The sequence below is a fragment of the Streptomyces sp. NPDC088194 genome (genome assembly GCF_040702025.1).
Taxonomy (GTDB): Bacteria; Actinomycetota; Actinomycetes; order Streptomycetales; family Streptomycetaceae; genus Actinacidiphila.
The window spans coordinates 1-42,480 of record NZ_JBFBIV010000074.1 but is presented as its reverse complement, the minus strand read 5'-3'; the positions used below and the strand labels follow the sequence as shown (position 1 = coordinate 42,480).

At 73.5% G+C, this 42,480-nt stretch carries 41 protein-coding genes; 21 read left to right on the top strand and 20 right to left on the bottom strand.

Translation table 11 applies throughout. The annotated features are described in order from the left end of the window. Positions 1-443, bottom strand: a 443-nt coding sequence (locus tag AB0399_RS30735; RefSeq protein WP_366413570.1) for an acyl-CoA dehydrogenase family protein, incomplete at its 3' end; no start/stop codon positions are given. 80 nt (positions 444-523) lie between these two features. Between AB0399_RS30735 and AB0399_RS30730 the strand changes: the two genes are divergently transcribed. The 4 genes from AB0399_RS30730 to AB0399_RS30715 all read left to right on the top strand — a co-directional run bounded on the left by AB0399_RS30730 (position 524) and on the right by AB0399_RS30715 (position 3,132). After that, positions 524-1,264 carry a TetR family transcriptional regulator gene (locus AB0399_RS30730; protein WP_366413569.1) on the top strand — a complete coding sequence of 247 codons (741 nt, stop codon included), beginning with the start codon at positions 524-526 and terminating at the stop codon, positions 1,262-1,264. 79 nt (positions 1,265-1,343) lie between these two features. Further along, positions 1,344-1,964, top strand: a complete 621-nt coding sequence (locus AB0399_RS30725) for an alpha/beta fold hydrolase (RefSeq protein ID WP_366413568.1) — start codon at positions 1,344-1,346, stop codon at positions 1,962-1,964. Between the two features lie 40 nt (positions 1,965-2,004). Beyond that, the gene (locus tag AB0399_RS30720; RefSeq protein WP_366413567.1) at positions 2,005-2,499 is read left to right on the top strand and encodes an NUDIX domain-containing protein; all 495 of its coding nucleotides are present in this window, start codon (positions 2,005-2,007) and stop codon (positions 2,497-2,499) included. A 69-nt stretch (positions 2,500-2,568) separates the two neighbouring features. Further along, the gene (locus AB0399_RS30715) at positions 2,569-3,132 is read left to right on the top strand and encodes a hypothetical protein (RefSeq protein WP_366413566.1); all 564 of its coding nucleotides are present in this window, start codon (positions 2,569-2,571) and stop codon (positions 3,130-3,132) included. Here the strand turns inward: AB0399_RS30715 and AB0399_RS30710 are convergent. Together AB0399_RS30710 and AB0399_RS30705 are read right to left on the bottom strand one after the other, a co-directional pair. Next, on the bottom strand, positions 3,129-3,812 hold the full coding sequence (locus AB0399_RS30710; protein ID WP_328473625.1) for a response regulator: 684 nt from the start codon (positions 3,810-3,812) through the stop codon (positions 3,129-3,131). The two genes, AB0399_RS30715 and AB0399_RS30710, sit on opposite strands and share 4 nt — an antisense overlap. Beyond that, positions 3,809-5,551, bottom strand: coding sequence for an ATP-binding protein (locus tag AB0399_RS30705; protein WP_366413565.1), 1,743 nt, complete (start codon positions 5,549-5,551; stop codon positions 3,809-3,811). The genes AB0399_RS30710 and AB0399_RS30705 overlap by 4 nt, the downstream gene beginning before the upstream one ends. Before the next feature lie 222 nt (positions 5,552-5,773). On the opposite strand from AB0399_RS30705, the gene AB0399_RS30700 reads away from it, so the two are divergent. Beyond that, positions 5,774-7,165: a cation:dicarboxylase symporter family transporter gene (locus AB0399_RS30700; RefSeq protein WP_366413564.1), complete on the top strand. Its 1,392-nt coding sequence runs from the start codon at positions 5,774-5,776 to the stop codon at positions 7,163-7,165. Between the two features lie 71 nt (positions 7,166-7,236). Here the strand turns inward: AB0399_RS30700 and AB0399_RS30695 are convergent, their stop codons facing one another. The 6 genes from AB0399_RS30695 to AB0399_RS30670 form a co-directional block, all read right to left on the bottom strand. Next, a complete protein-coding gene (locus tag AB0399_RS30695; protein ID WP_366413563.1) occupies positions 7,237-8,211 on the bottom strand; it encodes a hypothetical protein in 975 nt (324 codons plus the stop codon). Between the two features lie 2 nt (positions 8,212-8,213). Beyond that, the gene (locus AB0399_RS30690) at positions 8,214-9,140 is read right to left on the bottom strand and encodes an SRPBCC family protein (RefSeq protein WP_366413562.1); all 927 of its coding nucleotides are present in this window, start codon (positions 9,138-9,140) and stop codon (positions 8,214-8,216) included. A gap of 6 nt (positions 9,141-9,146) precedes the next feature. Then, on the bottom strand, positions 9,147-9,872 hold the full coding sequence (locus AB0399_RS30685; protein WP_366413561.1) for a hypothetical protein: 726 nt from the start codon (positions 9,870-9,872) through the stop codon (positions 9,147-9,149). Between the two features lie 601 nt (positions 9,873-10,473). Continuing rightward, on the bottom strand, positions 10,474-11,490 hold the full coding sequence (locus AB0399_RS30680) for an iron-containing redox enzyme family protein (protein WP_366413560.1): 1,017 nt from the start codon (positions 11,488-11,490) through the stop codon (positions 10,474-10,476). After that, entirely contained in the window at positions 11,474-11,728 is a 255-nt protein-coding gene (locus tag AB0399_RS30675; protein WP_366413575.1) for a CDGSH iron-sulfur domain-containing protein, read from the bottom strand. Before AB0399_RS30675 ends, AB0399_RS30680 begins: the two co-directional genes overlap by 17 nt. A 133-nt stretch (positions 11,729-11,861) precedes the next feature. Next, positions 11,862-12,545, bottom strand: a complete 684-nt coding sequence (locus AB0399_RS30670) for a HemK2/MTQ2 family protein methyltransferase (RefSeq protein WP_366413559.1) — start codon at positions 12,543-12,545, stop codon at positions 11,862-11,864. Between the two features lie 455 nt (positions 12,546-13,000). On the opposite strand from AB0399_RS30670, the gene AB0399_RS30665 reads away from it, so the two are divergent. From AB0399_RS30665 to AB0399_RS30655, 3 genes are all read left to right on the top strand, one after another. Beyond that, on the top strand, positions 13,001-14,575 hold the full coding sequence (locus AB0399_RS30665) for an FMN-binding glutamate synthase family protein (protein ID WP_366413558.1): 1,575 nt from the start codon (positions 13,001-13,003) through the stop codon (positions 14,573-14,575). A gap of 30 nt (positions 14,576-14,605) precedes the next feature. Next, positions 14,606-16,363: a thiamine pyrophosphate-dependent enzyme gene (locus tag AB0399_RS30660; RefSeq protein WP_366413557.1), complete on the top strand. Its 1,758-nt coding sequence runs from the start codon at positions 14,606-14,608 to the stop codon at positions 16,361-16,363. A gap of 154 nt (positions 16,364-16,517) precedes the next feature. Further along, entirely contained in the window at positions 16,518-17,057 is a 540-nt protein-coding gene (locus AB0399_RS30655) for a type 1 glutamine amidotransferase domain-containing protein (protein WP_329361186.1), read from the top strand. Between the two features lie 118 nt (positions 17,058-17,175). Here the strand turns inward: AB0399_RS30655 and AB0399_RS30650 are convergent, their stop codons facing one another. From AB0399_RS30650 to AB0399_RS30620, 7 genes are read right to left on the bottom strand one after another with little or no spacing between them, the layout of a single operon-like run. After that, complete coding sequence (locus tag AB0399_RS30650) at positions 17,176-18,993, bottom strand: proton-conducting transporter membrane subunit (protein WP_329361188.1); 1,818 nt, start codon at positions 18,991-18,993, stop codon at positions 17,176-17,178. 4 nt (positions 18,994-18,997) lie between these two features. Then, complete coding sequence (locus tag AB0399_RS30645; RefSeq protein ID WP_329361189.1) at positions 18,998-19,345, bottom strand: sodium:proton antiporter; 348 nt, start codon at positions 19,343-19,345, stop codon at positions 18,998-19,000. Next, positions 19,345-20,073: an MnhB domain-containing protein gene (locus AB0399_RS30640; protein WP_366413574.1), complete on the bottom strand. Its 729-nt coding sequence runs from the start codon at positions 20,071-20,073 to the stop codon at positions 19,345-19,347. Before AB0399_RS30640 ends, AB0399_RS30645 begins: the two co-directional genes overlap by 1 nt. Positions 20,074-20,090: 17 nt before the next feature. Further along, the gene (locus AB0399_RS30635; RefSeq protein WP_329361191.1) at positions 20,091-20,405 is read right to left on the bottom strand and encodes a DUF4040 domain-containing protein; all 315 of its coding nucleotides are present in this window, start codon (positions 20,403-20,405) and stop codon (positions 20,091-20,093) included. Then, on the bottom strand, positions 20,402-20,698 hold the full coding sequence (locus tag AB0399_RS30630; protein WP_329361193.1) for a monovalent cation/H(+) antiporter subunit G: 297 nt from the start codon (positions 20,696-20,698) through the stop codon (positions 20,402-20,404). The genes AB0399_RS30635 and AB0399_RS30630 overlap by 4 nt, the downstream gene beginning before the upstream one ends. A 55-nt stretch (positions 20,699-20,753) precedes the next feature. Beyond that, positions 20,754-21,047, bottom strand: coding sequence for a monovalent cation/H+ antiporter complex subunit F (locus tag AB0399_RS30625; RefSeq protein ID WP_366413556.1), 294 nt, complete (start codon positions 21,045-21,047; stop codon positions 20,754-20,756). Further along, the gene (locus AB0399_RS30620; protein WP_366413555.1) at positions 21,044-21,562 is read right to left on the bottom strand and encodes a hypothetical protein; all 519 of its coding nucleotides are present in this window, start codon (positions 21,560-21,562) and stop codon (positions 21,044-21,046) included. Before AB0399_RS30620 ends, AB0399_RS30625 begins: the two co-directional genes overlap by 4 nt. A 388-nt stretch (positions 21,563-21,950) precedes the next feature. On the opposite strand from AB0399_RS30620, the gene AB0399_RS30615 reads away from it, so the two are divergent. From AB0399_RS30615 to AB0399_RS30605, 3 genes are read left to right on the top strand one after another with little or no spacing between them, the layout of a single operon-like run. After that, positions 21,951-22,646 carry a TetR family transcriptional regulator gene (locus tag AB0399_RS30615; protein WP_366413554.1) on the top strand — a complete coding sequence of 232 codons (696 nt, stop codon included), beginning with the start codon at positions 21,951-21,953 and terminating at the stop codon, positions 22,644-22,646. Positions 22,647-22,653: 7 nt separating this feature from the next. Further along, positions 22,654-23,457: an SDR family NAD(P)-dependent oxidoreductase gene (locus tag AB0399_RS30610; RefSeq protein ID WP_366413573.1), complete on the top strand. Its 804-nt coding sequence runs from the start codon at positions 22,654-22,656 to the stop codon at positions 23,455-23,457. Between the two features lie 20 nt (positions 23,458-23,477). Continuing rightward, positions 23,478-24,518, top strand: a complete 1,041-nt coding sequence (locus tag AB0399_RS30605) for an NAD(P)-dependent alcohol dehydrogenase (protein ID WP_366413553.1) — start codon at positions 23,478-23,480, stop codon at positions 24,516-24,518. Between the two features lie 370 nt (positions 24,519-24,888). On the opposite strand, the gene AB0399_RS30600 is transcribed toward AB0399_RS30605, so the two are convergent. Continuing rightward, the gene (locus AB0399_RS30600) at positions 24,889-25,821 is read right to left on the bottom strand and encodes a hypothetical protein (RefSeq protein ID WP_366413552.1); all 933 of its coding nucleotides are present in this window, start codon (positions 25,819-25,821) and stop codon (positions 24,889-24,891) included. A 541-nt stretch (positions 25,822-26,362) separates the two neighbouring features. Between AB0399_RS30600 and AB0399_RS30595 the strand changes: the two genes are divergently transcribed. The 8 genes from AB0399_RS30595 (at position 26,363) to AB0399_RS30560 (ending at position 33,869) form a co-directional block, all read left to right on the top strand. After that, positions 26,363-27,655: an alpha/beta fold hydrolase gene (locus AB0399_RS30595; protein WP_366413551.1), complete on the top strand. Its 1,293-nt coding sequence runs from the start codon at positions 26,363-26,365 to the stop codon at positions 27,653-27,655. Next, entirely contained in the window at positions 27,652-28,557 is a 906-nt protein-coding gene (locus AB0399_RS30590) for a dihydrodipicolinate synthase family protein (RefSeq protein ID WP_329361208.1), read from the top strand. Before AB0399_RS30595 ends, AB0399_RS30590 begins: the two co-directional genes overlap by 4 nt. Then, complete coding sequence (locus AB0399_RS30585) at positions 28,554-29,555, top strand: proline racemase family protein (RefSeq protein ID WP_366413550.1); 1,002 nt, start codon at positions 28,554-28,556, stop codon at positions 29,553-29,555. The genes AB0399_RS30590 and AB0399_RS30585 overlap by 4 nt, the downstream gene beginning before the upstream one ends. After that, positions 29,552-30,232, top strand: a complete 681-nt coding sequence (locus tag AB0399_RS30580) for a GntR family transcriptional regulator (protein WP_366413549.1) — start codon at positions 29,552-29,554, stop codon at positions 30,230-30,232. The genes AB0399_RS30585 and AB0399_RS30580 overlap by 4 nt, the downstream gene beginning before the upstream one ends. A 29-nt stretch (positions 30,233-30,261) precedes the next feature. Next, positions 30,262-31,488: an FAD-binding oxidoreductase gene (locus tag AB0399_RS30575; protein WP_366413572.1), complete on the top strand. Its 1,227-nt coding sequence runs from the start codon at positions 30,262-30,264 to the stop codon at positions 31,486-31,488. Between the two features lie 8 nt (positions 31,489-31,496). Next, positions 31,497-31,832 carry a (2Fe-2S)-binding protein gene (locus AB0399_RS30570; protein WP_366413571.1) on the top strand — a complete coding sequence of 112 codons (336 nt, stop codon included), beginning with the start codon at positions 31,497-31,499 and terminating at the stop codon, positions 31,830-31,832. Then, a complete protein-coding gene (locus AB0399_RS30565; protein ID WP_366413548.1) occupies positions 31,816-33,393 on the top strand; it encodes an NAD(P)/FAD-dependent oxidoreductase in 1,578 nt (525 codons plus the stop codon). The genes AB0399_RS30570 and AB0399_RS30565 overlap by 17 nt, the downstream gene beginning before the upstream one ends. Before the next feature lie 68 nt (positions 33,394-33,461). After that, complete coding sequence (locus tag AB0399_RS30560; RefSeq protein ID WP_366413547.1) at positions 33,462-33,869, top strand: DUF3224 domain-containing protein; 408 nt, start codon at positions 33,462-33,464, stop codon at positions 33,867-33,869. Positions 33,870-34,142: 273 nt separating this feature from the next. Here the strand turns inward: AB0399_RS30560 and AB0399_RS30555 are convergent, their stop codons facing one another. Beyond that, complete coding sequence (locus tag AB0399_RS30555) at positions 34,143-35,042, bottom strand: LysR family transcriptional regulator (protein WP_366413546.1); 900 nt, start codon at positions 35,040-35,042, stop codon at positions 34,143-34,145. A gap of 95 nt (positions 35,043-35,137) precedes the next feature. Between AB0399_RS30555 and AB0399_RS30550 the strand changes: the two genes are divergently transcribed. Together AB0399_RS30550 and pip are read left to right on the top strand one after the other, a co-directional pair. Then, the gene (locus AB0399_RS30550; RefSeq protein ID WP_366413545.1) at positions 35,138-35,875 is read left to right on the top strand and encodes an SDR family oxidoreductase; all 738 of its coding nucleotides are present in this window, start codon (positions 35,138-35,140) and stop codon (positions 35,873-35,875) included. A gap of 104 nt (positions 35,876-35,979) precedes the next feature. Further along, positions 35,980-36,939, top strand: a complete 960-nt coding sequence (gene pip / locus AB0399_RS30545) for a prolyl aminopeptidase (RefSeq protein WP_366413544.1) — start codon at positions 35,980-35,982, stop codon at positions 36,937-36,939. 111 nt (positions 36,940-37,050) lie between these two features. Here pip and AB0399_RS30540 read toward each other — a convergent pair whose 3' ends face one another. Next, positions 37,051-39,366, bottom strand: coding sequence for a family 20 glycosylhydrolase (locus AB0399_RS30540; protein WP_366413543.1), 2,316 nt, complete (start codon positions 39,364-39,366; stop codon positions 37,051-37,053). A 466-nt stretch (positions 39,367-39,832) separates the two neighbouring features. Then, on the bottom strand, positions 39,833-42,349 hold the full coding sequence (locus AB0399_RS30535) for a polysaccharide lyase 8 family protein (RefSeq protein WP_366413542.1): 2,517 nt from the start codon (positions 42,347-42,349) through the stop codon (positions 39,833-39,835). Positions 42,350-42,480 lie beyond the last annotated feature (131 nt).

Here is a 42,480-nt window from a genome sequence, read left to right as displayed (position 1 = left end):
CCGTCGCCGTCGCGTACCGCGCGGGTCTTCATCCCCGCCGCGTCCGAACCCGCCTCCGGCTCCGACAGCGCGTAGGAGAACATGCCCTCCTTACGGGCCAGCGCTCCCAGGTACCTCGCCTTCAACTCCTCGGACCCCGACAGCTGCACCGGCATCGACCCCAGCTTGTTGACCGCCGGGATCAGCGAGGACGACGCGCACACCCGCGCCACCTCCTCGATCACGATCACCGTCGACAACGCGTCCGCCCCCGAACCGTCGTACGCCTCAGGGACATGGATCGCGTGCAGGTCGTTCGCCTCCAGCGCGTCCCGCGCCTCCTGCGGGAAACGGCCCTGCTCATCGACCTCCGCGGCGAACGGCGCGATCTTCGCCTCGGCCAGCGACCGGACGGCATCGCGGAGCATCTCATGCTCCTCGGACAGGCGATACAGGTCTGACATAGCACTCCCCAGAATGGCACTCAGTGCCGATATTTTACACACTGAGTGCCACAGGGGAAGGGAGCCTGTACGTTCGTGCCATGAGCGATCGCCACGATGAGCCGTTTCCCGACGTCCCCGGCGGAGCCGGTGGCGCGGAGGGCCAGGAGAAGACCCCGATCAGGGATCTGCTCGTGGCCGCCGCGTTCGAGCTCTTCGCCGAACACGGCTACGACGGCACGACCGTCGACGACATCGTGCGGCGGGCCGGCGTGGGCCGGCGGTCCTTCTTCCGGTACTTCCCCACCAAGGAGGAAGTCGTCTTCCCCGACCACGAGGGCGCGTTGGCCGACATGGTCGGCTACCTCGACGAGGGCGCCCACGACCCCGACCCGGTCGGCCGCGCCTGCGGTGCGGCCCGCCTGGTCATGCGCATGTACGCGCAGAACCCCGACTTCTCGGTCAAGCGGTACGCCCTCACCCGCAAGGTGCCCGCGCTCAAGACCCACGAGACGGCCGTGGTCTGGCGGTACGAACGCGCGCTGGCCGCCTACCTCGAACGCCGGTTCTCCGCCCTGCCCGACGGGGGCGCGCGGGCGTACACCGTCGCCGCGAGCGTGGTCGCCGCGCACAACTACGGCCTGCGCAGCTGGCTGCGCTCCGGCGCCCGCGGCGACGTGGCCGCGGCCGTCGACCAGGCCCTCGACCTGGTCCACCGCACCTGGGGCGACACCGGGGAGACCCTCGTCCTGGTCACCAGGAGCAGCACCCCCCTGTGGCAGATCGTGCAACGACTCGAGGGCGCCCGACGGGAGAGCGATCAGGAACCGCGTTCCCTCTGAACGGGGCACTCCGTTCCCTCCTGTGAGGCGGCGAGGTCGTCCGCTCCGAGGCGCTCACGTGCACCCGTGTGCTGCCGGCTTGGCCGGCGGCGCGCAGGCGATCACGGCCACGGGAGAAGTGGACGCGCTGCCGGATCGGGAGCTCATCGTGAACGGTGTGGTGCTGGTGCACGGGCTGTACCACGACCCGCGGCACTTCGACCTGGTGGTCGCGGAGCTGGCTGCCGCCGGAGTCCAGGTGGCCGTCCCGGAACTGCATCGCGGCTCGCTCGCAGCCGACACCGCGGCGGTGCAGACCGTCGTGGACGTCATGGCCGAGCCTCCCCTGAGCGCGCTCCTCGCGTCCGCCATCGTGCGCGACGACGACGGCCGGACCCGTGTGGACGCCACGGCGGCCGTGGAAGCGTTCTACGCGGACGCCCCGATCGAGCGGGCGGCCTGGGCCGCGTCACTGCTGCGGCCCCAGAAACCGGGATGCGGTCGGGGCGTGCCCCCGCGCCAATCCTGGCGGAGCACGCCTTCCACCTACGTGACCTGCGCTCGGGATCGCGCCGTTGACCCCGACCTTCAGCGGAGGATGAGCAGGCGCTGTTCCCGCGCGCTGACCTGGCACACGAGCCACTCGCCGTTCGTCAGCCGGCCCGGGAAGGTCGCGGCTCTCCTGCGGAGCCTGCTGCTCCCCGCCGACGGGCACCCCTGACAGCCGATCCGTTGGTGCGGTGGGCGGTTAGTGTGCCGGGATGCCGTCCGTGAAGCTGCGTCCTGCCGTCCGTGCGCTCATCCTCGACGAGCAGGACCGCATCCTGCTGTGCCGTCACGTCCTTTCGCGGCCCGCGGGGAGGGTGGTGTGGGCGGCCGCCGGCGGCGGGATCGAGCAGGGCGAGACGCCCCTTGCCGCGCTCCGCCGTGAGGTGCGGGAGGAGGTGGGGCTGGTTCTCGGGGCCGATCCGCCGCACGTCTGGCACCAGGAAGCCGTGGGCCCCGGGTACGCCGCGGGCTACGAGGGGGTCAGCAACGACTACTTCCTCGTGCGCACCACCACGTTCACTCCCCGCGGGTCCCTGTCCGACGAGCAGCTCGCCGCGGAGGCCATCCGCGGACTGAAGTGGTGGCACCTGCGCGAGATCGCTTCGTACGCGGGCAGCGATCTCTTCTCCCCCCGCGACCTCGCGACTCCTTTGACCGCGCTGGTCGCCACCGGCCCTCCGGCACGGCCGCTGCGGCTCGGCGTCTGAGCAGGCAGCCCCGTATCGGGGGACGGGCGGAACCCGCTTTCGCGGGCGGGCGGTTCGAGGGGTGGACAGATGCTGGTGACGTTGACCGGAGGAGCCGGGGCGGGAAAGACCACGCCGGCCGCCGCGCTGGCGGCTGCCGCGCCCCGGTTCCCCGTACGGGTGCTGCACGGTGACGACTACTACTTCCGCAGTCCCGAGCGCGGGGTGTGGGCGCCGGACGAGGCCGGGGCTCCGCGGCTGGACGTGGGCGACCCGCGGTCGCTGGACCTCGTACGCCTCGCCGCCGACGCCGACACCGCGCTGGCCGCCTCGGCCGTCGTCATCGTCGAGGGCCTCTTCGCCCGGCACCTCGAGTCTCGGGCGGCGGACGTGCGCTTCGACGTCTTCGTCGACCTGCCCGCCGACCTCCGCCTGGTCCGGAAGATCGAGCGCAAGTGCCTGCGGGACGGCTTCCCGCTCGACGTGCTCCTCCGCAACTACCGGCTCCACCGGCGCGGCGCCCACGCACGGCACGTCGAGCCGGTCCGCGACGACTGCGACCTGGTCGTCGACGGCGCCCTCCCCGTCGACGGCCTCGCCCGACAGGTCTGGGCGGCGATCGCCGCCGACGGGCTCCCTCCGGGCTCGGCCTAATCGGCGGTCAGCCAGCGGTAGTGCAGCTCCGGGCGGCCGACCTGCCCGTACTGCGGGCTGCGCTCGACGCGGCCCTGCTCGACCAGGTGTTCCAGGTAACGGCGGGCCGTGATGCGGGAGATGCCGGCCGACGCGGCGGTCGCGGCCGCCGTCAGCCCGGCCGGGGCGACCCTGAGCGTGCGGACGACCGTCTCCAGCGTGGGGGCGCTGAGCCCCTTGGGCAGGGCCGCGGGCCTCGACGGGCGCAGCGTGGCCAGGGCCCGGTCGACCTCGTCCTGGCTGCCCGCCTCTCCTGCCGCGGCCCGGAACCGGGCGTAGCCGAGCAGCCGGTCGCGGAGCGTGGCGAACGCGAAGGGCTTGAGGATGTACTGCACGACGCCGAGCGAGACGCCCTCGCGGACCACCGCCAGGTCGCGGGCGGAGGTCACCGCGATGACGTCCATCCGGTGACCGGCGGCGCGCAGCGAGCGGGCGAGCTCCAGGCCGTGGCCGTCGGGCAGGTAGAGATCGAGCAGGATCAGGTCGACCGGGGCGCGCAGCAGCAGGCGGCGGGCCTGCGCCGCGTTGTGGGCCTTGCCGACGGCGGTGAATCCGGGCACGCGGTCGACGTAGAGCGCGTGCGCGTCGGCGGCGACCGGGTCGTCCTCGACCACGAGCACGCGGATGGCCTGCTCGCTCATGCCTCTCCTCCTCCTGCCGGCCGGCCGGCGCCTTCTCGGGTGGGTACGGACACCGGTCCGGGGAGGGGGACGGGGGCGGGGACAGATACGGCTACGGGTACGGGGATCGGCTCGGACACCGCTCCGGGTCCGGGCTCCGAGCGCGGGGGCAGCCGCGCGGTGAAGACGGCGCCGCCCTCGGGCCCGGCGGTCAGCGTGAGCGTGCCGCCGTTGCGCGTCACGGCCTGCCGGGCCAGGGCCAGGCCGAGCCCGCGGCCGCCGGCCGGCGCGGGCTTCGTCGACCAGCCCCGTTCGAAGACCGCGTCGGTGTCGCCGGAGGGTACGCCGGGACCGGTGTCGGCCACCCGCAGCAGCAGCCCGCCGGGGGCCTCGCGGGCGGCGGTGACCGTGACCTCGATCCGTGCGGCCGGCAGGCCCTGTGTCGCGTCGACGGCGTTGTCGATCAGGTTGCCCAGGATGGTGACCAGGTCGCGCGGTGCCAGGCCGGCGGGCAGCAGCCCGTCCTCCAGCCGGCTGTCGTCCGTGATCACCAGCTCGACCCCCTGCTCGTTGGCCTGCGCCGCCTTGCCCAGCAGGAGCGCGGCAAGCACGGGTTCGTCGACCGCCGCGACCACCTGGTCGGTGAGGGCCTGCGCCGCCCGCAGTTCGGACGTCGCGAAGTCCACCGCCTCGCTGCCGCGGCCCAGTTCGACCAGCGAGACGACCGTGTGCAGCCGGTTGGCCGCCTCGTGCGCCTGGGCGCGCAGGGCCCGGCTGAAGCCCCGTTCGGAGTCCAGTTCGCCCATCACCACCTGGAGTTCGGTGTGGTCGCGCAAGGTCACCATGGTGCCGCGCTGCTCGCCGCCGGAGACCGGCGCGGTGTTGACGACGACGACCCGCTCGGCGGTCAGGTGGAGTTCGTCGACGCGCGCCTCGGGGGCCAGCAGCGCCGCGGTCAGGGCGTCGGGCAGGCCGAGTTCGGCGACCTGCCGGCCCACGGCCTCCTCGTCCAGGCCCAGCAGTTCGCGCCCGCCGTCGTTGATGAGCGCGATGCGCTGCTCGCCGTCGAGCAGCAGCAGTCCCTCCCGTACGGCGTGCAGCGCGGCCTGGTGGTAGTCGTGCATGCGGTGCAGGTCGCGGGCGTTCATGCCGTGGGTGTGGCGGCGCAGCCGGGCGTTGACCAGGTAGCTGCCGATCCCGCCGAGGGCCAGCGCGCCGGCCGCGACGCCGATCAGCGCGGCCAGTTGCTTGCGGGAGCGCGCGCTGATCGCCTCGACGGTGATGCCGGCGCTGACCAGCCCGGTGATCCGAGTGCCGGATCGGATGGGGGTGATCACGCGTACCGACGGCCCGAGGGTGCCGGTGTAGGTCTCGGCGAAGGTGTGGCCGCGCAGCGCCGGTGCGATGTGGCCCAGGTAGCGATGGCCGATCTCGGCGGGGTCGGGGTGGGTCCAGCGGATGCCGTGGGTGTCCATGATCGTCACGAAGTCCACCCCGGTGTCGCGCTGCACGGACCGTGCGTACGGCTGGAGTTCCGCCGTGGGGTCGCCGCCGCGCGCGGCCTGCTCCACCGCGGGGGTGTCGGCGACCGCCCGGGCCACCGCGGTGGCCTGGCGGCGGGCGGACTGCTCGGCCTGGCGCCCGTCGCTGACGTAGCCGAAGATCGCGCAGGCGGTCACCGCCAGGGCGACCAGGACGGCCTGCATCGCGAACAACTGCCCGGCCAGGCTGCGGGGGTAGGGCATGCGTGGCGCCGCCATGGCATCGGCCCGCCTCTCGACTCTGCGTGAACTCAACGAACACAACCGTGACGCACGTCACGTGGCCCGCGATAGTCGCGGGGACCGCCAGGACGTGAGCCGCACGCACTGCCGTGTCCCGGACGCCCGCCCGCCCGCGAGCCCGCGAGCCCGCGAAACCGCGGCCCCACGACCCTGGGGCGCACGTCCCGGACGCCACCGACGTCGTCAAGGAGACCAGCCATGCCCGTATCGCCGGCGGGGGCACCGCCCGCCCCCCAACGGGACCGCACACAGTACCTGTACCTCGCCGTGATCGTCGCGGTGCTGCTCGGCATCGCCACGGGCTTCCTGTGGCCGCACTTCGCCAGGGAACTCAAGCCGCTGGGAACCGGGTTCGTCTCCCTGATCGAGATGATGATCTCGCCGGTGATCTTCTGCACGATCGCGCTCGGCGTCGGCTCGGTCCGGCAGGCGGCGAAGGTCGGCCGGGTAGGCGGCCTCGCGCTCGGCTACTTCGTGGTCATGTCGGCGGTCGCGCTGGCCATCGGCCTGGTCGTCGGCAACATCCTGCACCCGGGCGCCGGACTCCACCTGACCGAGGCGACCCGGCACATCGGCCATACCGCGGCGGCCGACGCCCATGTCGGCCCGGTCGACTTCCTGCTGGGCATCATCCCCACCAGCCTGCTGTCGGCCCTCACCCAGGGCCAGGTGCTCCAGACGCTGCTGGTCGCCCTGCTGGTCGGCTTCGGCCTCCAGGCGATGGGGCGCTCCGGAGAGCCGGTGCTGCGGGGCATCGGGCACCTCCAGAAGCTGGTGTTCCGGGTGCTGTCCATGATCCTGTGGGCGGCGCCGATCGGGGCGTTCGGGGCGATGGCCGCGGTCATCGGCGAGACGGGCACGGACGCGCTCAAGGCCCTGGCCACCATCATGATCGGCTTCTACACGACCTGCGTGCTGTTCGTCGTCGTGGTGCTCGGCACGGTGCTGCGGCTGGCCACCGGCGTCAACCTGTTCCGGCTGCTGAAGTACCTGGGCCGGGAGTTCCTGCTGATCCTGTCCACCTCGTCGTCGGAGTCCGCGCTGCCCCGGCTCATCGCGAAGATGGAGCACCTGGGCGTCAGCCGCCCTGTCGTCGGTGTGACGGTGCCGGCCGGGTACTCCTTCAACCTCGACGGCACCATGATCTACCTGACCATGGCCTCGCTGTTCATCGCGGACGCGCTCGACCGGCCGATGGGCCTGGGCCAGCAGATCGGCCTGCTGCTGTTCATGATGCTGGCCTCCAAGGGCGCCGCGGGCGTGTCGGGTTCCGGGATCGCCGTCCTGGCCAGCGGCCTCCAGTCGCACCAGCCCGCGCTGGTCGACGGCGTCGGCCTGATCGTCGGCATCGACCGCTTCATGAGCGAGGCGCGCGCCTTGACCAACTTCGCCGGCAACGCGGTGGCCACCCTGCTCGTCGGGACCTGGGTGCACGAGGTCGACAAGGAGCGGGTCGCGCGGGTGCTGGCGGGCGAGTTGCCGTTCGACGAACGCACCCTGGTGGACGCGGAGCCGGCGTCCACCCCCGAGGCCGCCGGCGCCCCCGAGGTCCCAGCCCCCGGCGGCGCCCCGGACCCCGCCTACGGGTGAGGCGATCGCGCGGCCCGCGTAGCGGGCGCCCGGCGGTCTACGGGTAGTACGGGGTGTAGGTGACCGCGGGGTCAGCGCGGCCGGTGGCGGCGGGAGGCGGCCGCGCGGCGCGAGGGAGCGGGACGGCGGTGGCCGTGGCGACGGGGGCGGTGCCGGGAAGGACCGGCGTACTCGGGTGCGCGCTCTTGCGGCCGCTCGGCGTCCGGCGCCGTGCTCTCCTTCTCCGCGCTCTCCGTGTCCTCCGCGGCGCCCTCCGCCGTCTCGCCGGCCTTGTCCGCGGCGTGCTCCGTGGCCCCGTCCGCGAGGTCCTTCGCCGTATCCACCGTGTCCGCCGCGCCTTCCGCGGTCGTGCTCGCCGTCGCGCTGATGTCCTCGACGGCTTCGCCCGCGGCGTCGGACGCCGTGTCCGCGACCTCCCCCGCGGTGTCGCCCACCGCCGACCCGGCCGCCTCCGTGGCCTTGCCGGCACCCGAGCCGACGTCCTCGACGGCCTTGCCGGCGCCCGAGCCGACGTCCTGGACAGCCTCACCCGCGCCCGAGCCGACCTCCTGGACGGCCTCGCCCGCCCCGGCGCCGACATCCTGGACGGCTTCGCCCGCCCCGGAACCCAGTTCGCCGACGGCGCGGCCGGCGCCCTCACCGACGGACCGAGCCGCCTCGCCCACCGGCCGGGTGATCTGTTCGAGGATCTGCGGATTGCGGTCGATGGTGCGCAGCACGTTGGCGAGGATCGCCGCCACGTTGTCGAGGCGGACCTTGAGCAGCGCCTGCGCCTGGACACCGGTGATGTCGAGTGCGACCCGGCCGAGCACGACGTCCACTCCGACCTCGAGTTTGAGAAGGTCGAGCACTTCCGCATGGAGCGCCACGCGTGCCCGCAGATCCTGGACGTCGAGATCGATCTCGTCGACGTGGAGGTCCTTGACGTCGAGCAGGACGTCCGGATCGTCACTCGTGCTGCGGGCGGCCTCCTGCGGCGCCCCCGCCTCGTCCGGCACCACCTCCACCTCGTGCGAGGTCTCGTCCGTCTTCCGGTCACCGTCCATGGTCAGCCGGCCTCTTCCTCGGCCTCGTCGTCCTCGTCGACGCCTTCTTCTTCCTCGTCGTCCTCGGCGTCCTCTTCGCTGTCGTCCTCGTCGTCCGCTTCCGCCTCCTCCTGTTCCATGGCCTCCTCGTGGGTCTGTACGACCTCGCCCTCGCGGATCTCGCCGCGCCAGCCCTCGGCCTCCTCCTCGGCGAAGGTCACGTACCGCTGGAAGTTCTTGAAGTCCAGCCGCGCCCGGCGGCCCTGAGCACGCCAGAGGTTGCCGGTCTTCTCCACGATGCCGGTCGGGTAGTAGACGAGAACGAGGATGATCCGGGTGAGCGTCGGGGTGATCTCGTGGAAGCTGACGGCACCCTGCGTGGTGCCCAGAGACCCCTCGGACTTCCAGACGATACGGTCGTCGGGAAGCTGCTCCTGGACGGTTGCCTTCCAACTCCGGGTGGACGGGCCGATCTTGACCGTCCACTCGCTGGTCGCCTCTTCGCCGCGCTCAGCCTGCTGGACCCCCTTGGTGAACCCGCTGAAGTTCTCGTACTCGGTCCAGTGGTCGTACGCGGTGCGCAGCGGGACCCCGACGTCGATCATCTCGACGATGTTCGTGGCCTTGGTGTCGCCCGACGAGTCGTCGCCCGAACCGCCGCCGGAGACGGCGTCCTTGATCTTCCCGGTGACGCCGCTCTTGATGTCCTCGCCCTTCTCGGCGGCGATCGCGGCGGCCGGCGACTCACCGTGCAGGACGCGCTTGCCGACCTTCGGGACGGTGCCGCTGTCCTCGTCGACATCCATCAGCTTGTCGGTCGCGTCGGTCAGCCTGCTTCCGGCCTTGCGGGCGGCGTGCTTGGCGCGGGCGCTGAGATAGTGGCTGACTTCGTGCCTGAGCAGGGTGATCGGGCTCGGGTCGGTTTCGTTGGTCTTCTGGTCGGTCGCCATGAACGGTCACCTCTCCCGCCGGGCCTGCGGGGTTGCCTTCTTGCCGGGTCGGCTCTTCTTCGCCGTCGTCTTCCGAGCGGGTGACGGCTTCTTGCCGCCGGGTTTTCCGCTCGGTGCCTTCGCCGCGGCCGGCTTCTTCGGAGCCGCCCGCTTCTTGGGTGCCGCCCGCTTCTCCGGCACGGCCTTCTTGGCGGCCTTCTTGGCGGTCGGCTTGGCGGCCTTCTTGGCGGCCTTCTTGGCGGCCTTCTTGGCGGCCGGCTTCGGCGCGGGCGGTTCGGCTTCACCCCCCGCCTCGTCCTCGACGGCGGTGTCGTCGTCGGCATCGCCGCCGTTGCCGTCGCTGCTGTCAGCCGCCTCCGGTGCCGCCGATTCCCCGTCGTCCGCGGGTTCGTCGTTCAGGCCGAGCGTGCGCTCGTGCAGCGCCCCGGTGAGCGCCGTGATGCCGTGGTTCGCCACGCCGCGGGCGGCCCGGCTGAGGCGGCCGTGCGCGTGCGCACCGCTGCCGTGGCCGCCCTCCGGGGCCGTACCGCCCTCGTCGTCGCCACCACCCTTGAGGGACGCCGGTACGCCGGGCACCTTGCGGACGCCGTCCGCCACGAGCGAGCCCGGCCGCAGGCCCCTGCCGGCCAGCAACGCGGCGGCGGTCAGCGCCATCTGGCCCTTCTTGCCGCGGCCGAGCAGGTACCCTCCGGCCACGGCCGCGGCCATGCCGAGGTTCTTCGGTTCGCCCATCACTCTTCGCCTTCTCACCGTCGAGTGCGCGGTTCCGGACGAGGTCCGGCATCGCGTCCGAGGCAGGCTCCTCCGCACGCCGGGGTGGCCGCGCGAAGTGGTCACGTCCACGAGTCGCCGCCCGGCCGCCCCCCGCCCGGGATGGCACCAGAGGTGCGGCCCGGGGTGGTCCGCCTTCACGGCACCTCGCCCTTCCAGCCAGTCTCGTCCTCTTCCACGGCTTCGCATCTGGAGAGGACGACATGCCGCCGACGCTTCCGCCGCCGACGACCTGAATCAGCGCGGCACACCGCCTGTTGGGCCGCGAAAGACACATGTTGTCGGCCGACCACGAACAGCGCCCGCGCGGTCACTCCTCGGCTCGACCGCCCCGCGCGCAGCTCAGCTTGACCGCGGTGAGCCTCCGGGATGTGTCCGTCTGCGGGCAGCCGAGTTCATCCCCCGATCCACCGCTGCGTACGTTCCTCGCCGGACCGCGATCCGGGAGGCCAAGTGGACCCGCCCGTCGCCGGCCGGGCCGGCGGTCCGAAGACACCCGGCCGGCGGCGGGCGACGGCAGGCACGGCGGCGACGCCACGTCGGCGAGGGCCGCCGCCTGCCGTCACAGCGGGTGGCGCAGGGCCGATCCTCCCGACCGCCACGCACCCAGGAGGTGCGCGGCCAGGCGGACCTCCAGGAGGACGGTGGTGTCCACCCCGAAGGCGACGTCGCCGGCCAGGTGCGGCTCGTCGGCGAGCAACCCGCCGACCACCTCGTGCCGTACCACCTGCTCGTGGACCGCGTCGGCCTCGACGTGCTCGGTGTAGAACCGCACCGCCGCAGGGCCGGCCCCGGTACGGCGCATGGCGGCGGCCAGTCGCCGCGAGCCGGGCGACGAGGTCACCTCGACGCAGCCGAAGTGCCCCACCAGAGCCCCCCGCGACCTGCGGTGCATGCCGAACAGGGTCATCAGGTTGACGACGGCGAGCATCTCCGCGGGCGCGTGGTCCACGTAGCGGCCGTAGGCGGTGTCCAGGTCCAGGTCGTCCATCAGGTCGGCGAAGAGCCGGGCGTGCACCTCCTCGGCCCTTCCCGCGCCGAACTCGTCGTACTCGATGGCGACCATGGCGGCCTTCGCCCGCCCGCGCAGTCGCGGGATGACCCAGGCGTGCGGGTCGGCCTCCTTCAGGTGGTACAGCGAGCGCAGGGCCGCGTACTCGCGCACCTGCCCCAGGGCGCCTTCGTGTTCGAGGTGGTACGCGACGCTCCCGCTCCGGTCGGCGGGCTCGACGAGGAGGTCGGCGAACGCGTCCTCCGGAGCGCGGCCGGGTACGTCGTCGCGCAGTGCACGCAGGAAGCGGTCCTCCAGCGCCTCCCGGAGCGGCGCGAGGACGGGCGCCCATTCCATGGACTCGTCGACCCCGGCGAAGCCACGGTAGTGCAGTTCGTACAGCAGGTAGAGGGCCAGTTGCAGGTCGTCCCCGTAGGGCGCGTCGGTCGTGGCCGCGTGGCGCAGGTGGTGCGGGCCGGGCCGGTGGTTCGCGGTCAGGGCCACCACCACGGCGCTCGACAGCGGTCCGCGTGAGCTGGGCACCGCGGGTGCGGTCCGGTCGCGCTCGGTGCTATTCCGGGTCGCCACGTGGCTCGTCCCTTCCGGATTGTTCGGTCACGCACGGACGGCGGTGACGGCGGTGGCTGGTGTCGCACCAGGGGGCGGTTCGGGTACGCCGGCACGTGCAGATCGCGACCGCGAACCGGTCGCTGGCAGCCACGGTGCCGTCTTCACGGACCACCTCGACCGGGCCCTCGACCAGGATCGGCCCCTCGGGATCGACGGTGATCCGGCGGGGGCGGCGATCCCGTACGGCGTCGCGCAACTCGGGCTCGCGCGGCTCGACTTCACGAGGGTCGGGGTGCGCGACGACCTCGCGTGAGTCCGCCCCGCGTGCCTCGGCCCCGCGTGACCCGGCCCCGCGTGCCTCGGCGTCGTGCGTCTCGGCGTCGTGCGTCTCAGGTTCGCGCGGCACGGATCACCACCAGTTCCTCGTGCTCTTCGCCCGGCCCGATCAGGCCCTGCGCCCGCAGCCAGGGCAGGCGGCGTCCGAGTATCGGCCCGAAGGGCACGTACTCGCGCGCCACGACCTCGGCGGCCAGACCGGCACTCTCCAGTTGTCCCAGGGTGAGGTCCACCCCGCACAGGCCGGAGTGCACCATCAGCAGGACGCCGGCCGGGCGCAGCAGCGCCGGAGCGTGCGAGCAGACCCGGTCCACGACGTGTCTCCCGTCGTTTCCCGCGTCCCAGGCCCTGGCGGCGCCGGCCGGCGGCCTCGACTGCGGCGAGGGCACATAGGGCGGGTTGGTCACGACCATGTCGTAGGTGCGCCCCCGGGCCGGGCCGGCCAGGTCGCCGCGGCGGACCCGAACGCGCTGCCGCTGCAACACCGCGTTGGCACGGGCGCTCAGCACCGCCCGCCAGGAGACGTCGGTGGCAGCCACCCGGGCGCCCATGCGAGCGGCCAGCACCGCCAGCGCCCCGCTGCCGGTTCCGATCTCGAGTACGTCCGCCCCTGCGAGCGCTTCCTCCGCCCGCAGGGCACGGCCGAGCAGCCGCGTGTCGGCCTGCGGCAGGTACACCCCCGGTAGCGCCCACACCTTGCCGGAGCCCCGGCGGAGCGGCTCAGCGACGGTCGTCACGGAAACACCTCTCGGTCTTGCGGTCCCGGCCTCCCCGGGGCCGCCGGCGTCGCAGGTCGAGCCTGTCTGTATCGAGGGGCTCACCGGCATCGGGGAACTCACCGGCCCGGACGGAGCAGGGCCTTCGTGCGGCCGTCGCCGCGCTCGGGCGACCGCGGGCCGGATGCCGCCCGGGAGGGATCTATGGTGCATAGCGTGGCCAAAGCCTTCAAACGTGGCATCTCCATGTCCAGTCGGTTACCCCCGCACCGGGAATGACACGTGCCGGGCCGCATCGAAGCACGTCCCTCACGAAAATCGGTCGGCCCGGACACGGTCCGTGAAGGGCACCGGGAGGCGGTCACGGCGGGGCCGGGCCGCCCGAGCCCGGGTATGGCCGAACGTCGTCGGGCATGACCGGAACTTGACGCGGCGGGCAGCATGCGGAGGACCTGCGCGGTAATGCGGCAGGGGTGATGAGATCCCTTGCGGTGGCCCTGACCCTGCTCGCCGCCGTTGCCGCGGCCGTCGCCGCGGTGGCGGCCAGTCCGTGGTGGTGGGTCGCCACGGTGCCTCTTGCCGCGCTGGGGCTGCTCGGCTTGTACGACCTGTCGCAGCGCCGCCACTCGGTCCTGCGCAACTACCCGGTCCTCGGCCACGCCCGTTTCCTGCTGGAGAAGATCCGTCCGGAGCTCCAGCAGTACTTCATCGAGCGGAACTTCGACGGGCGCCCCTTCGACCGTGACACCCGCAGCATCGTCTACGAGCGGGCCAAGGGCACCGACGCGGAGCAGCCGTACGGCACCGAGCGGGACGTCTACGCGACCGGCCACGAGTTCCTCGTCCCGTCCATGGCCCCGCGCCCGGTGCCCGACGAGCCGCCGCGGGTACGCATCGGCGGCCCGGACTGCACCAAGCCGTACGACATGGCGCTGTTGAACGTCTCCGCCATGAGCTTCGGATCTCTGTCGGCCCAGGCGGTCATGGCCCTCAACAAGGGAGCGGCGGCAGGCGGGTTCGCGCACGACACGGGCGAGGGCGGCCTGTCGGAGTACCACCTGCGGCACGGTGGTGACCTGGTCTGGGAGATCGGCACCGGCTACTTCGGCTGCCGCGACAAGGACGGCGGCTTCGATCCCGGGGAGTTCGCCGACAAGGCCGGTCACGACAACGTCAAGTGCGTGTCGCTGAAGCTCTCCCAGGGGGCCAAGCCCGGCATCGGGGGCGTGCTGCCCGGTGCCAAGGTCAACGCGGAGATCGCCCGGGTGCGGGACGTCCCGCAGGGGCGGACCGTCGTGTCGCCGCCCTACCACCGGGCGTTCGGCACCCCCCGCGAACTGGTCCGGTTCGTCGCCCGGATGCGCGAGCTGTCCGGTGGCAAACCGGCCGGATTCAAGCTCTGCGTCGGCTCGCGCGGCCAGTTCCTCGCCGTCTGCAAAGCGATGGTCGAGGAGGGCACCACACCGGACTTCATCATCGTCGACGGCGCTGAAGGAGGCACCGGCGCGGCGCCGCTGGAGTTCGCCGACCACATCGGCACCCCTCTCACCGAGGGTCTGATCACCGTGCACAACGCGCTGGTCGGCGCCGGGCTGCGGGACCGGGTCCGGATCGGCGCCAGCGGCAAGATCGCCACCGGCTCCGACCTCGTCAAGCGGATGCTCCAGGGCGCCGACTACGGCAACGCCGCCCGCGCCATGATGTTCGCGGTCGGGTGCATCCAGGCCCAGCGCTGCCACACCAACACCTGCCCGGTCGGCGTCACCACCCAGGACCCGCGGCGCGCCCACGCCCTGGACGTGGGCGACAAGTCGGCGCGCGTGCAGCGCCTGCAGTCCGCGACGGTGGCCAGCGCGCTGCAGATCATGGCGTCCATGGGTGTCGGCGACGCGTCCCAGCTGCGTCCGCACATGCTGCGGCGGCGGATCGATCCGTACACCGTCCGCTCCTACGAGGAGTTGTACGACTGGCTGTCGCCCGGGCAGCTCCTGGCGGAGCCGCCCGCGTCATGGGCCGCCGACTGGGCCGCCGCCGATCCCGACCACTTCTGAGCCGTCCCAACCACCCCTGTTGGAGGAACCGTGGCCCGCACCGTTGCCCGCGTCATCGTGGACGCTCTCGCCGAACTCGAAGTGCGCCAGGTCTTCGGCGTCGTAGGCGACGCCCTGAACCCGTTGACCGACGCCATCCGCACCACTGACGGCGTGGAGTGGGTGGGCTGCCGGCACGAGGAGGCCGCGGCCTTCGCCGCGAGCGCCCAGTCCCAGCTCACCGGGCGGCTCGCGGTGTGCATGGGCACGGTCGGCCCGGGCTCGGTGCACCTGCTCAACGGCCTCTACGACGCGGCCAAGAGCCACACCCCGGTGCTGGTCATCGCCGGGCAGGTGCCGCTGGCGGAGCTGGGCAGCGACTACTTCCAGGAGGTCGACAACGACGCGCTCTTCAGCGACGTGGCCGTCTTCCGCGCCACGATCACCTCCCCCGGGCAACTGCCGCTTCTGCTGGAGACCGCGGTCCGCAACGCCCTCGGGCGCAAGGGCGTCGCGGTGCTGACGGTGCCCGGCGACATCGGCGAGCAGGAACTCCCCGACGACCGGCCGTCCCGCTTCTCGGTCACCACGCCGACCACCCGCCCGGACGAGGACGCCGTGCGCGCGGCCGCCGGCCTGCTGGAGGAGGCCGAGCGGGTCACCCTGCTGGTCGGGCGCGGCGCGCGTGAGGCCCGCGACCAGGTCCTCGCGCTCGCCGACCGGCTGGCCGCGCCGATGGTGCTCACCTTGAAGGCCAAGGAGGGCTTCGAGGGCGACAACCCCTTCCAGGTCGGCCAGACCGGCCTGATCGGCAACCCCGCCGCGGCCGCCGCGCTCCAGGACGCCGACACCCTCCTGCTGCTGGGCACCGACTTCCCGTACCGCGACTGGTATCCCGAGGGCCGCACCGTCGTCCAGGTCGACACCGAGCCGACCCACATCGGGCGCCGGGTGCCGGTGGAGATCGGCCTGGTCGGCGACGTCGGCGCGACGGTCCGCGACCTGCTCGTCCACCTGTCCGCTCCGGCCCCCGACGGCGGCCGTGACCGAGGGCACCTGGAGAAGTCCGTGCGGCACTTCGCGTCCTGGCGCGAGGGCCAGGACCGGCTGGCCGCGCCCGGCCACGACAAGGGGCTGATCGGACGGGTCCGTTCGGCGCTGGACAACCGCGCCCACGACATCCGCCCCGAGGCGCTGGCCGCCGCGGTCGACCGGTACGCCGCCGACGACGCCGTCTTCACCTCCGACACCGGCATGGCCACGGTCTGGCTCTCCCGGTTCGTGGAGATGCGCGGCACGCGCCGCCTGCTGGGCTCCTACAACCTCGGCTCGATGGCCAACGCCATGCCGCACGCGCTCGGCGCGCAATTCCTGGACCGCGACCGGCAGGTCGTCGCGTTCTGCGGCGACGGCGGCCTGAGCATGCTGCTCGGCGACCTGATGACGCTCAGGACCTACGACCTTCCGGTGACGCTCGTCGTCTTCGACAACCGCCGCCTGGGCATGGTGAAACTCGAACAGGAGCAGTCCGGCCTGCCCGAGTTCGGCACCGTCCTGGACAACCCCGACTTCGCCGCGGTCGCGACCGCCCTGGGACTCACCGGCATCCGCGTCACCGACCCCGCCGAACTGGACGAGGCGGTGCGCACCGCGCTGGACGTGCGCGGACCCGTGCTGCTCGATGTCGTCACCAACCCCGACGAGATCGCCGTCCCCGCCAAGCCCACCGTCGAGCAGGGCTGGGGCTTCGCGGTCGCCAAGATGAAGGAGATCGTCCGCAGCCACGGCGACGACTCCCCGGAGGGCTGAGCCACGAGCGCCCCGGCGGGCGGGAGCCGAGTACGCCTCGCGGTGGGGAGGCGACGGGACGCCGGGGCGCGGATGTCGTTTTCGGTGCACGGCGACGGGTAGCCGCAGCGTGAACGTTTCGAACGGGGCTCCGGCAACGAGAGGACGTGATGTCGTGCGAGCCGCATTCCTGACCGCGACCGAGGGCGTCGAGCAGGTGGAGCTGACCTCCCCCTGGCAGGCGCTGTCCGACGCGGGCGTGACGCCGTCACTGATCACCCCCGAGGCAGGCGAGGTCCAGGCGTTCCACCACCTGGACAAGGCCGACACCTTCCCGGCCGACCTCGCCGTGGACGAGGCTTCCGCGGCGGACTTCGACGTGCTGGTCCTGCCCGGCGGCGTCGCCAACCCGGACGCGCTGCGCCAGGACGCCAAGGCGCTCGACCTCGTACGCGGGTTCTTCGCCGCCGGCAAGCCGGTCGCGGCGATCTGCCACGCCCCGTGGACCCTGGTCGAGGCGGACACGGTCCGTGGCCGGACGCTCACCTCGTGGCCGAGCCTGCGGACGGACCTGCGCAACGCGGGCGCGACCTGGGTGGACGAGGAGGTGAAGGTGTGCACGGCGGGCCCCAACGCCCTCATCACGAGTCGTAAGCCCGACGACCTGCCCGCCTTCAACCGCACCGTCCTGCAAGCGGTGACCCGCCCGGCCTGAGCCTGCCCGGCCTGGGGCCCGCCCGGTCGGGTCGGCCCGCCGTGCGCCGCGCGGTGATCCGCGCACGTGATGACGCGGTGACGCCGGTGCTACCGCCCCCTCAGGTCTGCGCGCCGGATCAGGTCTGCGCGCCGAACGCGGCGCACAGGGCGGCGACACCGAGGGCGAGCCACGCGACGTAGTCGCCCAGGTGCCCGGAGTGCAGCCGCCGCAGCCCGGTCACCAAGGCGCGCACCCCCCGGTGCAAGGGCAGCCGGACGGGGCGCAGCACCGCGAGGACCGCGAACGCGGCTGCGGCGGCGGCCGACCCGCCGCCCAGCAGCAGCCCCTCGGCGGTCCACGCCGACGCGACGTGCGGCAGCACCGCCCGGTGCGCGACGGCGGGACCGAGGACGGCGGCACGGTAGACGGCGGGGTCGGTGAAGACGGCGGCGCCGCGGGCGAGCGAGCGCGCCACGGCAGGCAGGCAGCCGACCACGGCGCACAGGGCGAGCAGGAGGGCGGGCACCGCCACCATCATCGGCGGCAGCGCCCGCCCGGGCTCCCTGACTTCGGGTTCCTCGCCCTCTCCGCTGGTCTCGGCCTCGCCGGGCCGGCTGTGCGGAACCGGTCCGGCGCCCCAGAAGATCCGCAGCGCCGCCCGGAGCAGCGCTCCCCCGGTCAGCGCGGACGTGAGGACGTACACGGCCGGGAGCCACGCCTGGCTGTGGCCGGCCGCGGCCTCGCCGAGGGCCTTGCCCAGCCCGGTGCCGAACGGCGGCAGCCCGGCCAGCGCGAGCGCGCCCAGCACGAACAGCACGCCCAGCAGCCGCAGATCGCGCGCCCGACCGTACAGGCCGTGCTCGTCGACGGAGCCGTAGCGGTCCAGGAGCACACCGGTCAGGCCGAACAGCGCCGCCTTCGCGCAGCCGTGCGCGGCCACGTAGACGGCGGCGCCGGCCACGCCGCCGGGGGTGAGCAGCGCGATGCCCACCATGAACAGCCCGACATGGCCCACGGTCGAGTACGCGAGCATGCGCTTGAGGTGCCGCTGCTGCCAGCACATCGCGGCGCCGACGAGCGCGGTGAGCACGCCCAGCGCGGTGAAGGTGTGGCGGAACGCGTCGTGCGGGATGCCGCCAGGACCGGAGAAGACCGTCCAGTACACGCGCCCGATCCCGTAGGCGCCCAGCTCGACCATCGCGCCGGACAGCAGCATGCACACCGGGGTCGGGGCGACGGCGTGCGCGTCGGGCAGCCAGAAGTGGAACGGCACCACCGCGGCCTTGACCAGCATGGCGGTGACCACGAGCACGAAGGAGACCACGACCAGCAGGTCGGTCCGGTGCTCCCCCATCGCCCGGCCCATCGCGGCGAGGTTCAGCTGCCCGGTGCGGGCGTAGAGCAGCCCGATGCCCAGCAGCGAGCAGTACGCGGCGAGGGAGTTGACGATCCCGAAGGTGAGGGCGCCCTGGAGCGGGCGCGGGTCCTCGATGCGGTAGCCGGTCAGGGCGTATCCGGCGGCGCCCATCAACTCGAAGAACACGAAGGCGTTGAACAGGTCGCCGGTCAGGGCGAAGCCGACCATGCCGGCCTGGAAGGTCAGCACCATCGCGGGGAACAGGCCCGCGCGTTCACCTCGCGGCTCGTCGAAGTACCGCCAGGAGTAGGCCAGGACCGCCAGCACCAGACATGACGCGAGGAGAGCCAGGCCCGCGCCGACCCGGTCCGCGGCGAGCACGATGCCGATCTGCGCCGGCCAGCCGCCGACCGGTGTGACGGCGACGCCCTGGATGTGCGACCACAGCAGCGCCAGGCACACCACGTCGGCCGCGGCGGCGCCGGTGGCCAGGACGTCGCAGCCGGTGCGCGGCAGTACCCGGCCCGCGACGGCCAGCAGGGGCGCGCCGAGCAGCGGGATCGCCACTGCCAGCGGCAGCAGGGTCGCGTCCGTCACACCGTCAGCCCCTCAGCGCGGTCAGCGACTCGGGATCGACGGTTCCGTGCCGCTTGCGCAGCTGGATCGTGAGGGCGAGCAGCAGGGCGGTGACCGTCGCGCCGACGACGATGTCGGTGAGCGCGAGGGCCTGGACGATCGGGTCCACCACCGGGCGCGAGCCGGGTCGGAGGTCGGAGAACACCGGGGCGGTGCCGTGGTCGCGGTAGCCCACGGCGAGCAGCAGGACGTACGTCGAGGACTGGGCGACGGCCAGGCAGCCGATCGCGTGGATCAGGTTCCGGCTGGTCACCAGTCCGTAGAGGGCCACGAGCAGAATCCAGCCCGCGGCCAGGTAGGGCCACACGCCCATCAGGCGTCCTCCTCCTGTGTACCGGTCCCGGTGACCTCGACGGCCTGGTCGAGGAAGTGCGCGAGCAGCACGATCACCCCGGAGGCCACCTCGACGCCGACCGCCGCGTTGAACAGCGGCACCATGCCTCCCGAGGTGATCTTGTTGACGGTGCCCAGCGGCAGGACGTTCTTCAGGAACGCGCCGCCCGCGGCCAGCCCGGCCACGCCCATCGCGGTGAAGGACGCCGCCGCGAGCGAGTCGGCGATGTCCAGGACGACCAGCGGTCGCAGCCGCTGCAACACGCGGTAGTCGGCGGCGACATAGCCCAGGTGGAGCGCGGTGGCCAGCACCACCCCGCCCTGGAACCCGCCGCCGGGGCTGAGCTGGCCGTGGGCGACGATGTACACCCCGACGACCACGGTCACCGGCAGCAGCACGGCTCCCAGCAGCCGGGTGGTGGGCAGGACGGTCTCCGACGCGGCGGCGTGCTGGCGTTCGTCGCGGGCGAGACGCAGGAGCAAGGTCGCCCCGAGCACCGTGCAGAAGAGGATCGACTCCTCGCCGAGGGTGTCGAAGGCGCGCAGGTCGAAGTTGACCGACGAGACGACGTTGGCGGTGCGGTGGGCGAGCGCCGCGGCCACCGCGCGCTCGCCGTAGGGGTGCGAGGCTCCGCCGAACGACGGGAGTTCCCGGCAGGACAGGGTGAAGTAGACGCCGATCACCGCGGCGGAGACCAGGAACAGCAGCAGACGTGCCCGGGGACTCACGACCCGGTCCCGCCCCGCGGTCCCTGGTCGCAGGGCCCGGACCCGCCGCCGGCGGGCTTCGCGGCGTCGGCCACCGAGCGGCGTCTGACCTTGCGGACCGTCAGCAGGATGAGCAGCGGTGTGAGCACGGTGCCGACCGCCAGTTGCGACAGCGCCACGTCGGGTGCCTGCAGCACGGCGAACAGCACGGCCAGGCCGAGTCCGAGGACGCCCAGCAGCACCGCCTGCCGCACGGGCTCGCGGCACAGCACCGCCAGCGTGGCGGCCACCACCACGAAGCCGAGCGCGACGCCGATGAGTGCGGTGTTCACCGCTGCTCCCCCTCGCCGGACTCCCACGCGGCCTTCCCGACGGCGATGGTGCCGGCCGTGCCGCCGGCCGCGAACAGCAGCCCGATCAGCAGGGTCTTGACCGCCGCGCGTCCGGGGCCCTGCTGGACGGCGACGGCGAGCGCGATCAGCGGAACGCCCAGGCAGGACGAGACGGCCAGCGCGTGCAGGCGCATCAACGTTCCCTTCAGCCGTACCAGGGCCAGCGCCGACAGGAGCACGCAGGCCACGCCCGCCCACAGCAGCGCCAGGGCCACCACGTGACCGGCGGTCATCCGCGGTCCACCGCGGACGTGTCGTACCGAAGTCCCACCATGTCCTGCTGTCCTCTCAGTCGCTGGATCGGTGCCGCTCCTCCACGGGGGCGTCGCTCCCCTCCCCCACGACGAAACGGGCGAAGACGAGCGTCCCGGCCGGTGCCAGCACCGCCAGCACCAGCGCCAGGTCCTGGTACGACGACCGGTCGTAGCCCTGCGGCAGGACGAGGAACACCGCGCCCACCACCGTGGAGAGCGACGACAGCGCGACGAGCCGCCGCACCGGGGAGCCGGACGCGGCGACCCACAGGCACGCGGGGCCGGCGCCGGCGAGCAGCACGAGGGCCGCGGCCGTCCACGCGTTCACCGCGGACCGCCGAGGCCGCCTGGACCGCCGAACGCGCGTTCCACCGCGCCGGGTTCGCGGCGCAGGGCGTGCACCCGCACCCCGGGGGCGGGGCCGTCGCCGTTCCCGCCCTTCTCCGCGCTCTCCTCGTCGCCGTCCTCGCCGGTCCCCAGGACGCACGTGTCCGCGGAAGCGGCCAGCAGCAGCCCCGCCCAACCGGCTCCGGTGCCCGGACGCAGCACGACCCGGCGCACCGCGCCCGACCGCCTCCCGCCGGCACACGTGTCGCGGGCCAGCACGGCGGCGCCGCGGACGAGCGACCAGGGCAGTACCGCCAGCGCGCGGGGAACTCCGCGGCCGCGCGGCCGCCCGAGCCGTACCGCCCGCCTGATCCGCCGGGCCGCGAACGCCGCGCCGAGCCCGGCCACGGCGGCGACCGCCAGCTCGACAGGTCCGACCGAGCTGATCAGCACCACCGTGAGCGCGACCATGACGACCCACCACGCCGCGACCTCGGTCACCGCTGTGCGCACCATGCCCGCCGCCTCCCGCCGTTGACGCCCGCTCCCGCCGTGCCGTCCATTCTCGAAGCCCGGCCGGACCGGCCTCCGGCGCGGACCGCCGCCGCGCCGCACACCACCCGAACAGCGGCACCCGGCGGACCTCGGCAGCCGCGCGACGACCCGTCTTCCCGGCTGCGCGGCGGACACACCTGGGCCGCGCCACCGGAGCGGGGACGCGCGCTCCGGTGTGCGGGCGGGGCGACGGACGGGCAGCGGAGGCCGTTCACGGCGCCTGACGTCCAGGCGGTATCGGCTTCCCGGGCGCCCCGCGCGACCGCGACAGCTCTCAGATGTCCCGGTGGGACATATGTCTCATCGGGAAATATGTCCCACCGGGACATCCGGACGTACGGTCGAAGGCATGGACGCCGAGGAAGCAGTACCGAGTGGCACCGCCGTGGCGGACCGGCGGCTGCTGCGGGCGCGCCGCACCCGCAAGGCGCTCGCCACCGCCGCCGTCGAGCTGATCCTGGAACGGGGTCTGGCCGCCACCACGGTGGAGGCGATAGCCGAACGCGCGGACGTCACGCGGCGCACCTTCAGCCGGTACTTCACCGGCAAGGAGGACGCGGCCCTCGGCTTCGTCCGCGACGACGGCGAGCGGATCAACGCGGCTCTGCGCGCCCGGCCGGCCGGCGAACCGCCGCTGCTGGCCTACCGCCGGGCCGTCCGCGCCTGGCTGGCCGACCCGCACACGCCCGCGGCGCACCTGCGCCCGCAGATGCGCCGGATCATCGGCCTCCTCGACCAGGAGCCCACCTTGTTCGCCGCGTACGAGCGCATCCGGGTCGACGCCCAGGACGAGTCGACCCGGATCATCGCCGACCGCCTCGGCACCGACGACCTCCGGGACCTGCGCCCGGCCGTCGTCGTGGAGGCCGCGGCGGGCGTGCTGACCGCGGGGCTGCGCGCCTGGGCGCGCGGTCCTGACCACCAGGACGGGGCCGGCACCGAACTCGCCGACCTCGTGGAACGGGCGTACGACGCCCTGTCCTGGGAAGTCGCCTCCGCGGCCTCCCACCGCACCACCGAGGAACCACGCACTACCGATGAGTGAGACCACCATGAGCACCACCTCCCGCACCACCACCCCCTCCCCCGCTCCCGCCGCCGACGCGGCCGAGTTCGCGGACCGCACCGCCCTGGTCACCGGGGCCGCGTCCGGCATCGGCCTGGCCACCGCCCGGCGGCTGGCCGCCGGCGGCGCACGGGTCGTCATCGCCGACTTCGACGTCCCGGGCGCCGAGAAGGCCGCCGCCGAACTGACCGCCGAGGGGCGGCAGGCCGCGGCGACCGCGCTGGACGTCACCCGGCCGGACTCGGCCGAGGCGGCCGTCCGCTTCGCCGTCGAGACCTTCGGCGGCCTCGACCTCGCCGTGAACAACGCCGGGATCGGCGGCCCGAGCGCGCCCACCGGGGCGTACGACATCGCGGAGTACGACCGGGTCATCCGCACCAACCTCGACGGCGTCTTCTACTGCCTGCGCCACGAGCTGCCCGCCATCGAGGCCGCCGGCCGCGGCGGCGCCATCGTCAACGTGGCCTCCATCCTCGGTTCCGTCGGCTTCGCCGGCTCGCCCGCGTACGTGGCCGCCAAGCACGGCGTGGTCGGGCTGACCAAGACCGCCGCCGCCGAGTACTCCGCCCGGGGCATCCGGGTCAACGCGGTCGGCCCCGGCTTCATCGAGACCCCGCTGCTGAACCGGATGGACGAGCAGGCCCGGGCCGCGCTGGTCGCGCTGCACCCGGCGGGGCGGCTGGGCCGGCCCGAGGAGGTCGCGGAGCTGATCGCGTTCCTGCTCTCGGACCGCGCCTCGTTCGTCACCGGCAGCTACCACCTGGTCGACGGCGCCTACACCGCCGTCTGACCCTCGGAGAGGAGATCACCGTGAAGGCACTGCAATACCGCACCATCGGCGCCGCCCCCGAGGTGGTGACCGTGCCGGACCCCGAGCCCGGTCCCGGCCAGGTGCTGCTGAAGGTCACCGCCGCCGGCGTGTGCCACAGCGACATCGCCGTCATGAGCTGGCCCGCCGACAGCTTCCCGTATCCGCTGCCGCTCACCCTCGGCCACGAGGGCGTCGGCACGGTCGCCGCGCTCGGCGCCGGCACGACCGGGGTCCGCGAGGGCGACGCCGTCGCCGTCTACGGCCCGTGGGGCTGCGGCCGGTGCGCCAAGTGCGCCGAGGGCAAGGAGAACTACTGCCTGCGCGCCGACGAGCTGGGCATCCGCCCGCCGGGCCTGGGCGCGCCCGGCGCGATCGCCGAGTACCTTCTTGTCGACGACCCGCGCCACCTCGTCCCGCTGGAGGGGCTCGACCCGGTGGCCGCGGTGCCGCTGACCGACGCCGGCCTGACGCCGTATCACGCCATCAAGCGGGCGCTGCCGAAGCTGGTTCCGGGCTCCACCGCGGTCGTCATCGGCACCGGCGGCCTCGGGCACACCGCGATCCAGCTGCTGCGGGCGCTGAGCCCGGCCCGGATCGTCGCTCTGGACGTCAGCGAGGACAAGCTGCGGCTGGCCCGCCGGGTCGGCGCCCACGAGGCGGTGCTCTCCGACGACGACGCGCCCGCCACCGTCCGCGAGTTGACCGGCGGGCTGGGCGCGCAGGCGGTCTTCGACTTCGTCGGAGCCCCGCCCACCGTCCGGATCGCCGGGGCCGTGGCCGGGGTGGAGGCCGAGGTGTCCCTCGTGGGCATCGGCGGCGGCACGCTGCCGGTCGGGTTCGGCGCGATGCCGTTCGAGGTCTCGGTCAGCGCTCCGTACTGGGGCAGCCGCTCGGAGCTCCAGGAGGTGCTGGCCCTGGCCCGCGCCGGCGCGGTCTCCGTCCACACGGAGACCTTCTCCCTGGACGAGGCGCCGCGCGCGTACGAGCGGTTGCACGCCGGCACGGTCAACGGCCGCGCGGCCATCCTCCCCAACGGCTGACCGCTCCCGCCCCGGCGGCCCCCGGTGCCCCCGGGTGCCGCCGGGGCCCGGCTGGTACGACGCCACCGCATCACCGGCGACGCCCACGTCACCCGCTCGGGCGCCGAAGCGGTCGAGGTACGGGCAGAACTCCCACGCCTCGTCAGGGCGATCGCTCCAGCCCGACCAGAGGTGCCGGTCGCCGCACTGCCGCACACCTCGGCAGGCGCGCGTGCCGTCCTCCTCCCGCCGCGCGAGGACCAGCGCGGTGCGGGTCGTCGACCGGCCGCAGGTCGGGCGACGCGGTGCCGCCGGGGTGCTCTTCGGCTGCGCGTCATGGCGCTGAACCGTGCTCTTCTGCTGCGCGTCGTGGCCCCGGTGCGTCCGCTCCTCAGGCAACGGGCCACTCCCGGCCCGCGGTTGCCTCGCGTACGAGGCGAGCCCACCGCGTCTCCCCGCCGGGCAGCGGCCACGCCCAGGTCGGCTGGTGCGCGGTGTGCAGCTCGTGCAGGTGGCGGGCGAGCCGCGGGCCGGCGGTGGCGGCGCCGTCCGGGACCGCGGGGCCGTGGACGGCGCGCAGTTCGGCGAAGCGGGCCAGTTCGGACGCGTAGGAGTCCACGGCCTCGTCGGTACGCGCGGCCAGGTCGTCGCGGGGCACCGTGCGGTGCACGTGCAGCAGCGCAGGTTCGACGGACTCGGCGACGGCCGCGGCCAGCCGCGCGTGACCGTCCAGGATCAGGTGGCAGTCCAGGCCGCTGACCCACCACAGCAGGACGGGTGGCAGCGTCCCTTCACGGGCCTGCTTGCGGTACGCCTTGACCCGGCTGTCCTCGGCGCCGGGCATCGGCCGCAGCGGGAGGACCTCCCACGAGCCGGAGTGGACGAACCAGTCGATGTACCCGTCGGGATGGCCGTCGACGAGCACCGAACCCCAGTACCGGGCGTGCGAGGCGCCCGGATGGCGCCACCGCAGCAGCGGACTTTCGCTCGACAGCAGCCATCTGCCCTCGTGCAGTGGGCTGTCCGCCGCGTCGGCGAGGTACCGCGCGAAGCGGTGGGCCCACCGTTCGGGACGGCCCGCCAGGGCGCGCCCCGTATCGGCGCGCAGCGGCGGGACGAAGGAGCGGTACGCGTCGGTGCGCCAGAAGTCCACACCCTGGAACCGCTCCTGGACGACGGCGAGCAGCACGGGCCGCGACCGCTGGGCGACCAGCAGCCGCGTCCCGGCGCTGAACACGCGCAGCCCCGGCAGGTCGCGATCCCGTACATCCAGGGACAGCCCCACCCAGGTGCCGTCGTCCCGCCTGACGTCGCTGCGCTGCATGGCGCGAGCGTAGACGGCCGCTGCGGGAAGGCCGGCGGCGGCCGGGTGCACGGGGCGCCGCCGGTGGAGGGCCTCAGCCGCCGTACGGACCCGTCGGCGGCACCGACGTCCTCGTGTGGTGGACCGGCAACGACGCGTCCCGGCCCGGGGCGGCCCTCATGTGCGCCCCCGGGTCGGTGTACTTCGCCATCCTCCGCCGCTGCGAGAACACGTCCAGCGGTCGGCCGCCCTTCCGGGAAGGCCGGTCCTTCATCGCCCCACCCCGTTGCGTTCGCTGTGCACCTTCGTCCGATGCGCACCCGCGCCGTACCCGCCGCGTGGGCCCGGCAACCGCGCACCGGCAACCGCGCACCGTTGGCCCGGGGGTTCCCGCCCGCCGCGGCATCCGCCGTACGCCTCGCCGTCGCCCCGACCGTTGCCACGAGCCGGGTGGAGGCTCTATGGTCAGTGCAATACCACATACTACTTGTGCATCGTATGACGTCTGCGCAGGTCAGAGCCGTCGTCCCGGACGGGAACGCCGAAGGAGGGCTGCCACCGCATGAGCGGCGCCATCACGTACACCATTCCCGGCATGCGGGTGCGCGAGCAGTTCGTCGACGTGCCGCTGGACTGGTCCGACCCCGGGCGCGGCACGATCCAGCTGTTCGTCCGCGAGCTCGTCGATCCGGCTCGGGCCGGCGAGGACCTGCCCTGCCTCGTCTACCTCCAGGGCGGCCCGGGCGGGAAGGCACCGCGCCCGCTGGACCGGAGCGGCTGGCTCGGCGTGGCGCTGGGGACGCACCGGGTGGTGCTGGCCGACCAGCGCGGCACCGGCCGCAGCACCCGGATCGACGGCCGCCGGATGAGCGCGTTCGCGACCGCCCGCGAGGGCGCGGACTTCCTCTCCTGCTTCCGGGCCGACGCCATCGTGGCCGACCACGAGCACCTGCGCCGGACCCTCTACGGCGGCCGGCGCTGGTCCACGCTCGGCCAGTCCTACGGCGGCTTCCTCACCATGACGTACCTGTCGCGGGCCCCCGAGGGGCTGAGCAGTTGCTACGTCACCGGCGGGCTGCCGGCCCTCGACCCGTCGGCGGCCGAGGTCTACCGGCGCACCTATCCGCGGGTGGAGGCCAAGAACGCGATCTTCCACCGGCGTTACCCGCACGCGGCCGAGCGGGTCGCCCGGATCGCCGACCGGCTGGCCGAGGGCGGGGTGCGGCTGCCCGACGGCGACGTGCTGACCGTCCGGCGGATGCAGTCGCTGGGCGTCGACCTCGGGATGAAGCCCGGCCACGAACGTCTGCACTGGCTGCTCGACGAGGCATGGAGCGGCGACGAGTTGTCGGCGACCTTCCTGCACCAGGTGCTGGCCAGGACCTCCTACAGCGACAACCCGCTCTACGCGGCCCTCCAGGAGAGCGTCTACGCCCACGGGCCCGGCCCGACCGGATGGGCGGCGCAGGCCGAGCTGCCGCGGCACCCGCGGTTCGCCGAGGACGCCAGGCCGCTGCTGTTCACCGGCGAGATGATCTACCCCTGGATGTTCGAGGAGATCAGCGAACTGCGCCCGTTCCGCGGGGCGGTGGAGTTGCTGGCCGAGCGGGAGAGCTGGCCGCCGCTGTACGACCCGGAGCGGCTGGCCGCCAACGAGGTCCCGGTCGCCGCCGCCGTCTACCACGACGACATGTACGTGGACGCCGGACTGCAACTGGAGACCGCGGCCCGGGTCGGCAACCTCCAGACCTGGATCACCAACGAGTACGAACACGACGGCGTCCGCGAAGACGAGCGGGTGTTCACCCGGCTCGGCCAGATGGTGCGCGACGCAGGAGGAGGAGTCCCCGCATGACCGGTTCCACGAAGCCCTGGCACGGAGTCCACGTCGCCACGGCCCTGCCCTTCCACGCCGACCTGTCGGTGGACTACGACGCCTACGCCGAGCACGTCCGCTTCCTGGCGGCCGGCGGCTGCGACGGGGTGACGCCCAACGGTTCGCTGGGCGAGTACCAGACGCTGACCCCGGAGGAGCGGGCCCGCGTCGTCGAGACCGCGGTCGCGGCCGCGCCCGACGGGTTCGGGGTCATGCCGGGGGTGGCGGCGTACGGCGCGCTGGAGGCGCGCCGCTGGGCCGAGCAGGCCGCCGCCGCCGGGGCCACCTCCCTGCTGCTGCTGCCGCCCAACGCCTACCGGGCGGAGCGGGAGGCGGTGGTGCAGCACTACCGCGAGGTCGCCAAGGTCGGTCTGCCGGTGGTGGCGTACAACAACCCGATCGACACCAAGGTCGACCTCACCCCCGAACTGCTCGCCGAGTTGCACGCCGAGGGCACGATCGTGGGGGTCAAGGAGTTCACCGGCGACGTCCGCCGGGCGTACCAGATCAACGAGCTGGCGCCGGGCCTGGACATCCTCGTCGGCGCCGACGACGTGCTGCTCGAACTGGGCATGGCCGGCGCGGTCGGCTGGATCGCCGGCTACCCCAACCTGATCCCGCAGGACACCGTCGAGCTCTACCGGCTCGCCACCTCCGGCGACCCCGCCGACCTCGCCCGGGCGCTGCCGGTCTACCGCGACCTGCATCCGCTGCTGCGCTGGGACTCCAAGATCGAGTTCGTGCAGTCGATCAAGCTGTCGATGGACATCGCAGGTCTCAAGGGCGGCGCCTGCCGGCCGCCGCGGCTGCCGCTGGCGCCCGAGCTGATCGCCCGGATCACCGCCGACACCGAGGCGGTCCTCGCCAAGGGCTACAAGTGAGGTCCCGCCGCACCTTCCACGCCGTCGACTCGCACACCGAGGGCATGCCCACGCGGGTCGTCGTCGGCGGCGTCGGCACGATCCCCGGGGCCACCATGGCCGAACGGCGGCGCTGGTTCATGGCCAACAGCGACGACGTCCGCACGCTGCTGATGTACGAGCCGCGCGGGCACGGCGCGATGAGCGGGGCGATCCTCCAGCCGCCGACCCGCCCGGACGCGGACTACGGCGTGCTGTTCATCGAGGTCTCCGGCCTGCTGCCGATGTGCGGCCACGGCACCATCGGCGTGGCCACCGTCCTGGTCGAGACCGGGATGGTGCCGGTGGTCGAGCCGGTGACCACCATCCGGCTGGACACCCCCGCCGGCCTCGTCACCGCCTCCGTGGCGGTCGAGGACGGCGCGGCCACGGCGGTCACCATCGAGAACGTCCCGTCGTACGCCCACGCGCTGGACGCCACCGTGCGGGTGCCCGGCTACGGCGAGGTGCGCTACGACCTCGCCTTCGGCGGCAACTTCTACGCGATCGTCGAACTCGCCGACCTCGGGCTGCCGTTCGACCGGGCCAGGGCCGGCGACCTGCTCGATGCCGGGCTGGCGGTCATGGCCGCCGTGAACGACGCCGACCGGCCGGTGCACCCGGAACGCGACGACATCTCCGGCTGCCACCACGTCTACCTCAAGGCCCCCGGCTCGACCGCCGAGCTGTCGCGGCACGCCATGGCCATCCACCCGGGCTGGTTCGACCGCTCGCCGTGCGGCACCGGCACCAGCGCGCGGATGGCGCAGCTGCACGCCCGCGGCGAACTCGTCGTCGGGCAGGAGTTCGTGAACGAGTCCTTCATCGGTACCCGCTTCACCGGGCGCCTGCTCGGCGAGACCACCGTCGGGCCGCACCCCGCGGTGCTGCCCGCCATCACCGGACGCGCCTGGGTCACCGGCACCTCGCAGTTCCACCTCGACCCGAGCGACCCCTTCCCCGCGGGGTTCCTGCTGTGAACGTGCCGTCCTCCCCGAACCTGCGGAGCCTCGGCCAGCGCGAGACGCTGCGCGAACGCGTCCGCGACGCGCTGCGCGCCGCGGTCATCTCCGGCGAGCTGGAACCGGGCGCGGTCTACTCCGCGCCCACCCTCGGCGCGCGCTTCGGCGTGTCATCCACGCCCGTCCGGGAGGCGATGCTGGACCTGGCCAAGGAGGGTCTGGTCGTCGCCCAGCCGAACAAGGGCTTCCGGATCACCGAGGTGTCCGAGCAGGACCTCGACAACCTGGCGGCGGTGCGGCTGCTCATCGAGCCGCCGACGGTACGCGCCTGCGTCCCGGTGATCCCCGAGGCGGACTTCGCCGCGCTGCGGGAGCTGGCCCAGGCCATCGTGGACGCGGTCGACCGCGGCGACCTGGTCGGCTACGTCCGGGCGGACCACGTCTTCCACCTGGCCCTGCTCGGCTACAGCGGCAACCGGCACCTGGTGGACGTGGTGTCCGACCTGCGGACCCGGACCCGGTTGCTCGGCCTGGCCCCGCTGCTGCGCAGCGGCCGGCTGAGCACGTCGGCGGCGGAGCACCACGCGTTGATGGACCTCGTGGAGGCGCGCGACGCGCCGGCCGCCGAGGAGCTGATGCTCCGTCACATCGGCCATGTCCGGGGGCTGTGGGCGAGCGGAGCGGAGGAGTCGTGAGCGCCGCCCCCCGGGGCACCGTCCCCGCCATGGCCGTCCACGCGAAGGCCGTCCCCGCCACGGCCGTCCACGCGGCGGCGGGCTCCGGAAGCCCGGACCTGCTTGTCGTCGGGGCCGGGGTGGTCGGAGCGGCGGCCGCGTACTTCGCGGCGCTCGCCGGGCTGCGGGTCGTCGTCGTGGAGCGCGGCGCCCTCGCGGGCGGCACCTCCAGCGCGGGCGAAGGCAACCTGCTGGTCTCCGACAAGGAGGCCGGGCCCGAACTCGACCTGGCGCTGCACTCGCAGCGCGTCTGGCGGGAGGACCTGGCCGAGCACGCCGGCCGCTGGGAGTTCGAGGCCAAGGGAGGTCTCGTCGTGGCCGCGACCGGCCAGGGCCTTGCCTCGCTGCGGGAACTCGGCGCCCACCAGCGCGCCCGCGGGGTCGAGGTACGGGATGTCGGCCGCGCCCACCTGCACGACTACGAGCCGCACCTGTCCGACGGTCTCGCCGGCGCAGCGTTCTACCCGCAGGACGCCCAGGTGCAGCCGATGCTGGTGGTGGCGCACCTGCTGCGGCTGGCCCGCGACCTGGGCGCCCGGGTGCGCACCGGCATCGAGGTGACCGGGTTCCTGCGCGCGGGCGACCGGATCACCGGGGTGCGTACCACCGCGGGCGACCTCCCCGCGGGCGCCGTCCTCAACGCGGCGGGCACCTGGGCGGGCGAGGTCGCCGCGCTGGCCCGCGTGTCCGTGCCGGTCCGCCCCCGGCGCGGGTTCGTGCTCGTCACCGAGCCCATGCCGCCGCGGACGATCCGGCACAAGGTCTACGCGGCGGAGTACGTCGGCGACGTCGCCAATTCCGACGCCGCCCTGCAGACCTCGCCGGTGGTGGAGGGCACCGCCAGCGGCACCATCCTGATCGGCGCGTCGCGCGAGCGGGTCGGCTTCGACCGCACGGTGTCCCTGCCCGCGATCAGCACGCTCGCGGCCAAGGCCGTCGCGCTGTTCCCGATGCTGCGCGAGGTCCGGCTGATGCGGACCTACCACGGCTTCCGCCCGTACTGCCCCGACCACCTCCCGGTGATCGGCGCCGACCCGCGGGCGCCCGGGCTGTGGCACGCCTGCGGCCACGAAGGCGCCGGCATCGGCCTCGCGGCCGGCACCGGCAAGCTGATCGCGCAGGCCCTCACGGGCACCCGACCGGACCTGGGCCTGGCGCCGTTCGCCCCCGACCGCTTCCCCGAGCAACCCCGGCACACCGAGGGGGTTTCCCCGTGACCTACCGGATGACCTTCCGCGGCGCCTCCGTTCCGGCCGAGCCGGGCCAGAGCGTCGCCGCCGCACTGGTCGCCGCCGGCATCCTCGACTGGCGCACCACCCGCGGGGCGGGCCGTCCGCGCGGCCTGTTCTGCGGCATCGGCGTCTGCTTCGACTGCCTGATCACCATCGACGGTGCCCGCGCCGAACGCGCCTGCCTGATCCCGGCGGCCGACGGCATGCGGCTGGGCGACGCCCTGGAGCCCGGCGAGGACGACCCTCCCGGCCGGGACACCGACGGCGAACGCGACGACGAGAGCGACGACGCGGACGGGGAGGAGAACGGCGATGCCGCACACCCATGACGTGGCCGTGGTCGGCGCCGGCCCCGCCGGTCTCGCCGCCGCCGTCCAGGCGGCGGAGGCGGGGCTGGACGTGGCCCTGGTCGACGCGGCGGGACAGCCGGGCGGCCAGTACTGGCGGCACTTCGACGAGCGGTGGGCTCGCCCGGAGGACCGCGAAGGGCACCACGGCTGGCCGCTCTTCACCGACCTGCGCGAACGCCTGTACGCGCTGAGGGACACCGGGCGCGTGCGCTACCTGCCGGGCCGTCAGGTGTGGCTCGCCACCCGCGACGGCGACGGCGATGGCACCGGCACCGGCACCGGCTCCGGCGGGGCGTTCACCCTGCACCTGTCCCCCACCGTGCCGACCGAGGCGAGGGCCGCGGATACGGCTGCCGGGCGGGAGAGCGTCGTCGCCCGCGCGTTGATCCTGTGCCCGGGCGGCTACGACCGCCAACTGCCCGTCCCCGGCTGGGATCTGCCCGGGGTGATGGCGGCCGGTGGGGTCCAGGCGCTGCTCAAGGGGCACCGCACCCTCGCCGGCAGGCGCGCTGTCGTGGCCGGCACCGGGCCGTTCCTCCTGCCGGTGGCCACCGGCCTCGCGCACGCCGGCGCGCGGGTCGCGGCCGTCGTGGAGGCCAACGCCACGCTCGGCTGGCTGCGCGACCCGCTCGGCGCGGTGTCCGCGCCGAGCAAAGGGGTCGAGGCCGCGCAGTACGCCGCGACCCTGGCGCGGCGCCGCATCCCCTACCGGAGCAGGACCGTCGTGCAGGAGGTCCTCGGCGATGGCAGGGTCGAGGCGGTGCGGACCGTGCGGGTGGACCGCCACGGCCGGCCGGCCGGACCCGGACGGGAGACCGCCGCGGATCTGGTGGCGTTCGGCTGGGGCTTCACGCCCTCGCTCGAACTGCCGCTCATGCTCGGCGCGTCGACCCGCCAGGACGTCGACGGCTCGCTGGTCGTGGAGGTCGACGCCCTGCAACGCAGCAGCGTCGGGAACGTGTACGTGGCCGGCGAGGCCACCGGAGTGGGCGGGGCCGCGCTGTCGGTCTGCGAGGGCCGGCTGGGCGCGCTCGCGCTGGCCGCCTCGCTCGGCCGCCCGCTGGGCGGCACCGTCGGTACGGCCGCGATCCGGCGCCTCCAGGCCCGGGTCCGGCGGGGCCGGCGGTTCGCCGGTGCCATGCACCGCACCTATCCGGTGCCGGCCTCCTGGCCGCGGTGGCTGGCGGACTCGACCGTGGTGTGCCGCTGCGAGGAGGTCACCTACGGCGAGTTGCGGCAGGCCCACGACGACCTCGGCGCGACGGACGCGCGCACCCTGAAGATGCTGGCCAGGCCGGGAATGGGCTGGTGCCAGGGCCGGGTCTGCGGCTTCGCGACCGCGGGCATCGCGGCCTGCCTCGACGGGCGCCGGACCACCGCGCAGGACCTGCGCCCGCTCTCCGGGCGCACCCCCGCGGTCCCGGTACCCCTCGGCGAACTCGCCGCCGCGGCCGAGGACATGGCCGAGGACACGGCCGAGGGCCGGACCGGCAAGGACCCGTGGGCCGGCGACGGTCCTGCCGGGCGGGACGGTCCATGACGGCGGCGGCCGACGACGCCGCCTCGGGTCCGGCCCGGATTGTCGGACCGCCCCGGTACGGTCGGCGCATGAGAGCCAAGGGAACCTTCACCGTCAAAGCGTTCGTCCCGACCGGGCTGGAGCCCGACCCGGCCGTTTCCACCGGGCTTCCGGTCAGTGTGGCGACGATGGAGAAGCAGTTCGAAGGCGAGGTCGCCGGCCGCTCGGCGACTTTGTTCACTGCCGCGTTCGACCAGGCGGCGGGCGGCGGCACCTACGTGGCCATGGAGTCGTTCGAAGGCTCGCTGCACGGCAAGCAGGGCTCCTTCAACTTCGTGCACTCGGCCTCGACGTCCGGCAGCGACCGCACGGCGGAGTTCTTCACCCTCGTGCCCGCCAGCGGTACGGGCGAGTTGACCGGGATCGCCGGCGCCGGTGGGCTGGCCGTCGACGCCGACGGCACGCATCGCATCTGGTTCGACTACCAGCTCGACTGACCGGCTGCCGCCGGTGCCGGGCACGCGGCAAGCCCACCGGCAAGAGCCCGCCACGCCCGCGACAAGGTGAGCGGGCGCTACACGCCACCTTCGGACGCCGGGACAGTCACGCGAGCCCGGCAAGCCGATCCGCACCGGCAGCAACGGTTCGAGCACCGGGCCACCCAGCGGATCGCCGGGGCTCGGCTCGCCTCCGCCGCTGCGCGGCGCCGGGGCACCTGACGGGCGGGCCGGCGCTGTTCGTCGGACGGGTGTCGCCGGCCCCGGGACCGGTCACAGCTGTGTGGCCGTGCGGACCAGCCCGGCGAGGGCGAGGGAGCGGCTGTGCGCGGGCCACGCGAGGTGGGTGACGACGGGCGGCGCGTCGGAGAGCGGGACGGCGGCGTGCTCGGCCCACAGCCAGGCGCGGGCGGAGTCGGGGAAGACGGCCGTCGTCCGCCCGAGGGCGATCAGTTGGGCCAGCTGCGTCTGGTCGTGGATCTCGGGGCCGGGCCCGGGCGGGTAGCTGCCGTGCCGGGGCCAGCGGGCGAGCGGGAGGTCGGGGATGTCGCTCACGTCGGCGAGGGTCAGCGTCGTGCGTGCGGCGAGGGGGTGCCTGGCCGGCAGGATGGCGATCTGCCCCTCCGTGAGCACTTCCTCGCTGTCGAACCCGGCGAGGGAGTTGAACGGCGTGTGCATGAGCGCCACGTCGGCGCGGCCGTCGCGCAGCAGCTCCGCCTGCTCGCACATCCCGCAGGGCAGCACCTCGATCTCGGCGGCGTCGGGCTCGGCCGCGTAGGCGTCGAGGAGTCTCTGCAGCAGTTCGTGGGACCCGGCGGCCTTCAGCGCCAGCACCAGGCGGGTGCGCGGGCCGCCGGGACGGTCGGCGCCGCCGGCGCGACGGGTGCGGCGGGTGGCGGCGCTGACCGCGTCGAGGGCGGCGCGGCTCTCGGCGAGCAGCACCTCGCCGGCGCCGGTCAGGCGGACACCGCGGCGGTTGCGCTGGAGGAGGGTGACGCCGACGCGCCGCTCCAGTTGCTGGATCGCCCGGGACAGCGGCGGCTGGGCCATGCCGAGCCGCTCGGCGGCGCGGCCGAAGTGCAGTTCCTCGGCGACGACCGTGAAGTACCTCAACTCGCGGGTCTCCAAGGTGTCCCGGCTCTCCACGGTGGCCCCGGTCTCGGAAGTGTCCATGTCCCCCACCGTACCTCCGGTGATACCTACCAGGTATGACAGGGCACCGTATCGGTGTTGGCCGCGCGAGACCTCCTGGAGCGAGCATCGGCGGCATGAGCGAAACGAGGATCGCGCTGGTGACCGGCGCGAACAAGGGAATCGGGTACGAGATCGCGGCCGGGCTCGGCGCCCTCGGATACCGGGTGGGCGTGGGGGCGCGCGACGCGGCCCGGGGCGAGGCCGCCGTCGCGAAGCTGCGCGCCGCGGGGGTGGACGCGTTCGGGGTACCGCTGGACGTGACCGCTGACCGCAGCGTCGGCGACGCCGTACGGCTGGTCGAACGGCAGGCGGGGCACCTGGACGCCCTGGTCAACAACGCCGGGATCTCGGGAGAGACCGGGCCGGGGTGGGTGCAGGACCCGACCACGCTCGACCTCGACACGGTCCGCGCGGTCGTGGAGACCAACGTCATCGGCGTCATCCGCGTGACCAACGCGATGCTGCCGCTGCTGCGGCGCTCGACGTCTCCGCGCATCGTCAACGTCTCCAGCAGCGTCGGCTCCCTGAGCTTGCAGGCGGACCCGGACATCGACGTCGGCCCGATCATGGCCGCCTACGCGCCGTCGAAGTCGTACCTCAACGCCGTCACCGTGCAGTACGCCCGGCACTTCGCCGGCACCGGCATCCTGATCAACGCCACCTCCCCGGGCCTGGTCGCGACCGACTTCACCGGCTTCGCGGGGCCCCGTACCCCCGCGCAGGGCGCGGCCACGCCGATCCGGCTCGCCACCCTGCCCGACGGCGGACCGACCGGTTCCTTCTTCGAGGACGACGGCGTCATCCCCTGGTGACCGCTGCCCACCTCCGCTGACCTCCGCTGACCGCCGCTGACCGCCGGTCCGTATCGGGCAATGCCCGGGACGGGCCGGCGGTCGCGCGCCTAGGATCAGCGGCCATGGTTGATCTCTATCCTCCGACCGATCCGTACGAACACGGCTTTCTCGACACCGGGGACGGCAACCGCTTCTACTACGAGCAGCTCGGCAACCCCGACGGCAAGCCCGCCCTCGTCGTCCACGGCGGCCCGGGGTCGGGCGCGATGCGGCGGCCGACCCGGGCCTGGGACCCGGAACGCTACCGCGTCATCCGCTTCGACCAGCGCAACTGCGGGCGCAGCACCCCGCACGCCAGCGACCCCGCGGCGGACATGAGCCTGAACACCACCCAGCACCTCATCGACGACATGGAGCGGCTGCGCGAACACCTCGGCATCGAGCGGTGGTTGCTGAACGGCGCCTCCTGGGGCGCCACCCTCGTCCTGGCCTACGCCCAGCAACATCCGCACCGGGTCACCGAGATGGTCATCCCCGCGGTGACCACGACCCGCCACGCCGAGATCGACTGGCTCTACCGGGGAGCCGGCCGGTTCCGCCCCGAGGCGTGGGACCGGTTCCGCGACGGCGTCCCCGAGGACGAGCGCGACGGCGACTTGACGGCGGCCTACGCGCGGCTGATGGAGAACCCCGACCGGGCGGTACGGGAGAAGGGCGCCGCCGGCTGGCTCGCCTGGGAGGACGCGATCGTCTCCGACGAGCCCAACGGCAAGCCCGGCATGTACAGCGACCGGGAGATCGACGCGCAGATCGCGTTCGTCCGTATCTGTGCCCACTTCTTCAGCCACGGCGCGTGGCTGGAGGAGGACCAGATCCTGCGCGACGCCCACAAGTTGGCCGGCATCCCGGCGGTGCTCGTGCACGGCCGGCACGACGCGGGCAGTCCGGTGCAGACGGCGTGGGAGCTGGCGAAGGTCTGGCCGGACGCGCGGCTGCACATCATCGAGGACTCCGGGCACGCCGGCAGCGACGCGTTGGGGGCGACGGTCCGCGCGGCCATCGAGGAGTTCAAGGACCGTTGATCCCGGCCTCGGGGCACGGACGGCACCGCCCGGCGTGATCGGTCCGGCGGTGCCGTCCTCGTCGTCCGTCTCTTCCTCGTCTCGCCCCCGCCGCCCCCGCCTCGACCGGCCCTAGGCGATCTGCCAGAGCTGGAGCGGTGAACCGGTGTCCGCCTCCTGGGTCAGCAGGGCGCCGTCCGACGTGGAGGCGGTGGTCAGCAGCAGACCGCTCTTCTTGGCGACCAGGGCGTAGCCGCCGCTGCGCGGGGTCACGGTCCAGTGCTGGTTGTCGGCGTCGGTGCACGTCCACTGCAGGACGGCCGCTCCGGCCGCCGTCGATCCGCCGTCGACGTCGGCGCACAGGTGGGAGGAGCCGTTGACCAGGGAGTAGCTGCCGTCGGTGTGGTAGGTCAGCTGCCACTGCTGGTTGGCCGTGCCGCCCGGTGTCCACGTGATCAGCCGGGTGCCGGCGGCAGCCGAACTGCCCGGGTCGTCCATCGCCTTGCCCGCCGTGGTGAGGACGTGGGTGCCGCTGAACCGGCCGCCGTACACCTCGAAGGAGTAGAGCGAGTAGCCGTATGCGGACCCGCGCGCGGTGCCGTACACGCGCACGTAGCGTCCTGAGCCGGTCAGACCGGTCAGGTCCTGGACCCCGCCGGTGCCGGTGGTGGTGGAGTAGACGGTCCGCCAGGTGGTCGCGTCGTCGGAGACCTGGATCTGGAACGCCTTGCCGTAGGCGCTCTCCCAGCGCAGCACGACGCGGCTGACGGCCGTCGGGGAGCCCAGGTCGACCTGGAGCCACTGCGGGTCGCTGTAGGCGCTCGACCAGCGGGTGCCGGCGTCGCCGTCGGTCGCCGCGCTCGCCGGGAAGGCGCTGGTCTCGGTGCTGGACGCGGTGGTCGGCCTGCCCAGCGCGAGGTCGCTCTCGGTGGCCGCCGGCCAGGCCGGGTTGTGGCCGACCGCGGCGATGATCGCGGTGAACCCGGCATAGGTGCTGACGGGTTCGGGCGACCCCCAGGTCTGCTGGGCGAGGGCCCGTAGCGGGTACATGATGCCCGAGGCGATCTGGTCCTCGGTCTCGGCCGTGGGGTTGTCACACCAGACGTGGAGCAGCGAACCGCGGTTGCGGGCAGGGTCGCTGACGGTGTTCGAGCCCTGGAAGGTGTCGGGGGTCCAGTTCTCGTACATCCACTGGGTGTCGGGCTTGTCGCCGCCCAGCACGTAGTAGGTGGGCGTCCAGGAGTCGTTGGCGACGGTGTGGCCCGCGTCGACCAACTGCTGCGGGGTCAGGCCGTAGTCGTACCAGTACTCCACGATGATGTCGGCGTTCGGCGTGACCGTCCCGTCGCCCGACTTGATGCCGTCGTTCCACATGCGAGCGGTCTTGCCGCCGGCCCGGACCAGGGAGTCGGCCCAGTTCACATAGCCGTAGTAGGCGTCCCTGGCGGTGGCGGTGGCACCGTAGTGGGCGCGGGCGTAGGTCAGCAGTTGGGGGTACTGGCTGTAGTCCGTGACGTACTCGTCGGCGCCGATGTGCCAGTAGGGCCCGGGGAACAGCGGCAGGTACTCGTTGATCAGATCCCGCATGAGGGCGTAGGTGCCCGGCAGGGACAGGTCGATGAACTCGTTGCTCGCGACACCGGTGCTGCTGGTGAGCCGCAGTTCCGGATGGGCGGCCAGGATGGTGTTCATGTGGCCGGGGGCGTCGATCTCGGGCACGACCGTGACGTGGTACTCGGCGGCCACCGCGAGGATGTCCCTGATGTCCTGCTTGCTGTAGTGGTCGGGCGCGACGATCTCCGGGTGGGTGCTGCTCTCCAGCCGGAACCCGTAGGTGTCCGACAGGTGGAAGTGGAAGTAGTTGAGTTTCAGGTAGGCCATGTCCTTGATGTGCTGCTCGATCCAGCCGACGGTGAAGAACTTCCGTCCCGCGTCGATCATCAGGCCGCGTTCGGGCTTGGTCGGCGAGTCCAGCGCGGTGCCCGCCGGGATCGTCGAGGACTGGCGCAGCAGTTGCAGCACGGTGCGGGTGCCGTAGAACACGCCCGTGCCGGTGGAACCCTGCAGGCTGACCGTCGCGCCGACGGTCATCCGGTAGCCCTCGGCGGGCAGCGAGGAGTCGCCGAGGGTCAGTGCGATGTCGCCGGCGGCGGCGGTGCCGGTCGCCACGGTTACGGTGCGGCCGGCCAGCTTGCCCAGGTCGTCGGCGAACGTGGCCGCCTCGCCCGCGAGTTGGGTGGCGTAGGCGGATGCGACGACGATCCGCGAGGTGGCACCGAAGGTGTACGCACCGGTCCCGGCCGTCCACTGGCGCAGCGCCGGGATGGTGTGCGGCGCCCCGGTGGCGGCCTGCGCGTGGTCCGCGCCGGTCAGCGACGGCACCACGAGCACCGCCAGCGCGCACGCCAGGGAGGCGACCAGCGCCACCAGATGCCTGAGCGTTCTCATGTGGTCCTCACAGGAGGTAGAGGGAGCTGCAGTTGGGGGGTGCATCTGTGCGCCTGACGGTTCGCGTCACGCGACCGAGATCGAGATCGAACAGGAACGAACATCGCGGACGGAGTTCCGCGCGGGAGCGAGGACTCCGTTCCCGCCTACGGACCACGGCAGCAGATCCGATCGCCGATAGTGCAGCGCAAGGATCATCCGGTGTCAACACACGCGCGAAAACTCGGCCGAACGATCAGCTTCGCGCAAACCGGCGCCCGCCATCGTCGATTCCCGCCCGGCATCGCGCACCGTGCGCATCGTCAGGGAGGGCCTTCACCCGCACCCGCGCACCCCTTGACGGGGATGTGGACTAGACCACATCGTAGGACTGTCGTCCCGTCAAGGGGTGTCGGTTTGCGTTGGAGTCTGGTCGGCTGTGGCTGAAAGCGATCGCCGGTCGAAACGGGGGCCGGGGCCGGTGCCGCTACCGCGCGCTTCGCTGGGAGGGGTGCGAGCCGGGTGAGGAGCCGGCCGGCTTCGCCTGGGCGTCAGGGCGGCCGGGGTGCCGGTGAAGGGTGAAGGTGGCCTCCCGGGTGGCGCCAGCCGCGCCGGAGAGGTCGACGACGAGGGTCAGGCCCGGTGCCGACCGGGCGACGGTGACCGCGTCGTCGCCGCTCACCAGGGTTCCGCCCAGGGCGAGTTGGACCGTGACGGTGGAGGCCGCGCGGGAGGGGTCGGAGACTCCCACGAGCAGGCGACCGCCGGCCTGCCGGGTGAGGACGGAGCAGGGCGCGGAGACCGTGATGCCGCCGGCGGAGCCCGCGGCGAAGAAGTTCGCCGCGGTCACGCCGCTCGCGCTGTCCCGGACCGCCTGGACGGAGGCGGTGTTGGACAGCACGGTGACGGTGGGCCTCGCGGCGCGCCTCGCCGTCGCCGCCGCGCTCGCACCGGGCAGCAGGACGTAGGCGTACGAGGCCGAGGCCGGCGCGGTGCCGTGCGGCAGGCACAAGGAGACGTACTGGCGGGTCAGCGAATCGGGCGTGCCGGACACCGTGTTGATGTCGCTCCAGGCGCCGACGCGGGACGTGCGGGCCGCCTGCACGGTGGCGCCGCCCGGGAACAGGTAGCCGCCGACGTCCGCCAGATGGGCCCAGGACCTCACGGACCGGGTGCTCGTCCAGCCGGCCGTGCCCGGCTGGGCGACGCCGTCGATCGTGAGGACGTTGGTGCCGTTCTCGTGCAGGTTGCGGTTCTCCACGGTGGTGACCACCTCGGCTCCGCTTCCGCCGCTGATGCCGGCGCCGAGGCAGACGACGGAGTCGTCCAGGAAGAACCAGGACTTCTTGGCGGTCAGGGTGGAGCCGTACTGCTGGAAGTCCATCCCCGCGCAGCCGTACCCGCCCGCCGGGCTCGCTCCTCCGACCCAGGTGGCGGTGGGCCGGGTCCCGGTGCCGGCCGCGTCGGCGAGGCTGAGGGTGTCGACGGTGGTGCCGGGCAGCCGGGTCGGGTCGACGGTCGGCCAGTAGGCGTCGGTGTAGTGGCTCGGGTCGGCGGCCAGGTAGAGGTAGCCCATGCCGTCGCCGGTGTGCCAGCCGTGCAGGTTCTCGCCGTTCATCGACTCGTACCGGGCCACCCGGGCCGAGGACATCGCGAGGGCGTGCGCCCAACCGTCGCGGCGGTGCACGGCCCGGTCCATGGCGGGGAACTGGACGTGCCCGGGGAGTTCCGCGGCGGGGGCGAGGGAGGCGTCGTCGAGGACCGGCTGTGCCAGCGCGATGGCCGGCACGGTCGCGGTGTCGGCGAACGGCGCGTACGCCTCGCCTCGGGTGATCCAGCCCTTCGCCAGGCTCTTGAAGTGGTCGGCCTGCGCGGGGGTCGGGGCGGACGCGGCGGCTCGCAGGACGGACTGGATGACGAGGTTGCCGTCGGCGAAGTCCGTTTCGGCCGGGCGGCTGACGGCTCTGCCGCGGACGGCGTCCATGCACAGCCCGTTCCATATCCACGGCCGGAAGGCACTGTCGACCGAGGTGTACACGTTCGCCGCCGACGGGTCGGTGATCGCCCAGCCGGAGCCGGTGAGGAGCTGGAAGAGGGCGGCGAGGTCGCGCAGCAGGACCATGCCGTAGGTGCCGGTGTAGGGGATGTAGGTGTGCTGGACGAACGAGCCGTCGGCGTACAGGCCGTCCCCGGAGGTGACGTACGGGAACACGTCGGAGAGGGCGGCGACCGCCGTGGTGAGGCGTTCGCCGCTGCCGCCGAGGATGCCGCGCACGGCGACGACCTGGCACAGGTCGACCCGGTTGGCTCCGGTGGAGGTCGACCGGGTGCTGCCGTACTTGTTGAACTTGGGGTCGGGGACGAAGTGGTCGACGGCGGCGAGGTGGTTCGCGAGCTGCGCCGGTGACAGCAGGGGGTACACCAGGATGGCCGCGCTGGTCAGGGCGGCGGGCACACCGATCTCCCACTCCCACCAGTTGCCGAACTCTTCGGTGTCGGCGTTGTACGCCTGCGTGTGGAGGAAGTCGAGACCGTCGACGATCGCCGCGCCGAGCGCGGGGTCGCCGTGCAGGGTGCGCCCGCTGCCGTCGGTGGCGGTGGTGCCGGGGGTGGCGTACGCGGTCGCCATGGTCGCCAACTGCTTGTGGCCGGCGGTGATGTTCGCCGGGACGGTGAGGGTCTGTCCCGGCCAGAGCGAGTTCGCGGAGGTGTCGGCGGCCAGGGTGTTCCACAGGCCGGTGGCGGTGGTGGACAGGTCGGACAGGGCGGTGGCGTACGCGTCGTCGGTGGGGTCGATCGCGCCGCCGGTGAGGATCTCGGCCCACAGCGAGCGCAAGGTGGCGTAGGCGTCGTCGGTCGTGGCGGACGTCGCCGTGGCGGACGCGGCCGTGGAAGCCGCGGCGCCGGGGCCGAGTTGGAGCGCGCCGGTCAGACCGCCGAGCGCGACCGCGGCCGCGGTCAGGAAGCCGCGGCGGCTGACGGGTGGAGCGATGTTCTCGTGCATGGTGTTCCTCCGCTGCGTGATGGGGTGGCGAGGGACATGGCGAGGGACGCGCGGGACCGCCGCGCGCAGGGGAGAGCCGCGGGAGAACCGCGGGGTGGGGAAGGTGGTGGGCGGCGGGCCGGCACCGGGGC

What these genes read in the sequence shown, in the direction of transcription:
- AB0399_RS30730 (WP_366413569.1), top strand. Translation starts at nt 524, where the DNA reads ATGAGCGATCGCCACGATGAGCCGTTTCCCGACGTCCCCGGCGGAGCC.
- AB0399_RS30720 (WP_366413567.1), top strand. Translation starts at nt 2,005, where the DNA reads ATGCCGTCCGTGAAGCTGCGTCCTGCCGTCCGTGCGCTCATCCTCGAC.
- AB0399_RS30715 (WP_366413566.1), top strand. Translation starts at nt 2,569, where the DNA reads ATGCTGGTGACGTTGACCGGAGGAGCCGGGGCGGGAAAGACCACGCCG.
- AB0399_RS30710 (WP_328473625.1), bottom strand. Translation starts at nt 3,812, where the DNA reads ATGAGCGAGCAGGCCATCCGCGTGCTCGTGGTCGAGGACGACCCGGTC.
- AB0399_RS30705 (WP_366413565.1), bottom strand. Translation starts at nt 5,551, where the DNA reads ATGGCGGCGCCACGCATGCCCTACCCCCGCAGCCTGGCCGGGCAGTTG.
- AB0399_RS30700 (WP_366413564.1), top strand. Translation starts at nt 5,774, where the DNA reads ATGCCCGTATCGCCGGCGGGGGCACCGCCCGCCCCCCAACGGGACCGC.
- AB0399_RS30695 (WP_366413563.1), bottom strand. Translation starts at nt 8,211, where the DNA reads ATGGACGGTGACCGGAAGACGGACGAGACCTCGCACGAGGTGGAGGTG.
- AB0399_RS30690 (WP_366413562.1), bottom strand. Translation starts at nt 9,140, where the DNA reads ATGGCGACCGACCAGAAGACCAACGAAACCGACCCGAGCCCGATCACC.
- AB0399_RS30685 (WP_366413561.1), bottom strand. Translation starts at nt 9,872, where the DNA reads ATGGGCGAACCGAAGAACCTCGGCATGGCCGCGGCCGTGGCCGGAGGG.
- AB0399_RS30665 (WP_366413558.1), top strand. Translation starts at nt 13,001, where the DNA reads ATGAGATCCCTTGCGGTGGCCCTGACCCTGCTCGCCGCCGTTGCCGCG.
- AB0399_RS30645 (WP_329361189.1), bottom strand. Translation starts at nt 19,345, where the DNA reads ATGGGCGTGTGGCCCTACCTGGCCGCGGGCTGGATTCTGCTCGTGGCC.
- AB0399_RS30630 (WP_329361193.1), bottom strand. Translation starts at nt 20,698, where the DNA reads ATGACCGCCGGTCACGTGGTGGCCCTGGCGCTGCTGTGGGCGGGCGTG.
- AB0399_RS30620 (WP_366413555.1), bottom strand. Translation starts at nt 21,562, where the DNA reads ATGGTGCGCACAGCGGTGACCGAGGTCGCGGCGTGGTGGGTCGTCATG.
- AB0399_RS30615 (WP_366413554.1), top strand. Translation starts at nt 21,951, where the DNA reads ATGGACGCCGAGGAAGCAGTACCGAGTGGCACCGCCGTGGCGGACCGG.
- AB0399_RS30610 (WP_366413573.1), top strand. Translation starts at nt 22,654, where the DNA reads ATGAGCACCACCTCCCGCACCACCACCCCCTCCCCCGCTCCCGCCGCC.
- AB0399_RS30600 (WP_366413552.1), bottom strand. Translation starts at nt 25,821, where the DNA reads ATGCAGCGCAGCGACGTCAGGCGGGACGACGGCACCTGGGTGGGGCTG.
- AB0399_RS30595 (WP_366413551.1), top strand. Translation starts at nt 26,363, where the DNA reads ATGAGCGGCGCCATCACGTACACCATTCCCGGCATGCGGGTGCGCGAG.
- AB0399_RS30590 (WP_329361208.1), top strand. Translation starts at nt 27,652, where the DNA reads ATGACCGGTTCCACGAAGCCCTGGCACGGAGTCCACGTCGCCACGGCC.
- AB0399_RS30575 (WP_366413572.1), top strand. Translation starts at nt 30,262, where the DNA reads ATGGCCGTCCACGCGAAGGCCGTCCCCGCCACGGCCGTCCACGCGGCG.
- AB0399_RS30570 (WP_366413571.1), top strand. Translation starts at nt 31,497, where the DNA reads ATGACCTTCCGCGGCGCCTCCGTTCCGGCCGAGCCGGGCCAGAGCGTC.
- AB0399_RS30565 (WP_366413548.1), top strand. Translation starts at nt 31,816, where the DNA reads ATGCCGCACACCCATGACGTGGCCGTGGTCGGCGCCGGCCCCGCCGGT.
- AB0399_RS30560 (WP_366413547.1), top strand. Translation starts at nt 33,462, where the DNA reads ATGAGAGCCAAGGGAACCTTCACCGTCAAAGCGTTCGTCCCGACCGGG.
- AB0399_RS30555 (WP_366413546.1), bottom strand. Translation starts at nt 35,042, where the DNA reads ATGGACACTTCCGAGACCGGGGCCACCGTGGAGAGCCGGGACACCTTG.
- AB0399_RS30550 (WP_366413545.1), top strand. Translation starts at nt 35,138, where the DNA reads ATGAGCGAAACGAGGATCGCGCTGGTGACCGGCGCGAACAAGGGAATC.
- pip (WP_366413544.1), top strand. Translation starts at nt 35,980, where the DNA reads ATGGTTGATCTCTATCCTCCGACCGATCCGTACGAACACGGCTTTCTC.
- AB0399_RS30540 (WP_366413543.1), bottom strand. Translation starts at nt 39,366, where the DNA reads ATGAGAACGCTCAGGCATCTGGTGGCGCTGGTCGCCTCCCTGGCGTGC.
- AB0399_RS30535 (WP_366413542.1), bottom strand. Translation starts at nt 42,349, where the DNA reads ATGCACGAGAACATCGCTCCACCCGTCAGCCGCCGCGGCTTCCTGACC.